Genomic DNA, 57108 nt, shown 5'->3' on the forward strand with positions numbered 1-57108 from the left:
CTCCTGGAACTGGTCGCCCGCCTCCTCGCTGAATTGGTCCAGATCGTCCCGCAGGCTGTCCAGGCTGCCGCTGATGGCGGTGGTGTGCTGGTAGAGCTGGTCGGACATGGCTTTGAAGTCGTCCCGGCCCTCCGTCCCGGCGGCGTGGGTGCGGTCCTGGATGGCAGACAGGGAGTCGTGGATGGCCTGGGCGTCATCCACACCCCGGGAGACCATGTCATTGAGCTGATTGGTGAAGTGCTCCAGCTGGTCAAAGAGGGAGGAGAGGCTGTTGGTAAGCTGCTGGGAGGGGGAGGGACCATAGGTGAGGCTGGTGTTGGGCTCAAACTGGCCCGCAATACCTCCCACGTCCTTACGGCCCTGGATGGGAGCGGTGTTGGAGCAGCTGGAGATCTCCCCAGACTGAAGACCCACGATGCCGCCCATGTTGTAGCCCACGTGCTGATAGCCTACCGCGCCGGAGTTGGTGCAGCCCCGGATGGTCCCGCGGGACAGGCCAGCGATACCGCCCACACTGGTGGGAGTCTCCTGGTCGGCCTGGGTGTTGATTTCGCCGGTGTTGGAGCTGTTCTCCACCGTGCCCAGGTTCTGCCCGGTAATGCCGCCCACGTTGGTCACGCCGGTGACAGCGGCAGCGCTGGTGCAGGACTGAATGCAGCCGCTCTCGCCGTTCAGGCCAACCAGACCGCCGATATCTTCCTGCCCGGACACGGAGCCCTGGGCGGCACAGCGGCTGACCGTGCCGTAATTTTCTCCCACCAGCAGGCCCGCCTGGCTGGCGGAACCCTGGGGAGCCAGGTCCCCTTCCACGGTGAGGTCCTCCACCACGGCGCTGGCGGTCAAGGTACGGAACAGTCCGGTTTTGGAGCCCTTCTTCTTAAAGGAAAAGCCGGAGATGGTGTGGCCGTTGCCGTGGAAGGAGCCCTGGAAGATGGGCACCGGAGTGAAGTCAGAGCCGCTCAGGTCCAGGTCGGCGGTGAGCTCCACGGTGATACCCTGGGACCAGGTGTCCCGGGTGCATTGTTTGGAGAAGTTGGTAAAATCCTGGACGGTGGCAATGGTGACCGTGTCCGAGGCCGCAGCGGCGGGCAGGGTCAACGTACAAAGGAGCGCCAGTACCGTCAGGAGGGCGGCTCCCCGCTGTATTTGTTTCATGGTGTATGCTCCTCCTCTTCTGAGGTGTCCAGCTCCTGGTATTTGCTCTCGATGAGGGCGTCCACGCTGCCGTGGAGCACGCCCTTGAATTCGCCGTCCACAAAACCGGATACGTGGCCGCGGATGTGGCCGTCCAGGCGCATAGTGCCCTGGTTGAAGCGCTGCTTGCGGTCCAGGTTGAGGGTGATGGCGGTGCGCTCAATGAGAGCGTCGCCCAGCATCAGCAGCTGGGGCAGCACGGTCATGACCAGGATGATGGAGGTGACGGTGCCCCGGCCCAGGGTTTGACCCACCGAGCCGATGGTGGCGTCGGTGGAGATGCCGCCGATGAGGAAGCCCGCTACCGCCATGATGGTGCCCGAGGTGAGGATGGTGGGGAAGCTCTGGCTCAGGGCCTCCACCGCCGCCTGCTTGCGCTCCATCACGGTTTTCAGTTCCATGTAACGGTTGGTGATGACGATGGCGTAGTCAATGGTGGCGCCCATCTGGATGGAGCTGACCACCAGGTAGCTCAGGAAGAACAGATTCGTTCCGGTGAGAACCGGCACCGAGAAGTTGATCCAAATGGAACCCTGGATGGTAAGGACCAGCAAAATAGGCAGACCCGCTGACTTGAAGGTGAACAGCAAAATCACCATGACAAACAGAGCGGTGAGGATACTGATCTTCATGTTGTCGCCGGAGAAGGAGCTGGCCAGGTCGAAGGCGTTGGTGGAGTTGCCCACCAGGATCACATCGTCCCCGTAATATTCCTGGGCGATGGAGCGGATCTCATCCAGCAGGGCGTAGGTCTCATCCCCCTCGGTGGGCACGTCGGCCACAAAGACCAGCCGGGACCAGTTCTCGCCCCGCAGCTGCTCCAGGCCCACGTCCAGCCGCTCCTGGAGGTCGTCTACCTTGTCCGCCTGCTCCCCGGTGAGATTCACCACTCCTTTGTCCTTTTGATCCAGCAGGAACTCAAAGACATCGATGAGGGGCACGGAGTAGTCGTCCGGGTCCTGGAAGATGGCGCCGTACTCCTCCACGCTCAGGCCATAGGCCTGGTAAAGAAGGCGGGCCAGCTCAATGTCCACGCCCGCCAGCTCGGAGAACTGCCGGGGGTTCATCTCGTCGGTGAGCATCCGCCCGTCCTCTACCTCGATGTTGGCAAGGCCGGTGGCCTGGGTCACCTGGGGCAGCTGAGATACCCGCTCCAGAACGTACTTTTCCTTGTTGTAGTCCCCACGGGGCACCAGCACGGCGATGGTGTTTTTCTTGCCAAAGGTATCGGTCACCTTTTCGTCGGCAATGCGCCAGGCGGGTTTGTTGTCAAAGTCGGTGTCGTTGTTGTCAAAGACATAATCACAGTGGGAGGAGAGCACCGCTCCGACAACCACCACCACCAGAAAGATGGGAGGCAGAATGTAACGCAGACGGACGACAGCCTTGCCCCAGAAGTTGATCTTGGGCACCAGATTGCGGTGGCGGGTGCGGTCGATGGGGCCGCTGAAGAGCATGAGCAGGCCGGGCATGAGCAAAAACACGCACAGCATGGAGAACACGATGCCCTTGGACAACACGATGCCCATGTCAAAGCCGATGCGCAGCTGCATAAGCATCAGAGCCACAAGGCCCGAGATGGTGGTGAGGCTGGAGGAGGAGATCTCTACAATAGCCTTGCTCAGAGCGGCGATGTCCGCCTCCCGGGGGTCCAGACCGTTGTCCCGCTCCTCCATGTACCGGTGACAGAAAATGATGGCGTAGTCGATGGCCAGAGCCAGCTGGAGAACCACGGCGATGGAGTTGGTAATAAAGGAGATGGTGCCGAAAATAAAGTTGGTGCCCATGTTCAGCACCGCCGCCGCGGCAAAGACGATAAGGTAGACGGGCACCTCCATGTAGCTCTTGGAGGTGAACAGCAGTACCACCACGATGACCACCGCCGCAATGGCCAGAATGACGGTCATCTCCTGCTGGAGGGTGGCCGACTCGTCCCGTCCGATCTGGGTGGAGGAGTAGACGTCGTAGCCCTCCAGGGCGGAGAGCACCTCATTCATAGCCTCTACCGTGGCCGGATCGGTCTCCTCTCCGTCAAAGGAGATGGTGAACAGGGCGGAGGAGTTTTTGTAGTGTTCCTCGGTGCCGTCAAAGGCCACCTCAGATACGCCCTCAATGTTCTCCAGCTTGTGGGATAAGTCCAGGGCGGTCTGGTAGGTCACGTTGGACACCATCACGTTGGCGCTGCCCAAGGTGATGAATTCCTCGTCCATGATGGTGAGGCCCCGGCGGGTCTCGGTCTGGGCGGGGAGGTAGGAGGTGATGTCGTTGTTGACCTGGACTTTGTTGATGGAGGCCGCACAGAAGACAAAGGCGGCAATAAAGACCAGGTAGAAGGCCTTGCGCTTATCAACAATGAAGCGGGCCACTTTGGTCATGGGACTTTCCGTACGTTTTTCCTGCATAAGAGTGCCTCACTGAATGGGAATGAATTGTTCCAGGTTGGACAGCAAGTGGCTGGTGGGGAGAGGCTCATCGCTGGAGAGCCACCAGCGGATGAGGGAAAGCATAGCGCCAGTGTAGAAGTGGGCGGCCACCTGGGGATCCACCTGAGGGGAGACGGCCCGGAAGCGGGGCTCCGACAGCAAGCGGCACAGCTCTCCGGCAGCGCAGTCCTCCAGGGTGTGGGTCAGGGTGTCTGCGCCGCTGTTGAGACAGGCGCGATACAGTGCCCGGCGCTGGGCAAAGAACTGAAATACGTTGAGGGCGGCGGTGAGCAAATACTCCCGGGGTCTGCGCTCCGGGTCCTGGGGCAGGCAGGTGGCGGCGCACTCCCGCTCCAGGCCCTCCAGCAGATAGCGCAGCAGCTCCTGCTTGTCGTTGAAGTGGGCGTAGAAGGTGGTGCGGTGGACCATGGCCCGGCGGCAGATATCGGTGACCGACAGCTCCTGGAAAGACTTTTCCTCCAACAGCTGGGCCAGAGCCTCTACCAACAGCTTGCGGGTCTTGCGCTGGCGCAGATCCAGATGTTCCTCGTTTCCGTATTCCATAGCGACCTCTCCTTGTTTGGAATGGGACTATCATACTCCGTAAATCTACATTCGTCAAGATAAAATACAGATGTAGATTTATTGGGAAAAACCACTGAACTTGGCGGCTAAAATTCTCTGTTCAGACGAAGAGAATAAGGTTGCGGGCAGATGGAAATATGCGGTATTATAAGGAGCAGGAAGCGTTTTCTGTCCAGAACCTCTGGCAGCCGCATTCCATCATTTGCAGGCCGGAGCGCTACTCCATTTCAATAGTCATCCGGACCAGAAAAAAGGAGGAAAATATTTGCCGCCGGCCGGCGGTGCGGCAGTGTGGAGACCTGCCGTAATCCTGTCAGGGTTTCGCTCTCTGGCAGGGAGGTACGTGAGCAGAGGCGAGCGTACTACGGCCTGAGCCCATGTCTACTGTGAGCCTTCAGCACATCTTCAAGATCTATGACGGAAACGTCACCGCGGTGAGCGATTTCAACCTGGAGATCGCCGACAAGGAGTTTATCGTTCTGGTTGGACCCTCCGGCTGCGGTAAGTCCACCACCCTGCGTATGGTGGCCGGCCTGGAGGAGATCTCCAAGGGCGAGCTGCGCATCGACGACCGCCTGGTCAACGATGTGGAGCCCAAGGACCGCGACATCGCCATGGTCTTCCAGAGCTACGCTCTGTATCCCCACATGACCGTGCGGGAGAACATGGAATTCCCCCTGAAGCTGCGTAAGATGGACAAAGCGGAGATCGAGCGCCGGGTCAACCAGGCCGCCGAGATCCTGGACATTACTCAGTATCTGGACCGTAAGCCCAAGGCTCTGTCCGGCGGCCAGCGTCAGCGTGTGGCCATCGGCCGCGCCATCGTCCGTGAGCCCAAGGTGCTGCTGATGGACGAGCCTCTGTCCAACCTGGACGCCAAGCTGCGTAACCAGATGCGCGCTGAGATCATCAAGCTGCGTCAGCGCATCAATACTACCTTTATCTACGTCACCCACGACCAGACCGAGGCTATGACCCTGGGCGACCGCATCGTCATCATGAAGGACGGCTTTGTCCAGCAGATCGGCACTCCCCAGCAGGTCTTTGACACCCCCGTGAACCTGTTCGTGGCCGGCTTTATCGGCACTCCCCAGATGAACTTCTTCAACGGCAAGCTGGAGAAGACCGGCGCCGGCTATCAGATCCAGTGCATGGGCGCTACCATCCCTGTCACCGACGAGATGGCTCAGAAGCTGGCCTCCAAGGGCCAGGGCAATGCCGACGTGATCGTGGGCGTGCGTCCCGAGCACATCACCGTCCAGACCGAGGGCGGCAATGCCATCCAGTGCACCGTTGAGGTGTCCGAGCTGATGGGCAGCGAGTTCTACCTCCACGCCACCGTGGGCGAGGGTGAGAAGCAGCAGAACGTGGTTATGCGTATCCAGACCACCGAGCTGCCCGCCGAGTTCCGCGCCGGTGTGCCCTACGGCACCAAGATGGGCTTCACCTTCCGCAACCAGCTCATCCACCTCTTCGACCCCACCACCGAGAAGAGCCTGCTGGCCGACTAATCTGAATTGCAAAACGCCCGGAGCAGATGCTCCGGGCGTTTTTTTTGGCATCTCCGGCACGGCCGGAGATGCCCATATTTATATTCGTTAGCGGAACTGATTCAAATCCGGCTGGTAGACATAGCCGACGGCATCCAGAGTCTGAATGATCTCCTCAGGGTCCGCGTCTTCGGCATGGCACAGTTCCTCCAGGCTGGGGTAGTTGTCCCGCAGCTTGGTGTTTACCACGCTCAGCAGGAGAATAGGGTCCTTAGGCAGCATATCCGCTTCCCTCCTCTCTTAGGCATTCAGTCCCAGACCATAGATCTGGTTGGCGTTGTCGAAGAAGACGTTCTGCCAGTGAGCGCGGGGCACCAGACGCTGGATGTAGCGGATATACTCCTCCAGGTTGACGATGGGCCAGTCGGTGCCGAACATCACCCGGTCCCAGCAGCCCACATAGCTCAGCCAGCCGCGGAGCAGCTCGGCATATACGGCACGGTCCAGGAAGTAGGCGTCCAGGTCTACCCGGCCCTCCAACAGGCCGGACAGATCGGTGGACACGTTGGGGTTTTTCTCCAGCACAGCCGCCGCCTCCTGGAGAAAGGGGTTGCCGAAGTGGCACATGACGAAGCGGGTGCGGTGGTTGTCGGCAGCCGCCTCATCCAGCACCAGGGGATGGCTGTACTTGAGATAGGCCCGGGAGTAGGAGGTGAGGCCCATATGGATGGCGACCGGCTTGTCGTAGCGGGCGGCCAGCTCATAGATGGGCTGGTAGATGGGGTCGGTGAGCCAGATCTTGTTGTAGCCAGGGTAGAGCTTCACACCGCAGCAATTCTCCCGCTTTAGGTGCTCCTCTACCTGGTCGGGCAGGTCCTTGGGGATGGTCTCGCCCCGGTCCAGCACCAGGCTGTCCAGCCCGACGCAGTAATGAAACAGGTCGGTGGGGTAGTTGTGAAAGCCCACGTCCAGGCTGCGGTTTCCCATGACCACGCCGTGGACGATCTCCAGCTGTCCGCACACCTCACGCAGGTGTTCTACGGAGTTAACGTGGCCTACCTTCTCGGCCATGGCGTCGGTGCGGGGTTCGGAGGGAAAAATATGTAAATGCGCATCAATAATTTTCATGGAAAAGGCTCCTTTCATACCATTTCATTATTATAATGCGCCAACCTCCGCTCCGCAACCCCCTCAGCCGGGGAGCGTGGGGGAAAATATGGCCCAAAGTGCGTCTTCACTGAGCCCTTTGCTTGTATATTCCGCCTCTGTCCCGTCGGAATATCGAATGGTGAAGTTGATGCGGGGACCGTCGATGTCTCCCGCGTCCTGGTAGGAGCGGGAGCGGGCGGCGATGATCTCCCGGGTCATGTCCTGGGCGCGGAAGATGGGGTTGTCTACCGTCTCCCGATATTCCTCCGGCACGCTGTCGCACCAGGGAATGGAGTAGAGCCGCACATCATAGGCGGCCCGGTTGCTCAGGTCTACCGGTTCTCCCTGCGGCGTGCCACTCTCCGGGAGAGACACCCGCACGGTCACATCGCTGTATCCCCGGCTCCAGCGCAGGAACAGGGTGTTCCGCACCCCCTCCTGGTAGGAGAGCATACCCTCAAACTCCCCGTAGCCTGCGGGTGCGGAGGCAGGCAGATAAGGGGCAAAGTCGGCCTCCTGCCGGGCCTCCTCCAGGCTGGAGAAGGTCTCGGTCCGCCAGTCCGGGATGTCCGTGGTGGTGCGCAGGTGGTCCAGAGTGAACTGAATGCCATCCCCAGCGAAGGTGCGGTTGACAAAGAAGCTGTTGAAGTCCAGGGCGGTGTCCTTGCCCTCCGGATCAGTTTGGCCGTAGTTGACAAAGCGCACCCCAATGCCGTCCTTGAGTGCCTGGATGGTCACCTTTGTCTCAGAATTGCCGTCATCGTTCCAGTCACTGGTGGAGGTCCAGGCGGCGATCTCCGTACCAAAGTAGTCGTAGTAGGCAGGCTCCGGTCCAGCCACACAGGTGGGGGGAAGCTGATCGGGGGCCAGCTGGAGGGAGAAGTGGGCGTCTCCCTTGCTGCCTGTTACCGTTACCCACAGCAAGGAACCTTCCTTGTCATAGATGGCATCGGCGTTCAGGGTGTAGCCGTCCCAAAAGAGCGTCCAGGGGATGCCGTTTCCCTCGCTGTCGGGCCAGAACAGATCAAATAACTGCTCCTGGGTGAGGGGGCGGCCAAAGGAGCCCTCCTGGATATCATAGCGCAGAGAGCTGTCCACCTCAGTCTCCCACGGGACATAGTCGATCCCCCCCATGCAGAAGAAGTTGGCAGTTCCCTCTCCGCTGTCCGGCACCAGGTAGCCCGAGGACTCTCCGGGGCCGAAGTTATCCTGGATGCCGGGGACAATGGTGTCGGAGGCCACCGGATTGGGGCCGGAAGCGGGGGACAGGCCCACATACAGGGCCAGGCAGGCCGCTGCGCCGCAGGCGGCCAGGGCGGCCATCTGTCCCGCATGGGAGCGGCGGGGACGGGGCTTTAGTTCACACAGGCGGCGGTGAAAATCCGGGGACACCTGCTGGGAATCCATATACTGAGTGTAGTATTTCACTGAAAATCTCCTCCTAACAATCGGCGAAGCCGCTCTCTGGCCCGGGAGAGCCGGGAGCGGACCGTGCCGGGGCGGCAGTGGAGCAGCTGGGCGATCTCCTGGGTGGAGTAGCCCTCGTAGTAGTGCAGATGGATGACGGCCCGGTCCTGGGGAGGAAGGGCGTACAGCTCCTCCAGTTCCTCCCGTTCCTCCGGGGAGGGAGCGGGCAGTTCCTCCCACAGGGGCACTGTGGGCCGCCGCCAGCGCAGGCGAAGGCGGCTTTTGCAGCCGTTCACCAGCACCCGCATCAGCCACGCCCCGGGAATCTCTAAATTTTGCGGTGCCTTTTCCAAAAAGGCAAGAAAGGCCTCCTGTACCGCGTCCTGGGCCTCGCTGGGGTCACCCAGAATGGCCAGGGCGGTGCGGTAGAGACGGTTTTCTTCCTGGGTGACCAGGGTCTCCCAATCCACCGGTGGGTTGGTTGGATGGTTCATCGCTTCACCCCCTTCTACACAGGTTGACGCTTTTTCGGGGAAAATTGTTGCAGGGGAGAAAAGTTTTTCAGAAAAAATTCAGCCTGCCGCCCAGAGGGCAGCAGGCTGAAACAGAATTGAGGAATTTACTGAGCCACGGTAACGGAGGTGATGTGGGGGTTGACGCCCTCATACCAGTAGAGGAAGCCCTCCATGTCGATGGTTTGGCCGATCTCCAGAGCCTTCACCGCCGCGTACACGTCGGTGGTGTTGTCACAGAGATAGGACTCCACGGTGAAGGTGTAGGTCTGGCCGTTGTAGGAGGCGTTGAAGTACAGGTCGTCGCCGTCGGTGCCGGAGCCGTCCCAGCTGTACAGGAAGGCGGCCTCATTGCCGCTGGCATCCTGAGAGGGCTCCACAGTCAGGCCCTTGAAGGAGACCAGCTGGTTCTGGTGGTCGATCAGGGTATCGGCGCCCAGCAGCTCGGTCACGTCCAGGGGCTCGGCCACGAAGGTGTCGCCGCCCTCCACGATCTGGATGGAGGCGTCGATGATCTCCACCTCGCCGGACCACTCGGTCTTATAGCCAGTGACCTGGATCTTGGTGCCGGGGGTCAGTTGGTCGTAGAGCTCCTGGGAGCAGGCGGCATCATAGACAAAGTAAGCGCCGTCCTGGTCCTGGGTGTACAGGGTGGCCTTGTCCTCCCACCAGGACTGCTTGGCCTGGACGTAGGTCTCCACAGTGACCTGGCTGTCCAGATCGGCGGCCATATACTCCTCGTAGCTCATGACCTCGCCGGCGGTCTGGGAGCCGGAAGCGGAGGACTGGGACTGAGAGGTGGTATCAGAGCCGCTGCCGGAGCTGTTCTGAGAGCTGGTGTTCCCGTTGCTGCCGCAGCCGGTGACGGCCAGGGCCATGGTGAGAGCCAGGGTCAAAAGAATGGTACGTTTCATCTTGCTTCTCCTTTTCAATGGGTTTGGACAGGTTGTCCGCTTTCATTATAGCTGGAATTTTCAAGAAATCAATGGCCAGCCCGCTTTTTCCGCGCGCTGAGGACCACCCACACCAGGATCAGAATCCAGGCCGCAGCCAGGCTGCCCAGAAGGATCACCGCTGTCTGGGGCAGGGGTCCAAGATCGGCGGGACCGGAGGCGGAGGCGCTGGTCTCGTCCAGGTGGTAGAGGGCTTTTACCTCGTCAAAGAGGGAATCCCAGTAGGCCTCATCCACCGTCTCACCCCGGCGCACCGACTTGGCGGTGTTCTCAATGAGCTGTCCGGCAGCGTCCCGCAGGGAGGCCGAGCCGTTGAACACCGGGGTGACAAAGGTGTCGTCGGTGTGGTCCAGCAGCAGCTGGGTGGCCTCGATCTTCACGTCGTAGTAGGTGTCATTGTCCTCGCCGGAGCGGGACAGGTAGTCCTGGTAGGTGGGGTCCTGCTGAGCCTTGGAGGTGACGGGGACATACCCCTCGGTCTGGGCGTAGGGGATCTGCACCTCATTGGTGAGCAGGAACTGAGTGAACAGCCAGGAGGCCAGCACCTCCTGGGAGTCTTCCTTGTTGAAGATACAGATGGAGGGTCCCTGGGAGATCATCTGGGGGTTCTCCGGGTCAAACTGGGGGATGGGCATGACCACCGTCTCAAAGTCCACAAAGGCGTCGGGACTGATGTCGGAGAGCGGGGCGTTGGCGCCCATCCAGGTGGAGCCGGCGGTGGAGTCGATGGCGAAGATACACTGGCCGGCGTTGAGGAAGTTGGCGGGGTAGCTGGAGATCTTGAAGGTGGAGAAGGCGCCCGTCTCCACATGCTGAGCGATGGTGGACAGCAGCTCTTTGGTGGTGTCGTTGAAGAGCTGGATGTCTCCGCTGCTGGTGGAGTAGCCTGCGTCCAGCTGCCGGAGCATCTGGATCATCATGTTGTCGGTGGACTTGTAGATAAAGGGAATCATCACCTTCTGGCCGTTGACCAGGTAATTGCCCTGGGCGTCCTGTTTGGCGACGGCCTCCGATACCTCCCAGATAAAGTCCCAGGTGAGGGTTTCCGGAAGGGTGTAGCCCAGCTTCTCCACGTAGGTCTTGTTGATGTAGCAGGCCTCGGTGGAGCGCATGTAGGGCACAGCGTAATAGGTCCCGTTCAGGTCGCACTCCTCCAGAAACTGGGGGATGATCTCCTCCTGGGTGGGACCGTCAAATTTCAGGGCCGCGCCGCCCAAGCCGTAATCCGGGTCGGCAAACAGCTCATCCAGAGGCACCACCACATTTTCCCCCGTGAGGTAGGTGGCGATGTGGTCGGGGTAGGTGATACACACGTTGGGGGTGGTGCCGGTGGAGATGTTGGTGATGACGTCGTTATAAATTTTGCCGTAGTCGGTGTACAGGCGCAGCTCCACGTTGATGTTGGGGTAAAGCTCCTCAAAGTCGGCAATGGCCTGCTTGTAGATGTCGGTCTGGCGCTTATTGGTGTCGTTTTTGGCCCAGAAGGTGATCTCATAGGTGCGGCTCTCATCAAAGGTGTCTGGCACCTGAAAGCTTGCCGTCTCCTTGGAGCCGTGGCAGCCGGTGAGTCCCAGCAGCAGGGCGGCGGAGAGCAGGGCCGCACAGACGCGTTTTCCTCTCATCCTTTGATCCCTCCTCTGGACACGCCCGCCATGATCTTCTTCCGGAACAGGAAGAACAGCAGAATGAGGGGCACGGAAATGACCACCACCGCCGCCATCATGGCGGGGATGTTCTCCCGGCCAAAGCCGTTTTCCCGAATCTCCTGGATACCGTTAGACACCAGGAAGTAGTTGGGGTCGTCGGTGATGAGACGGGGCCACACGTAGGAGTTCCAGCACTCGATGACCTTCAGGATGATGATGGTCACCAGAGTGGGGCGGCAGATGGGCAGCATCACCTTCCACAGGTACTTAAAGTCAGAGGTACCGTCTACCTTGGCTGCCCGGTAGAGCTCGTCGGGCACCTGCTCAAAGTTTTCCTTCAGCAGGTAGATATAAAACACTGAGGTGACCGAGGGGAGGATGAGGCCGGTAAAGGTGTTGCGCAGCTCCAGGCCGGTGATGGTGGCGTAGTTGGTGATGACCACCAGCTCGGTGGGAATCATCATCAGGGACAAAAACAGGGTAAACAGCAGGTTTTTCCCCCGGAACTCCATCCGGGCAAAGGCGTAGGCCGACAGGGTGATGACCACCACCATCAGAGCGGTGGTGACCACGGCGAAGAATACCGTGTTCAACAGATACCGGCCCAGGGGGACGGAGGTGAAGGCGTCGCGGTAGTTTTGCAGGGTGGGGGAGAGGGTAAAGAAGGTGGGAATGTGCTCGGCGTTGTAGGCACCGTAATCCTTCACCGAGGTGAGCAGCATCCAGTAGAAGGGGAAGAGGACCACCACCGCCCACACGCCCAGAAGCAGGTAGGTGAGTAAGCGCAGGATGCGTTTGCGGCGCAGCGCCCGTCCCTGGAGGCGTTCAAAGTCAAAAGATTGTTCCACAAGAATCCCCCCCTTAGTAGTGTACGTGCTTTTTGCTGACCAGGAGGTTGATGCAGGTGATGGTCAGCACGATGGCAAACAGAATGATGGCGGCCGCCGAGGCGTAGGACGGGAAGCCGCCGCTGTCGCCGTAGAGCATGTCGTAGACATAGCCCACAATGGTGTTCATCCCCGCCGCGTTCAGGTCGGTGCCGAAGAGGGCCACCGCATCGCTGTACGCCTTGAAAGCGCCGATAAAGCCGGTGACGATGAGGTAGAACACCATGGGGGAGATCATAGGCAGGGTGATGCGCAGGAAGATGCGTCCCTTGGAGGTGCCGTCCACCCGGGCGGCCTTGTAGTAGTCCGGATTCACCGAGGCCAGAGCGCTGGTGAGAATGAGGATTTTAAAGGGCATGACCACCCAGATGGTGTAAAAGCACAGCACGAACATCTTGGCCCAGTAGGGTCCTTCAATGAAGTCCACGCTGGAGCCCCCGAACCACTGGATCATCAGGTTGATGAGACCGTCGGTGTACTCCGTCTTCTGAAACAGGATCATGAACACCAGACCCACCGCCAACGTGTTGGTCACGTAGGGCAGAAAGTAGATGGTCTGGAACAGATCCCGGAGAGGCCGGATGGAGCTGAGAGCCAGAGAGATGACCAGAGCCAGTCCGGTGGACAGGGGCACAGTGATGATGACCAGCAGGAAGGTGTTTTTCACCGCCTGCAAGAAGTAGGGGTCGTGGAGCACGTAGGAGTAGTTATACAGTCCCACGCCGAAGTAGGTCTGGGAGGCAAAGTTATACCCCTCCTCCACCGAGTAGATGAACACATCGATGAGGGGATAGACCATGAATGCTGCCAGAAACAGCAGAGCGGGCAGCAGGTAGAGCCAGGCTTTTCGTTGTTGTTTCATCGCGCACCCCGAATCCGGCAGCCGGAGTCAGGCTGGAAGAGAAATACCTTTTCCGGCTTTAGAGCGAAGCGGATGCTCTGGGCGCTGCGGTCCACCGGAGCATCGGCGGTAATGATGGCACGGAGGGTGGGGGACTGACAGGCGGTGGAGGCCACCACGCTGATGTCCCGGCCCATCACCTCTACGCCGCTGAGGGCGCAGGAGAGAGGCCCGTCGGCCTGGGGCAGGAAGCCCTCGGGGCGGATGCCCACGGTGACGCTCTGGTCCGGGATGCCGGGGACAGGGAGTACCGCCGCTCCGCCCAGGCAGAGCATCCCGTTCTGGATCTGGCCGTCAAAGACGTTGATGGGGGGCGTGCCCAGGAACTTGGCCACGAACAGGTTGGCGGGGTCGTCATAGACCTGCTGGGGCTGGCCAATCTGCTGCAAAACCCCTTCCTTCATGACCACGATGCGGTCGGAGATGCTCATGGCCTCCTCCTGGTCATGGGTGACAAAGACGGTGGTGATTTTGGTGGAGCGCTGGATTTTCCGAATCTCCTCCCGGGTCTGGAGGCGCAGCCGGGCGTCCAGGTTGGAGAGAGGCTCGTCCAGCAGCAGGACGTGAGGCATTTTTACCAGTGCCCGGGCGATGGCCACCCGCTGCTGCTGGCCGCCGGACAGCTCGCTGGGCTTGCGGTCCAGAAGCTCCCCGATCTGTACCAGCGAGGCCGCCTCATCCACCCGCCGGGCCATCTCCTCTTTGGTAAGGCGGTCTTTCCCCTTTAAATTTTCCAGAGGGAAGAGGATGTTTTTCCGCACCGTCAGGTGGGGGTAGAGGGCGTAGTTCTGAAACACCATGCCCACGCCACGCAGCTCCGGGGGCAGGGCGGTGACGTCCCGGTCGCCGAAGAAGATCTTTCCGCTGGTGGGCTGCTCCAGCCCGCAGATGAGGTTCAAGGTGGTGCTCTTTCCGCAGCCGGAGGGGCCAAGCAGGCCGATGAGCTGGCCGTCAGGAATTTCAAAGGTGAAGTCATTCACAGCAACCACTTCGCTGGAGGACTTCCGGCCAGGGCTGTGAAAGGTTTTTGTAAGATGCTCAAGCTGAATATTCATAGGCGTATCTCCCTCCCAATTCCGTTTGATTATAGCCGAAACAAGCTTTTTTCTCAAGGGAGTCAGACGGAGGAAGAAAGCTTGCCGCCGGGGGTTGCGTGGGTCAGCGTGCGCTGGATAAAGGCCAGGTACTGGAAAAAACCGTCCTCGTCTGCCTGGGGATAGGAAAATCCCAGCTGTGCCCCCACATCATTGGCTGTGTCGTGGAACAGACCGCAGGCGGTACGTATCGCCTGCCACATATGCTCATAGTCGCTGTCGCAGTAAATCTTGGTGTAGCGCTGGTAGAGGGAAGGGGGCAGGCAGCGCCGGAAAAACTTATTGGATTTCCCGCAGGAGACGGAAAAATCTGTGGCACAGCCCACGTACCAGGCCAGCATCTGCTCCAGCATCGGGCGGGTCTGAGTGTGGTAGGTGGTCATGGCGAAGGGAAGCTCGTTGCGGGCAATGCCCTTGGCCACATCGCACAGGCTCCAAAAAAATTCGTTGCAGCACCCATGAAACTGGCTGGCGGTGGGAGGCTTGACATGAAAGTCCTCGTCGCTGGGGGGCGGCAGCTTGGGAAGACAGCCGATTTTATCCAGCAGGGGCAAAAAGAGCTTGTTCCGGGTGCAGCCCTGCTGCATATGTTCTACCGTCTCCACACCCAGGTCGATCCGGTTTCCGTCTTCCAGCAGAAGAAGCCAGGAATAGAGCTGCTGGTAGTTGGAGCGCAGCCCAAACCGGTCGCCGTATCCAAAGTCATCGTCCTGTTCCTGGGGCAAAATCCGTGGACCGAAGACATCCAGCCATGCCGGGTCTGCCGGAAAGAGTCGGTTTCCGTGACCACATACATAAGGTCAAAGTCCTGATAGACATCCTTGGGCACATTGGGGTTTGTGCGGGAGCCTTTCAGGTAAGCTGCCAGGATCCGGGAGTCGGATTTGGCCACAGACAAAATCAGGTCCATAATTTCCTGTTCACTGCGCATGGGATCGGTCGCCTCCTTGCTGTACTGCCGAGCGTTCTTCCTAATTATAACAAACGGCGGGGAGACAGGCAAATGGGAAAGTCGGGGCAAAAAAAGGCACCGCCCAAATGGGCGGTGCCTTCAACAGATCATCAGCACGTTATATACCGGAGAGGGGAGATTTATCAATCCTGAGATCAGCATAGGCCCAGCAGATGGCGCACTTCACCAATCATATATAACGATCCGCAGGCGCATACCACATCTTCCGGTCCGGCCAGAGCCAATGCTTGCTTGATTCCTTGCTCGGTAGTCTCGCAGGCATCGGCCTGGATGCCTAAGCCATGGAGATAATCCGCCAGCTCCTGAGCACTGAGGGCCCGGGGGCTGTCTGGAGTAATGGTGACAAAGGATTTGGCCAGGGGCAGGATTTTGTTTATCATATCGGGGTAGTCCTTGTCCCCCAACACTCCGGTCAGGAAGATCATTTTCTTCCCCGGATACAGCTCCTCCAATGCATCGTGCAGAGCAGCCATACACTGAGGATTATGTCCGCCATCCAGCAAAATATCAGGGTTGCGGCGAACCAGTTCCAAACGGGCAGGCCACACGGCGTTCTCAAGACCCTGGGCCACGGCCTGTTCCTCGATCTTCCAGCCGCGGTGGATCAGGGTCGAGATCGTATCCAATGCGGTCATGGCGTTGTACAGCTGGTGGGGGCCCAGCAGAGAGATGTGATAGGGACCCTTTCCACGGTAACGGAAGGTCTGTCCATCCCGGTTGCTTTCCAGAACCTCCAGAGTTTGCGGCGCGGTCACCGTCAAAGGACTCTCCATCTGCCGGCAGGCCTCTTTTACCACATCCTCCACCTCGCCGCTTTGGTGGTAGAGTACGGTGGAGCAGCCCTTTTTGATGATGCCGGACTTCTCTTGAGCAATCAGCGTACGGGAGTTGCCCAGTTCCTGGGTGTGCTCCAAACCGATGTTGGTGATCACCGCTGCTTCGGGAGCGGGGATCACGTTTGTGGAATCAAGGCGTCCGCCCAGTCCCACTTCCAGCACGACAATATCGCACTTCATGCGCAGGAAAAACTCCAGGCCCAGAGCGGTCATCAATTCAAATTCCGTGGGGGGATCCTCCATTCCCTCTCCGGCTTTGATGACCAACTCGCCCAGCTCGCCCAGCATCGCGTCGGAGATGGGCGCGCCATCCACCTGAAAGCGCTCGTGGAACGTCCAGAGATGGGGAGAGGTATAAAGTCCGGTGCGCAGTCCCGCTTGCGTAAGAATGGAAGAAACCATCGCCGCGGTCGATCCTTTTCCGTTTGTACCGGTAATGTGGATAAATTTCAGCTTTTCATGGGGGCTGCCCAGCCGTTCCAACAGGGTAAACGTGCGGCTCAGGCCGGGCTTTCGGCCGGTCCATGCCCGTTCATGAATAAAATTGACTGCTTCCTGACCTGTCATAGCAATTTGCTCCTTTTTGTCCGCTTCTTAGCGGGAATAAATCACTGCCGTGATCAATTGCGCGCCCTGGGAACTCTCCAGGCACACCGGCTTATCTTCGGCCTCCCGGCACAGCAGAAACTGACCGGCCGATGCCGTTTTGTGATCCTCAGGCAGCGACACCTGGCCTTGTCCGCAATAGACAGCCAGAGTGCGGCGGGGAAAGGGTTCAGGCGCGGAGACCGGAGCGGTCCAGCTCACAGCGCTCCCAGCCGACAGCGTCAAAGCCTGAAGGGTTCCCTGGCACTGTCCCTTGCGCAGCATTAAATTGAAGTCCGTACAGCATCCCCAGGATTCCACAGATACAGCCCCGTCAAAGGAGTATATTTGATAGGGAGCCAAAGAAAAACGTGCTCCATCGCCTACCTTCATATCCAGCCCGCCTTTTACGGTGGCAATCAGACGGTTGTAGTCAGGAAGTGGAGTGAAATCCGAATGCTCCAGAATGACCTTGGCAGAGCTGAACCGCCAGAGAAAATCCCGGTTTGCATAGACCGACTCCTGGGGTGCAATCGCCAGTTGAGTGGTGGTTCCACCCGACCAGTTGGTGGTGACGTAATCCTCTTCTGTAAGCAGAACCCACTGCATAATAGCCCTCATCACATCAATAGAGAGATGCCCCTCCTGACTGAACTTCTTGAGCCGCTGGGCTTGGGAAAGAGAAGGGGTAGCCTGTTCACTGTCCATGGCGTCCAGCAGGTCTACCTGTTCTTCCTTTTTGAGAAAGGACAGCTCATAGGCAGGGTTCAGGGCAATTTTCTTCTCATCGACCATATCCAGCAGTTCGGGAATTAGTTCTGTCAGACGAATATATCGCTTTACCTGTGATTTGCTATCAGGGCTGTTTTCTGCAATCTTTTCTGCCGCAGTCAACTTCGGCCCAACTTGGGCCGAAGTTAAATCGGTCCTTTCTCCCTGCCGTTTGATAGCCTCCAGCTTCATGCGATAAGCCCAGGCTTTTTCGCTGGGTAAAACATCTTCTCGCTGGATATTCGCGTCTACCATCTCGATGACAGCTTCTTCATCATTCATTTCACGGATAATGACGGGCATATCCTCCAAACCCGCCAACTCGCTGGCACGGTGCCGTCGATGGCCAGAAATAATCTCATATCCGCCCTCCGGGTCAGGACGCACAAGCCCAGGAGTGCGAACACCACGCTGTCTGACGCTATCCAGCGTTTCTAACATTTTGGGATCGTCGTCCTTGACACGGTAGGGCTGTCCAGTAAACGGCACTTCCGTCTGCATTGCCGAATACCCCTTAAAGTAATGAAGCTGCGAGAGCGGAATACGGACGACGCGCTCCTCACCAGCCTGCTGACGCTCCTGCTCGGTAGTAAACAGATCATCTACCGATGCCAGCTCTATTTTTTTCGCGCTGCTTTTCAAGTTTCAACACCTCCTATTACAATATATTTACGGTACAAGGCACGGCAGCCAGCCGTGTCTTTTTCCGCATCGTTGCCAAAGCTGTTAGAATGAGAGAGTCTTGGCCTGATGTATACCTCCAAGGACCAGCGCGTCCGTGACGAAGTCCGTCAGCCAGCCTCTCATTCGCAGCGTTCGATTTATGCAGGTTGAGCCACCTCCTTGGTGCGCCCGTGTCATCAAATAGATTGGATCGGCAATGGTGGAATGGCTGGTCGCCAAAACAAATCCATGATGAGGAGCGATCAATATGAATAATGTTGTAGGGATTGATGTTTCCAAAGGAAAGAGCATGGTATCCGTTCTCCGCCCTTTTGGAGAAGTGGTAGCAAAACCATTTTCTATTGGTCACACCGGCAGTGAACTCAAGGAGCTGGCAGACTACTTGAAAAGCCTGGACGGTGAGACACGGGTAGTCATGGAGCACACCGGACGGTACTATGAGCCAGTAGCCCGCTTTCTTCATGATGAGGGCGTCTTCGTCAGTGCAGTCAATCCGAAGCTCATCAAGGACTACGGAAATAACACCCTGCGCAAAGTGAAAACAGACAAGGCGGATTCCCGCAAGATTGCCCGCTATGGGCTTGACAACTGGGCAGAATTGCGCCAACATACACCCATGGATACGATTCGAATGCAACTGAAAACACTGAACCGGCAGCAGAGTCTGTACTCCAAGACCAAGACGATGATGAAAAATAACCTCATCGCCCTTCTTGACCAGACCTATCCCGGTGTCAACACCCTCTTTGACAGCCCCGTCCGTGAGGATGGGTCGCAGAAGTGGGTGGACTTTGCCACGACCTTTTGGCATGTAGACTGCGTGCGGAACATGAGCCTCACTGCCTTTGCCGAGCGTTACCGCAAGTGGTGTAAACGGCATGGCTACAACTTCAGCCAGAGCAAAGCCGTTGAGGTCCACGCCGGAGCACAGGACCTGATCGCCATGCTCCCCAGGGACGCCCTGACCAAAACCATGGTCCGGCAGGCCATTGATGCGCTGAACGCTATCTCTGCCTCTCTGGAACGGCTCAAGGCTGAAATGCAGGCCCTGGCAGCGCAGCTCCCGGAATATCCCGTCGTCATGGCCATGCACGGCGTAGGCGATTCTCTTGGCCCTCAGCTTATGGCGGAGCTCGGGGATGTGACCCGGTTTACCCACCGAAACGCCATTACCGCTTTCGCGGGTGTTGACCCTGGCGCTGACCAGTCCGGCACTCACGAGGCTAAGAGCACAAGGGTTTCCAAAAGCGGGCCGCCTGAGCTGCGCCGCGCCTTGTTTCTGGTCATGGACTGCCTTTTGAAAACCATGCCTCAGGATGACCCGGTGTACCGTTTCATGGACAAGAAACGAGCTGAGGGCAAACCCTATCTGGTCTACATGACAGCCGGCGCCAACAAGTTCCTGCGCATCTACTATGGCAGAGTAAAAGAATACCTGGCATCTTTGGAGGGAAATTAAGGAAGCATCCTTCCTTGTTGGAGAACGATACTGCATTTACGCTAAAAACATCTTATGACAGAAAGAGAGCGATTAAGATGTTTTTAGACAATTTATCCACCTCCATCCTCAAATTATGTGATACTCGAAGACTCAGCTATGAAGCCGCCTCAGAACGATGCGACCTCAGTTCCAGGTACTTTGGCGACATTGCCAGAGGCAAAACCGCCCCAACAATTCTAACCTTGGAAAAACTCTGCGTTGGGTTTGCTCTGACGCCAAATGACTTTCTGATCTCCTCAGACATCTGGAGAGAAATGTCTTTCCGCAAGCCAATGTCAGTGGCTCAAATTCGTTGTTTTCACTCCATCTGCGGCCTTACTGGTTTCCCAGTCTGCCCTCAATGCGGGAGAACCCTCGAACGGGAATACCAACCTTACTGTGATCGCTGCGGACAATGCTTGGATTGGAAAGACTTCTCCAAAGCAACTATCATCCTGCCTCAGAAATAACTCCCTCGGCTACATATTTTCCTATCCGGCCAGCGCACTCTACCCGCTGGCCGCTTTTGCTATGCCCTTTTCCCGCCTCAATTTTTCTTCATCTCCCTATTGACTTTTTATTTGCAGACTTCGTCAGATTTTTGTATCCCTCAGCCACCTTGCCGCCGGGATCATGGGCAAAAATGCTTTTTCCCTCGGCGCTGATTTCCTTAGCCCGGACAGAATGGGGGATCTCTGTGCCGAATACTTTGATCTTGCTGCCATAGGTCTCCCGCAGGAGCGCGGAGATCTCTTTGGCAAAGTTGGTTCGGCTGTCCACCATCGTCAGCAGGATACCGTCTATCTGGAGCTTGGGGTTGATCTGCCGCTTTACCTTGTTTACCGTGGAGAGCAGCTGTTCCAGCCCTTTGGCGGGCAGATACTCCGCCTGAACGGGAATTATGATCCTGTTCGCAGCGGCCAGCGCATTGACTGTGAGCATCCCCAGGGAGGGCTGGCAGTCGATGAGGATATGGGAGTATTGCCCCTTCAGCGTGTCCAGATATTGCCGCAAGATAGTCTCACGGCTCATGGCATTTACCAGAGATACTTCCATACCGGATAACTGGATGTCCGCAGGCATCAGGTCTACACCCTCCGGGTGGTGCAGGATACCCTCACCGGGACGAAGCGGCTCATCCATCAGGATACGCCCCATAGCGTCCGACAGCGTAAAGGGCAGCTTGTCCGGTTGGGGATTGCCCAGGCTGATGGTTAGGCTCCCTTGTGGGTCTCCGTCGATCAGCAGGACTTTCTTTCCGGCCTGTGCCAAACCGATTCCAAGATTGGCACAGGTGGTGGTTTTGCCAACGCCGCCCTTCTGGTTGGCGATGGCGATGATTTGCGTGTTCATTGACTTCACCTCATTTCTAATTGTTGCTGTTGCTTCTGGAAATAGAAAAAGCCGCCACTCCAAAATTAAAAGTGAAGTGACGGCTCTTTCTATCGCCGGAATACGAGTTCCTGAAATGAAAAAAGCACCCAGTCATTTTATACTGAGTGCTATATCAAATTCATATTCAATTATTCAAATTAGGTCAAACTATGCCAAACTGCCACAGCCCAAAACGAGGGGAAGGCAGGCTGAAAAGCACCTCCAAAACACCCCCAAAATCGGCTCTCGGTTGTCCTATAATTTAACCACTAACCCCTTTTTTTACCCCCATTTTTGCCGGTTGTCCTATATTTAACCACTAAAAATTGGGTGAAAACGGCTCTCGATTTGCCAAATTTGGTCAAACCATATCAGCCCGTTTAGATATAGTAAAACCCCGGAAAACCTTGATTTTCCGGGGTTTTTGAACCATTTTGATACGGTTTGAACAGCAGATTATCTCTTGCTGAACTGAGGCGCGCGACGAGCTGCCTTGAGACCGTATTTCTTACGCTCCTTCATACGAGGATCGCGGGTGAGCAGACCGGCAGCCTTCAGGGCGGGACGGTACTCCTCGTTGGCCAGCAGCAGGGCGCGGGCCACACCGTGACGGATAGCGCCGGCCTGGCCGGTCACGCCGCCGCCGGTGACGGTAGCAACGATATCCATCTTGCCCAGGGTGTCGGTGGTAGCCAGGGGCTGACGGACCAGCAGCTTCAGGGTCTCCAGACCAAAGTACTCGTCGATGTCACGGCCGTTGATGGTGATGGAGCCGGTGCCGTTGGGGAACAGGTGAACACGGGCCACGGAGGACTTCCGACGGCCGGTGCCATAGAAATAGGGCTTCTTGCTCTGATACATGATCGTCTACCTCCTGATTACTGAGCGTCCCAGAGCTCGGGCTTCTGGGCAGCGTGCTCATGCTCGCCGCCGCGATAGATCTTCAGGCGGGTCAGGGCACTGTTGGACAGGGAGTTCTTGGGCAGCATACCCTTCACAGCCAGCTTCATGGCCAGCTCGGGGCGCTCGCTCATCAGGGTGCGGTACTTGACTTCCTTCAGACCGCCGACCCAGCCGGAGTGACGGCGATAGTACTTCTGATCCAGCTTCTTGCCGGTCAGCACGGCCTTGTCAGCGTTGATGACGATGACGAAGTCGCCGCAGTCGGCGTTGGGAGTGAACTCAGGCTTGTGCTTGCCCCGCAGCAGGGTGGCGGCGGCGGCAGCGGTCTTGCCCAGGGGCTTGTTCGCGGCGTCCAGGATATACCACTTACGCTCGATGTTCCCCTTGTTGGCCATAAAAGTGGACATAGGTGAAACCTCCATTTTCGTGTGCTTATGTTGAACCACGGTGTTTGGAATAAAATCTTGGGCTCCACTGTACAAGCGGAGCGTTTTGTATTATAGTATTTGGGCGGTCAAGTGTCAACGACTTTTTTGACCATTTTTTACTGAGTTTCAAAAATCTCTCGCATTCTCACGAAATCTCCTGATATCTCTTGATATCTCACGTTCAATTTTTAAATTGTTTTGCGGGAAATGTTGTGAAACGGGGCTGTTTTGCCCGGAAGGAGACAGAAATGAACCGTATTCTATCCCTGGTCCGACGCTGTGTGGAGGACTATGAGATGATCGCCCCCAATGACCGGGTGGCGGTGGGTGTTTCCGGGGGAAAGGACTCCCTGATGCTGCTTACCGCCCTGGCTAAGCTGCGGGAATTTTACCCCATTCCCTTCGAGGTGGAGGCCATCACCTTAGATATGGGCCACGCCGACGGCCGTCCGGGTATGGACTTTACCCCTGTGGCCCGCTACTGCCAGGAGCTGGGCGTTCCCTATACCCTGATTCCCAGCGAGATCCACCATATTATCTTTGATGTGCGCAAGGAGAAGAACCCCTGCTCCATGTGCGCCAAAATGCGCCGTGGCGCCCTGCACAACGCCATGAAGGAGCGGGGGATCACCAAGATCGCCCTGGGGCACCACTATGACGACGCGGTGGAGACTCTCTTTATGTCCCTTATCTTTGAAGGGCGCCTGTCCTGTTTCCAGCCGGTGACCTGGCTGGACCGCATGGGCATCACCCAGATCCGCCCCATGCTCTACTGCGGGGAGCAGATGGTGCGCCACACCGCCCAGCGGCTGGCCCTGCCTGTGGTGGAAAATCCCTGTCCCGCCAACGGCAACACCAAGCGCCAGGAGATCAAGGAGCTGATCTACGAGCTCAACGGCCGCTATCCGGGTTTGAAGTCCCGGGCCTTTGGGGCCATGCAGCGCCTGCCCCTGCCTGCCTGGGGTCCCGTGGAGCACCGCAGACGGCCTCTGCCCGAGGAACCGGAGGATTTTCAGTAAAAATGACCGAAGAAAATTCCCGTTTTTGCTGGAATCCATGAAAATAGGGTGCTATAATGTGACGGAACGTGGAACAATACTTTGATACAGCGCGGGGGTTCTCCCGCCTGAGAGGAGTCGAATTGATATGAGCGAAGAGACCGTTTACAGCGCCAATCCGGGCAAGCAGCTGATCCGTACCGTGGACGGAGTGGACTACCAGCGCATCCCCATCAAAACCCACCTCATCACCAAGGCGGACAAGATGGAGGACGTGGTGTGCCGCTATGCCAAGGAGCAGATGCAGCCCGGCGACATCCTGTTTATTTCCGAGAAGGCGGTGGCCTGCACCCAGAGCCGCGCCATCCCCATGGAGGACATCAAGCCCCGCAAGCTGGCCGTCACCCTCAGCCGCTACGTCACCAAGACCCCTGCCGGTATCGGCCTGGGCATCCCTGAGACCATGGAGATGGCTCTCCAGGAGTGCGGTACCCCCCGCATCCTGTTTGCCGCTTTCTGCAGTGTGATCGGTAAGATTTTGCGCCAGAAGGGCTGGTTCTACATCGTAGCCGGTCCTAAGGCCCGGGGCATTGACGGTCCCACCGAGGGGACCATCCCTCCCTATGACCACTACGTAGTCCTTACCCCTGACGACCCCATGGGCACCTCCAAGAAGCTGGCTGCCGCTCTGGGCCACCCGGTGGCCATTGTGGACATCAACGACCTGGGCGCCAACATCCTGGGCTTCTCCGAGAAGGAGCCCTCCATGGACCAGATCGCCAAGATCCTGGGGGACAACCCCCTGGGCCAGTCCAGCGAGTCTACCCCCATGGGCATCATTCGCAAAGCCTGATCAAGAGATCTCTTTTTCCCTGCCGCACCAGCGGCGGGGAATTTTTTTGCCTTCCGGGGGAATTTTAGTTCTAAAACGGCCATAATGGGCGTAGATTCAGGGGATGGGAAAGGGGTTGCAGGCGACTTTCCCCCTTTACTGTGTTAAAAATACACAAATACATTTGTCCATCAGACGCGGAAATTTGGCGGATGCGAAGAAAACTTCCAAAAGGAGGAAGAAAATAATTTTCGGACATTCAATAAAAGCATACAAAACATGAAAAAGAAGAATATTAAAACCGGAAAAGCGCAGCAAAACCCTGAAATTTATGAAAATGCAAGATAAAATGAGTAAACTTGCAAAACAAAAAACCGGGTGCTATAATCTGGAACCACAAACAACCAAGCGCCGACGGGCCGGAAGGTGTGTTGGACGGCGTCGGTTTTCATTAAGGGAGGAATCACTATGGCGATCAAGAATGCATATCTGAACCGTGTATACCAGGACCTGGCTGGACGTTACGCCGATCAGAAGGAATTTCTGCAGGCAGTGCAGGAGGTCTTGACCTCGCTGGAGCCGGTGTTTGAGCGCCGCCCCGAGCTGGAGGAGATGGGCATTATTGAGCGCCTGGTGGAGCCGGAGCGCAGCCTGCTGTTCCGGGTGTCCTGGGTGGACGACCGGGGCAAGATCCAGGTCAACCGGGGCTACCGGGTGCAGTTCTCCACCTCCATCGGACCCTCCAAGGGCGGCCTGCGCTTCCACCCCAGCGTGAACCTGTCGGTCATCAAGTTCCTGGGCTTTGAGCAGATCTTCAAAAACTCCCTGACCGGCCTGCCCATGGGCGGCGGCAAGGGCGGCTCCGACTTTGATCCCAAGGGCAAGAGCAACAACGAGATCATGCGTTTCTGCCAGTCCTTTATGATCGAGCTGCAGCGCCATATCGGCCCCGATACCGACGTACCCGCCGGTGACATGGGCGTGGGCAGCCGGGAGATCGGCTATATGTTCGGCCAGTATAAGCGCATTCGCAACGAGTTCAGCGGCGTGCTCACCGGCAAGGACCCCAACTCCGGCGGCTCCCTGGCCCGCCCCGAGGCCACCGGCTTCGGCCTGTGCTACTTCACCCAGGAGATGCTCCACGAGCGCAATACCTCCTTCCAGGGCAAGCGGGTGGTGATCTCCGGCTCCGGCAACGTGGCCACCTACGCAAACCAGAAGGCCACCCAGTTGGGAGCCAAGGTGGTGGCCATGAGCGACTCCAACGGCTATATCGTGGATGAGAACGGTATCGACTACCGCACCATCCAGCTCATCAAGGAGGTCAAGCGGGACCGCATCAAGACCTATGTGGACTATGTGCCCACCGCCAAATATGTGGAAGACCCCAGAGGCATCTGGACTGTCCCCTGTGACATCGCCCTTCCCTGCGCCACCCAGAACGAGCTTGCCCATCGAGGGCGCCCGGGCGCTGAAGGAGAACGGCTGTATCGCCGTGGCCGAGGGCGCCAACATGCCCACCACCCTGGAGGCTACCAAGTATCTCCAGGACAACGGCATCCTCTTTGGTCCCGCCAAGGCGGCCAACGCCGGCGGCGTGGCGGTCTCCGGTCTGGAGATGAGCCAGAACTCCATGCGTATCGTATGCCCTGGAGCTTTGAGGAAGTGGATGAGCACCTGAAGAAGATCATGGTGAACATCTATCACAACATCGACCAGGCCGCCAAGGACTACGGTGCGCCGGGCAACCTGGTGATGGGCGCCAACATCGCCGGCTTTGAAAAGGTATGCCAGGCAATGATCTGGCAGGGCGTGTCCTTCTGATTGGAATAGAAAAGGAACCCCCGTGCTTGCAGCACGGGGGTTCCTTTTGTACGGAGATGATTTATTCCGCGCTCTGCTTGGACTGGTCAAACAGGGCCAGCACAGAGGCGTCGGGCTTGGGGGTGAGTAGAGAGACCACCACAATGGCGATCAGCGCGCTGAGGAAGGCAGGCAGCAGCTCGTAGATAGCCAGAGCGCCGCCCATCGGGGCGATGAGGAACTTCCACACAAAGACCATCACACCGCCCACCACAAGGCCGGCCAAAATGCCCTGGCGGTTACTCCGCTTCCAGAACAGAGCGCACAAAATGGCGGGACCGAAGGTGGCGCCGAAACCGGCCCACGCGAAGGAGACGATGGCAAAGACGCTGCTGTTGGGGTCAGAGGCCAGGAAGACCGCAATAATGGCGATGCAGATAACGGTGCCCCGGGCCACCAGCATGGTCTGCTTGGGAGTAAGTTTCATGCCGAAGACGTCCTGGAGCAGGTTCTCCGAGAATGCGGAGGAGGCTGCCAGCAGCTGGGAGTCGGCGGTGGACATGGTAGCGGCCAGGATACCGGCCAGAATGAGACCGGCGACAATGGCGGCCAGCCAGCCATAGGTAGAGAGCAGGTTGGCGATCTGGACGATGATAGTTTCGGAGGCGCTGCCTTCCAGGGTGGGGATGTGGCCGGCTTTGGAGACGCTGTTGCCAATCATGCCGATGCACACGGCCACCGTCATGGAGATGACCACCCACACCGCAGCAATGCGGCGGGACAGGGTCAGCTCCTTCTCATCCCGGATGGCCATAAAGCGCACCAGAATGTGGGGCATGCCGAAGTAGCCCAGGCCCCAGGCCAGCATGGAGAAGATGTTGATAGCGGGGTAGGGTTTGGCGGAACCGGCAACCGGGTCGTAGGTCTGGAAGAAGCTGAGGTATCCGTCCATAGACTTGGCGTTCTCCACCACGGCGTCCACGCCGCCCGCCTGGTTGATGCTGAACACGGTGATGACCACCAGAGCCACGGTCATAATGATGGACTGGATGAGGTCCATGGTGGCCACAGCGGAGAAGCCGCCCACCGAGGTGTAGCTGATGATGACCAGGGCGCCGATGATGACAGCCAGCATGTAGTTCCAGCCAAACAGGCTGTTGAACAGCTTGCCGATGGCGGCCAGGCCAGAGGCCACATAGGGGACGAAGAAGATGAGAATAATGAGGGAGGCGATGCACATAATGATGGGCCGCTTCTCCTGATAGCGCTTGGAGATGAAAGAGGGGATGGTGATGGCGTCCAGCTGCACGCTGTAACGGCGGATGCGTTTGGCCACCAGCAGGAAGTTGAGATAGGTGCCCAGAGCCAGACCAATGGCAGTCCAGCTGGCGTCAGCCACGCCGCTGAGGTAGGCCACGCCGGGCAGGCCCATCAGCAGCCAGGAGGACATGTCGCTGGCCTCGGCGCTCATGGCGGTGACCAGAGGGCCGATGCCGCGGCCGCCCAGATAAAACCCTTCGGCGCTTTTCTTGCTCCGGCGGCCGATCAGCACGCCGGTGCAGATGACAAAACAGAGGTAGAGGATAATGGTCGCGGTGATAAACATCTGTGCGCTTGTCATGCAGAACTCTCCTTTTGTTTCACTTACCTGCCCTTCCGCACACACTTCGGAACGGCAATGGGGACATTATAGCATAAAAAAAGCCGGAGTAAAATGCAGAATGGTGTATAGAATAAATTCTATACACCATTCTTGTGTATTCCGACAAAATCCTTGAAAATCAATGAAAATATAAAATACGCTTTTAAGGAGTGTTGGTAGACGATGTGCGCCGAAAGCCGCCAAAGAACAGGGGCAGCATGGTCTGGCTGTACTGGGGCAGGGAGTAGCCGCCGCCGGACAGGCACCAGTCATAGATGAGCGCCCGCTCACAAAGGGCGTATACCCGCACCAGCTCGCTCACCGTCACGTCACTGCGCAGCTCCCCTCTCTGCTGGCCCTGGGCCATGATCTGCCGCAGCAATTTATAAATTTATAATAGGTGCGGTTGTGGTCCAGCAGGTGCTTCTCGCCCCGGGTCACCAGTTGGGAGGAGTAGAGCCGGGCCAGCAGATCCAGGGAGATGGAGTTTTCGATCATGATGAATAGCTCCCGGTTCAAGTACATCAGCTGGTCAAAGCGGTCCTGCTGGGGGTCCAGGGTGGGGGAGAGCTCCTCATACTTCCGGTCAAAGAGGTAGGACAGGGAGGAGAGCAGGGCGTCTTTGCCCTCAAAGTAGTGGTAGAAGGAGCCGCGGGAGGTGCCCGACTCCTGGATGATCTCCTCCACCGTGGTGTCGTCGTAGCCCTGACGGTAGAAGAGGCTCCAGGCCGCCTCGATGATGCGGCCCTTGGTATCCCGGTTGTTTTTCTTGGCCATGGGGAGCGCTCCCTTCCAATATGGAGTAAAATAGAGTGAAAATGTGGGGTGCAACCGTTGGTTGCGGCCCATTCCAAGGGGACTTGGTTGCCCGGAGCGGGTCCTTCCTTTATAATAGGGGCAAAGAAAGGAGGGGAGGACCTTTGACTCTGGGAGAAAAAATCTGCACGCTGCGCACTGGGAAAGGGCTGTCCCAGGAGGATCTGGCGGCAAAGTTGGAGGTATCCCGGCAGAGCGTGAGCAAGTGGGAGACGGGCCAGTCGGTGCCCGACCTGGAGAAGATCATCAAGTTGGCTGACCTGTTTGGGGTGAGCGTGGATGAACTGGTGCGGGAGGGGGAACGGCCTCAGCCGCCTCAGCCAGAGGCCAAGGTGGTCTATGTAAAGGAGAAGCGGGAGTGGACGGCGGCCCAAAAGCTGGGGATTTGCCTGCTGGCGGCGGGAGGAGCCCTCACCCTGCTGGGGCTGGCCTACGGCGGGGCACTGCCTCTGGTGGGAGTGGCGCTGTTGGTGCTGGGCCTGCCCCTGCTGCTGGCAAAGAAACACCCGTGGATCGCGTTGGGGTGGACATGTGTTGCGCTGAGCCTGTTGGTGCTCAACCCCCATACCTCCGTCACCCCCTGGGGACTGATCGGCGGAGTGCGGATGTTCCTTGCCTGCTACCCGGAACACTGGTACTATGCCACCCAGCTGGGTGTATCCATCTCGGTGGTCCGGGGTCTGCTGACCCTGGTGCTGATGGTCTTTACCTGGCGGGCCTGGAGAAAGAAAAAACAAGAAAAAGAGCTGCCTTGAGCGGCTCTTTTTCATTATCCCCAATTTTTCTGCCTCCGTCAACCGGATTCTGCCCGGCCCGACGGTTTACATCTCTTTTCCCTTGTGATAGAATGATTTTCATCTTTGAAAGGGGGCGGGACTGTGGCCTACCACTTTTTTCCCATGATCACCCGTATGCGGTACATTAACCGCTGGGGACTCATGCGCAACACCGATCCTGAGAATATCCAGGAGCATTCCCACATGGTGGCCGTTCTGGCCCACGCTCTGGCCGTTATCCACAATGAAAAGTTCGGCGGACAGGTGGACCCGGGTACAGTGGCGGTGGCTGCCCTCTACCACGACGCCAGCGAGATCCTCACCGGCGATATGCCCACCCCAATCAAGTACGACAACCCGGATATCCAGTCGGCCTATAAGGCGGTGGAGGCGGTGGCGGAGCAGAAGCTGCTGAGTATGCTGCCTCCCGACCTGAGGGGAGCCTACGACGAGGTGCTTACCATCCCTGACCCGGAGGTGCGCGCCCTGGTCAAGGCGGCGGATAAGCTCTCTGCCTATCTCAAGTGTGTGGAGGAGCTGAAGGCAGGCAACAACGAGTTTAAGAAGGCAAAGGAACAGACCTTGGCCGCTCTGGAGGAAAATACCCTGCCAGCCCTGCAATACTTTATGGAGGAGTTTCTCCCCGGCTTTGAGCTCACCCTGGATGAGCTGCAAGACAGCGTAAATCGTTGATCCATAATATCTATATATAAGGAAAGGATTCGAGACTATGAAAGCCATTGTCACTGTCATCGGCAAGGACCAGGTGGGCATCACTGCCGCCGTGTGTTCTCTGCTGGCCCAGCACAACATTAACATCCTGGACATCAGCCAGACCATTCTGCAGGACTACTTCACCATGGTCATGCTGGTGGATACTTCCGCCTGCCAGTTGTCCATCGGCGAGCTGTCCGACCTGCTGGACCAGGCAGGCAAGGAGCGGGCTCTGTCCATCCGTATTCAGAGAGAAGATATTTTTAATGCTATGCATAGAATTTAAGCGCGGAGGATAGGCACACAGGGGAGACAGACTCCAGAGCGGATGGGCAGAGCCCAGGAACCGCTGTAAGCGGAGCCGGGTCTGCCCGAAGTCGGCGGAGTTGTCGACCCGGCCGTGTGCTCAATCCGTAGCGTGATAACACGAAGCGCATAGGCGTGCGGAGCAGCGCGGATGGACCGAAGCGAGGGCGAGAAACCAAGTCGCTGGAGACGACTGTTTCGAGCCTGAGATGGAGGGAAGCCGTGCGTCGCGCAGCCGCCGCAGCGTGATATCAGACATATCCCACCTTTTAGGAGGACAACCATGCTCAATCAAAATGAAATTATGCAGACGATCCAGATGATCGACCAGCAGCATCTGGATGTGCGCACCATCACCATGGGAATTTCCCTGCTCTCCTGCGCCCGCAGCGACCCCAAGGCCGCCTGCGACGCTATCTATGATAAGATCACCCGCTATGCCGAGAATCTGGTGGCCACCGGCGAGGCCATCGAGAAGGAGTTCGGCATTCCCATCGTCAATAAGCGCATCTCCGTCACTCCCATCGCCCTGGTAGCCGCCGCGGCAGATACCGACAACTACGCCCCCTTCGCCGTGGCTCTGGACAAAGCTGCCAAGACCACCGGAGTCAACTTTATCGGCGGCTTCTCTGCTCTGGTGCAGAAGGGCATGACCCAGGCCGACCGCAATCTCATCGCCTCCATCCCCGAGGCCCTGTCCACCACCGATCTGGTGTGCTCCAGCGTCAATGTGGGCTCCACCAAGGCGGGCATCGACATGGACGCTGTGGCCCTCATGGGCCGCACCATCAAGGATCTGGCCCAGCGCACCGCCGACCAGGGCGGCTTCGGCTGCGCCAAGCTGGTGGTGTTCTGCAACGCCGTGGAGGATAACCCCTTCATGGCCGGCGCCTTCCACGGCGTGGGCGAGCCGGAGCGGGTCATCAACGTGGGCGTTTCTGGACCCGGCGTGGTGTACCACGCCCTCCAGAGCGTGAAGGGTCAGCCCTTCGACGTGGTGGCTGAGACCATCAAGAAGACCGCTTTCCGCATTACCCGCATGGGTCAGCTGGTGGCCCAGGAGGCCTCCCGCCGCCTGGATACCCCCTTCGGCATTGTGGACCTCAGCTTGGCTCCCACCCCCGCCATCGGCGACAGTGTGGCCCGTATCCTGGAGGAGATGGGCCTGGAGGTCTGCGGCACCCACGGTACCACCGCGGCTCTGGCCCTCTTGAACGACGCGGTGAAGAAGGGCGGCGTCATGGCCTCCTCCCACGTGGGTGGCCTGAGCGGCGCTTTCATCCCGGTCAGCGAGGACGAGGGCATGATTGCCGCCGCCTCTTCCGGCGCTCTGACTCTGGACAAGCTGGAGGCCATGACCTGCGTGTGCTCCGTGGGTCTGGACATGATCGCTATCCCCGGTGACACCCCCGCCGAGACCATCTCCGCCATCATTGCCGACGAGGCGGCCATCGGTATGGTCAACTCCAAGACCACTGCCGTGCGTCTCATCCCTGCCCCCGGCAAGAAGGTGGGCGACATGGTGGAGTTTGGCGGTCTGCTGGGTTCTGCCCCTGTACAGCCCGTCCACCCCTTCTCCGCCAAGGCCTTTGTGGACCGCGGCGGCCGCATCCCTGCTCCCATGCAGAGCCTCAAGAATTAACCAGCTTTCTTGAAAGAAAGCTGGGCAAAGAACTTCCTGCAAAACTGCGTTTTGCTTCGTTGGTTCTGCTCAGCACGCCTGGGAAAAGCAGATACAAAAGACAAACAGCCGCCTGGGAGCGCAGAGTGCTCCCAGGCGGCATTCTCTTTTCTTACCAGAATTTTTTCTTCTTCATGATCCACAGGCTGATGAGTACCACCAGTACGCTCACGATAATAACCGCCGGATAACCGTATTTCCACCCCAGCTCCGGCATGCCCACAAAGTTCATTCCGTACCAACCGGCCACCAGGGACAGCGGCAGAAAAATGGTGGTCACAATGGTGAGGATCTTCATGATCCGGTTTTGCCGGATGTCAATTTCCGCCTGGAACAGCTCCCGCACCTGAAGACAGTATTCCCGCAGCAGCTGGGCTTCCTCACGCAGCCGTCCGGTGCGCTGCTCCAGCAGACGCAGCAGCCGAGCCTCACCCAAGGGGAACAACCCGTCTGGATCCTCTTCCAGGGCACGGAACAAGTTGTTGAGCTGCCCGTAGTACCGCATCCAGCCCAATACCTCTTTGCGCAGGTCGTTCATGGGGTGGTTGAAGTGCTCCAGGCTTCCTTCCATTACCCCTTCCTCCAGCTCCACCAGCCGGTCCTCCAGGCTCTCCAGGTGGCGGGAGTCCTTAGCCATTAAAAGCGTGAAAAATTCGTAAAAAAAGCGTCCGGCACTGCCCTGTACGTTCCGCTTTTCCCGCACCAGCCGCTGTACCAGGGTGTGGGCCGCCCCACTGTCATCGCACAGTACCACCTGGGTTCCCGTGAGCAAATAGCCGAAGGCGATGGGATTTCCGGTGCGGGTGTGCCGGGGCGTAGTTACTGTTCCGCACAGACAGCCCCGCCGCCACTCACCCTTGCAGCCTCGGGCGTCCCGGGCCAGCGGGGTGTGATGCAGAGTACCCTCCAGTCCCGGCAGAGAGGTACATTTGTCCAGCTCTTCTGAGGTGAGCAGTACCAGAGTACCTTCACCGGTTTCGGGCATCTGTTCCAGTGCAGCCAGCGTCTGACCAATACGATAGATCTTCATAGCAGCCTCCTGCCAATGGGTTTTCTTCATTGTAATCCCGGGGAAGAAATCCCGCAAGTGGGACTTGTCTGGCTGGGTTTTTCTGTGCTATGATGAGACAAAATGTGGATAAAGGAGTGTGTTCCATGTATATTGATCCTGTCTGCCACACTGGCCGTCCCTCCGACCAGCGCATCCCCCAGGAGGAGGCCGTCTACGATAAACTGGAGGAACTGGGGATTGAATTTGCCCGGGTAGATCACGACCACGCCGACACCATGGAGGACTGCCTGAAAATCGAGTCCATCCTGGGAGCCAAGATCTGCAAGAATCTGTTCCTCTGCAACCGGCAGCAGACGGAGTTTTACCTGCTGATGATGCCGGGAGACAAACCGTTTAAGACCAAGTTCCTCTCCGCTCAGCTGGGATGCTCCCGCCTCTCCTTTGCTGACGAGAACCACATGCGGGACTACCTGTCCACCATTCCCGGCTCCGTCTCCGCCCTGGAGCTGCTGTTTGACAAGGAGAACAAGGTGCGACTGGTGATTGACCGGGATCTCATGAACGACGAGTACATCTCCGGTCACCCCGGTATCTCCACCTCCACCATCCGCCTGAAGAAGGAGGAGCTGCTCAAGTATGTCCAGGCGGTGGGCCATGAGCCTACCTACATCGACCTGCCTGATCCCCGCACTATGGAGGAGTAAGAAAATTGGCACTCTAAGAGGGAAAGTGTAAAAAAATTATGAACTCCCTTGCAATTTGATCGGGACTGCGCTATCATATCGTTAGCACTCATAGAAAATGAGTGCTAACGATTTTTTTGTTTACAACTACTTTCATATATGGAGGCGTCAATTATCATGGCAAAGAAACAGTTTAAGGCAGAATCCAAGCGCCTGCTGGACCTGATGGTCAACTCCATCTACACTCACAAGGAAATCTTCCTGCGGGAGCTCATTTCCAACGCCAGCGATGCGGAAGACAAGCTGGCCTATAAGGCTCTCACCGATGACCAGGTGCCTGTGGACCGCAGCGAGCTGAAAATCACCATTGTCCCCGACAAGGAGATGCGCACCCTCACCGTCTCTGATAACGGCGTGGGCATGAGCAAGGAGGACCTGGAGAGCAACCTGGGTACCATCGCCAAGAGCGGCTCCTTCCAGTTCAAGCAGGACCTGGCCAAGGAGGACAAGCCCGAGGACATCGACGTCATCGGCCAGTTCGGCGTGGGCTTCTACTCCGCCTTTATGGTGGCCGACCACGTCACCGTCATCTCCAAGGCCTACGGCAGTGACCAGGCTTATATGTGGCAGTCCGACGGGGCCGACGGTTATACCGTCACCGAGTGCGAGAAGGACACCGTAGGTACCGATGTCATCATGCACATCAAGGCCAATGTGGAAGATGAGAACTACGATCAGTATCTTGAAACCTATAAATTACAGGAACTCATCAAAAAGTACTCCGATTATATCCGCTACCCCATCGTCATGGAGGTGGAGGACTACCGCCAGAAGGAGAAGCCCGCCGACGCCGGCGAGGACTATAAGCCCGAGTGGGAGACCGTGAAGGAGTGGAAGACCATCAACTCCATGGTGCCCCTGTGGCAGCGTCCCAAGGCTCAGGTCAAGCCCGAGGAGTACAACAACTTCTACAAAGAGAAGTTCATGGACTGGCAGGACCCCCTGGCCGTTATCCACACCAGCGCCGAAGGCGCGGTGACCTATAAGGCCCTGCTCTATATCCCCGAGAAGGCCCCCTATGACTTCTACACCCGGGAGTACCAGAAGGGTCTGCAGCTCTACTCCTCCGGCGTGCTCATCATGGACAAGTGCGCCGACCTGCTGTCCGACTACTTCCGCTTTGTCAAGGGCGTGGTGGACTCCGCCGACTTCTCCCTGAACATCAGCCGTGAGGTCCTCCAGCACACCCGTCAGCTCTCCGTCATTGCCAAGGCCCTGGAGAAGAAGATCAAGGCCGAGCTGCTGAAGATGCAGAAGGAGGAGCCCGAGAAGTACGAGAAGTTCTGGGCCGCCTTCGGCAACCAGATCAAGTACGGCGTGGTGGCCGAGTACGGCGCCCACAAGGAGATGCTCCAGGATCTGCTGCTGTTCTGGTCCTCCAAGGAGGGCAAGAACACCACCCTGGCCGCCTATAAGGACCGGATGCCGGAGGATCAGCCTTATTACTACTACGCCTGCGGCGAGAGCGTGGACAAGATCGCCAAGCTGCCCCAGGTGGAGCGCATCCTGGACAAGGGCTACGAGATCCTCTACTGTACCGAGGACGTGGACGACTTTGTCATGCAGGCTCTGGGCGAGATCGACGGCAAGAAGTTCAAGTCCGCCACCGCCGAGGACGCTCTGCCTCAGACCGAGGAGGAGAAGAAGGAGTCCGAGGAGAAGGCCGAGGCCGGCAAGCCCGTGCTGGAGGCCGTGAAGGAAGTGCTGGGCGACAAGGTCAAGGAGGTGCGGATCTCCAAGATCCTCAAAACCGGCGCGGTGTGCCTGTCCGCTGACGGCCCTGTCTCTCTGGAGATGGAGCGCTACATGCGCAAGCTGGAGGGCGGCGAGCACATGAAGGCCGAGCGGGTGCTGGAGCTCAACGCCGACTCCGCTCCTTATGCTGCTCTGAAGAAAGCGGTGGACGAGGGCGACAAGGAGACGGTGGAGAAGTACTCCAAGCTGCTCTACGGTCAGGCTCTGCTGCTGGCAGAGCTGCCCTTGGAAGACCCTGCAGAATACGCCCAGCTGGTTTGCAGCCTGATGGTGTAAGAAACGGACGAAAACGCGGTGTGCTGGTATGCACACCGCGTTTTCTGATAGAAAATCGGCAGAAATCCTGGAAAATCCGTTGGATATGCTGTTTGCAATCCTGGGAAAACTATGATATAGTACATTACTAACCAGCGCAAAAAATTTATTGAGAAAGTGGAGTTGATGTGTCCAACATGGACAGTACCAGTATAGGCATGATTGCCGCCCTGATTTTTCTTGTGATGATGTCCGCCTATTTTTCCGCCACCGAGACAGCCTTTACCTCTCTCAACCGCATCCGCCTGAAAAACCGGGCGGACAACGGGGACCGGAGAGCCCAGCGTACCCTGGACCTGGCAGAGGACTATGACAAGCTTTTGTCTACCATCCTTATTGGCAACAACATCGTCAACAACGTGGCCACCACCATCGGCGCGGTGCTCTTTATCAAGCTCATCGACGATGTGCGGGGTCCCACGGTGTCCGCCACGGTGCTCACCATTGTGATCCTGATTTTCGGCGAGGTTTCCCCCAAGAGCCTGGCCAAGGAACACCCGGAGGCCTTTGCGATGTTTTCGGCCCCTCTCCTGCGGGTGCTCGTACTGATCCTCACTCCGCTTAACTTCCTGTTTGCCCAGTGGAAGCGCCTGCTGTCCCTGGTGTTCCGCAACAGTGGAGAGGACGGTATTACCGAAGAAGAACTGGTGGGCATGGTGGACCAGGCGGAGAACGAGGGCGGTCTGGATCAGCACGAGAGCGATCTGATCCGCAATGCCATCGAGTTTAACGACCTGGAGGTGTCCGAGATCCTCACTCCCCGGGTGGACCTGGTGGCGGTGGAGGACGACGCCACCATGGAGGAGGCGGCCTCCCTGTTTGTGGAGAGCGGCTACTCCCGTCTGCCTATTTATCACGACAGCATTGACAATATTATCGGCGTCATCCATGAGAAGGACTTTTACGCTGCCCGCTATCGCGGTGAGACCGACCTGACCAATCTGAAGGCGCCTGTCCTTTACACCACCGGAAACACCAAGATCTCCGAGCTGCTGCGCATCCTCCAGAAGAACAAGGCCCACATGGCCGTAGTGGTGGATGAGTACGGCGGCACCGAGGGTATCGCCACCCTGGAGGACATCGTGGAGGAGCTGGTGGGCGAGATCTGGGATGAGCATGACGAGGTCATCGAGACCTTCCAGAAGCAGCCGGACGGCAGCTATCTCATCGCCTGCTCTGCCGATCTGGACGATATGTACGACCTGTTCCAGGTGAAGGGCAGCTGCGACGCGGCCACCGTGTCCGGCTGGGTCATGGAGCAGGTAGGCCGGGTGCCCGAGGTGGGCGACCACTTCCAGGCTGAGGGTCTGGACGTCACCGTCACCCAGGTGGAGCACCGCCGGGTGCTGGAAATTCAAGTCCGGGTCCTGGAGGAGCCGGAGGAAAAAGAGAGCAAGTCCAGAGACAAACGGGACAAAGAGAATAAATCCAAAGAGTCCCGAGAGAAATAAAAAATGTGCAGAGAGGTTTCCTCTCTGCACATTTTTTTATCCGTCAGGCAGCGGTCAGTCTATGGGAATATCCACCCCGCAGACGGTCACATAGTCCACCTGGGTGGGGTCGATGATCCGGTCAGGCATACCATAGATTGGTGTTGCCTCATATTCCATCCTCCGCTCCACATAGCACTCCCCAGCATAGACATGGCCCTCTGTGTCAAAGCCGTCCTGACATTCGGATAGCACCGCACTTCGTGGTATAACGACAGTTCCGTCCTTCATGTGGAATTCCACCGTTAGACTGCTCCAACAATCAATCGTTCCATAGGCCAGCCGGTAACCATCGCGTTTAAGTCCCCCTACATTGGAATCTCCAGCCGTGACGGTAAAGTCCCCTTCATCCGAGGTGACCGTAGTTCCTTGCTTTTGAGATGGAACATTCTCTTCTTTTACCCAGTAGTGGTGATGAAAATAACAGGAACCTCCATCCACCCGAGCAAAGGCCCGGAAAGGGGAAAACTCCAGTTTGGTTAGGGTAGCGGTGCCATCCAGATAGGGAACCTCCACATTGGGGGTCAGGCGGATGGTCTAATCTGGATAGTCCAGCTTCACATCCTCAAATACCACATCGCCTTCCCAAAGGGGGAGTTTGACCCATTCCTCCGATTCTTGGTTCCAACCGTCCCAACTAAGAGGTTCCAGAACAATATCAGCTACTTTACCTGCGACTGAATTTTGGGTGGGCCATCCGGAGCAATAGGTGAGGGTTCTCGTCGCCTGGTCCCAGGTGATGTTAGATATTCCGCTGCCGCCATTCTGTTGGACGCCGTTTACCATCAGGTCCCAGTTTGCCTGCAAGTCCAGGTAATCCTCTGGGGGCTCATAGACAAAGCTATCCGGAGCCTTCATATCCATCCAGATATAGAGCATGGTGTTATCCCCAGCGCACCGGCTTAGGGTAATTTCCCAGCCGTCCACTGTCTTCGTCTCTCCAATCTCATAGGTCAGCTTTTCCAGCAGTTCCTGCTCCTCGGAGGACTGGAAGGAGAACAGCCTGCCCCAAGTGGGGTTCAGTACGGCCGCCAGAGCGCCTACCGTCAGGATCGCGGCAGCGGCAAGACCCACTACCATGCCCCGGCTTACGTTTCGCACTTTTTTCTTGGTGTTGTCTGTCATAGTTTCCTCCTGCTCCGCTGCCTGCTGTAAACGCTGGGCCAGCGCGGCCTTTTCATCCTGTGTAAATTCAATATGGGAAAAATCCTGGGTAAATTTGCTCATAAGACCAACTGCAGCTCCTTTCTCAGCAAATTCCTGCTTCGGCTAAGCCGTTTTCGGGCAGTGGCTGGGGTGCAGCTGCATAGTTTGGCGATTTCATCCAAGCTGTATCCCTCATAGTAGAAGAGATATACCACTGCGCCGTAGTGCTCCGGCAGTGCTCGGATAAGCTCCATCAGGTCTTCGCTGTGTTCCTCCGGAGCTGCTACCCGCTCGGCCTGGTCCATGGGTACCACCCGCCGCCGTCCCGCGCATTTTAAACAATTTTTGCAGGCGTTGATGGCCATGCGCAGGATGAAGGCCCGCTCATGATCTGCGTTTTCAAATTGCTGTTTTCGTTCCAGCAGCTTAAGAAAGACGTCCTGGCAGATGTCTTGGGCGTCCTCCCGGCTTAGGGAATAGGATAGACACAGTCGAAGAATTGGGTCGGCATAGACCGTTACAAAGCGCTCCGCCTGTTGGGGAGCGTTCCATTCAATCATGTTCCTCTGCCTCCTTTCACCCTTAATACAACTCAAATAGCAAAAATGTGACCCGAATAAACGCTTTTTAGCTTTTCCGAGAGAGAAAAAATGTGCAGAGAGGTTTCCTCTCTGCACATTTTTTTATGGTCCGTCCGGGGTGAAGAGCACCCACTCGCCGTCAATCTCCACCGCGATACCCTCGTCGGTGCGGGCGTAGAGGGTTCCCTCCCGGTTGAAATTGGCCTCACCGTCCTCGTCGGGCAGGCCGTCGGTGTAGGTGGTGGTGCCCAGAATGGCGCTCTCCTCCACTTCGCCGGAGATGGCCTGGCCGGTGGACCAGTAGAGCTGCCCGTCCACCCAGATGGCCGGGCAAACATCGCCGCCGGAGCCTTGGGAATTGTCAGTGATGCCGGAGTTGGAATTTTGCTGGGACTCACCGCCTGCGGCGCTGCCGCTGCCGCTATTTGCACTGCCCATGCCTAGGTTATTCATCCCCCAGTACAGGCCGAATACCACCGCCAGGCAGGCGGCCAGTCCAGCCAGGGGACGGCGCAGGGAGGGCCGCTTGGCCGGGCGGTATTCCTCCGCTTCAGCAATCAGGTCCTCATCGATGTGCCCCACAGCCTGGAGCAGAAATTCCTCGTTCATACTGCGATCCCCTCCTGTTCCAGAGCGGCTTTCAGCCGCTGACGGGTGCGGAACAGCCGGGATTTGACCTGGCTCTCCCGCAGATGGAAGCTCTGGGCCAGAGCGGCAATGGACTCCAGATGCCAGTAGCGGCGGATAAACAGAGCCCGGTCCAGCTCCGGCTGGCTGCGGAGAAACTGAGAGATGACCCGGCCCGTCTCCTTCTCGTCCAGAGCCTGCTCCGGCCCGCCGGGAGCGGGAAGGCAGTCCCCCAGTTCGTGAAGGGCCAGTTCCACTTGACTGCCGCCCCGCTTGGCTGCCCGGTTGCGCCGCCAGCGGTCTAAGGACAGGTTGCGGGCCAGTTTCCCGAAAAAGGCGGAGAGAATACTGGGACGCTGGGGAGGCATGGCGTTCCAGGCGTGAAGCCACGTGTCATTGACGCACTCCTCCGCGTCCTCCTCCACCGCCAGGATGCGCCGGGCGATGGAGCGGCAGTAGGCGCCATACTTCCGATCGCTTTCCCAGATGGCCTGCTCCCGCCGGTCCCAATATAACTGGATGATCTGCTGGTCTTCCATGGCGGTCTCCTTTCTTCCAATGGGTTCTCTATCCATATAGACGCAAAGGGAAGGGGATGGTTGCAAAATTCAGAAGGGCAGGGCGATAATGGCGGGGATAAACAGGGGGACCGACAAAGAGAGGATGACCCCCGAGGTGAAAGAATAGATGGCCATGCGCTGGTCGGTGGCGCTGACCACCACGGGCAGCACCGTATCCATGGCGGCGGCGCCGGGAAGGGCCACGGTTTCGATATATCCAAATCGCTGAGCTACCATGGGAGCAAGGACAATGGCGAACAGCTCATGCAGAACGTTGGAGAGAAAGGCGGTGGCCGATACGGTGAGGGAGTAGGGGGCCAGCAGGGTGGGGGCCAGAGAGTACCACCCAAAGCCGGCCGCGGCGGCCACACAATCCTTGGGACCAAGGGGGAGCAGTAGCCCTGCCAAGGCGGTCACTGTAAAGGTGCCAACCATGACCGCCAGCGGTACCAGAACAACCCGCAGGCCGGCCTGACGCACGCTGGACAGCATGCCCTCCTGACGTCCCAGGTCCAGTCCTACCAGGAACAGCAGCAGGTACAGACCGAGCTGGATGATCTGACCGCAGTGGACGGCCAGGGCATCGGGCAGGACAAAGTGGCCCAGGACCATGCCAAGCGCCACAGTGAAGACAATGAGCAGGGTGAGGGTGTGGTCCACCTTGACCTTTTCTCCATGTTTCTCCTGGGTCTGAGCGGAACCGGCCGGCTGCCCGTGTTTGTCCAGCTTCAAAATATACTTGCGCAGAATATGTACGGCCAGCAGGCTGCCCGCCATGGCGGCGGCCGTGATGAGGAAGGCGTTAAGGCCGATGACGCCCAGAGAGGCCACGATCTCCTTGTTCGCGCCCAGCTCCGCACCTAAAGTGAAGATGAGCAGAAGCAGGGCGGCGGTCTGAAAGCGGCCTAGCCAGGGGAGCGTTCGGGAACGGAGTACAGGGCGGGACCCCAGAAAGGCGCCCGCGGCCACCAGAGCTAAATAGGTGGCCAAGCTGACCAGGGTGCCGGTGATCTGCTGCATGAAGAAAAAACCTCCTTGAAGTCAAAAAAGGCCGGAGGGCGGGAACCGTCCTCCGGCCGTGTGAAAAGCGATTTAGTTCAGCTCCAGGGACTTGGAATCCACCACAGCCTTGAGCTTGGCGATAAAGTCGGCCATAGGCATGGCGCCCAGATCCTCGCCGGTGCGCAGACGCACGGACACGGTGTTGTTCTCCATGTCCCGGTCGCCCACCACGATCATGTAGGGGATCTTTTCCATGGTGGCCTCGCGGATCTTCTTGCCGATCTTCTCGTTGCGGTGATCGGTCTCCACACGGTAACCAGCCTCATCCAGCTGCTTGGACAGCTGATCGGCATAAGCGGCAGCCCGGTCGGTAACAGGCAGGATCTTCACCTGGACAGGGGCCAGCCAAGCGGGGAAGGCGCCGGCAAAGTGCTCGGTGATGACGCCGATGAACCGCTCGATGGAGCCCAGCACCACGCGGTGGATCATAACGGGGCGGTGCTTCTGACCGTCTTCGCCGGTGTACTCCAGCTCGAAGCGCTCAGGCAGCTGGCTGTCCAGCTGGATGGTGCCGCACTGCCAGGTGCGGCCCAGGGAATCGGCCAGATGGAAGTCCAGCTTGGGGCCGTAGAAGGCGCCGTCGCCCTCGTTGATGACAAACTCCTTGCCCATGTCGGTGATGGCGTTTTTCAGGATGTCCTGGTTGTGCTCCCACTCCTCCACGGTGCCGATGTGGTCCTCGGGCATGGTGGACAGCTCGATGGTGTAGCTCAGACCGAAGGTGGAATACACTTCGTCAAAGAGGCGTACGGTCTCCTGAATGACGTCCTTCATCTGCTCCCGGGTCATAAAGACGTGGGCGTCATCCTGGCTGAAGCAGCGTACCCGGAACAGGCCGTGGAGAGCGCCGGACAGCTCATGGCGGTGGACCAGGCCGATCTCACCCACCCGCAGGGGCAGCTCACGGTAGGAGTGAGGCTCGCTGGCGTAGACCAGCATGCCGCCGGGGCAGTTCATGGGCTTGATGGCAAAGTCCTCGCCGTCGATGACGGTGGTGTACATGTTCTGCTTATAGTGATCCCAGTGGCCGGAGCGCTCCCACAGCTGACGGTTGAGGATGATGGGAGTGGAAATCTCCACATAGCCGTACTTCTTGTGGATCTGACGCCAGTAGTCCAGCAGAGTGTTCTTCAGGGTCATGCCCTTGGGCAGGAAGAAGGGGAAGCCGGGGCCCTCGTCGCGGAGCATGAACAGACCCAGCTCCTTGCCCAGCTTGCGGTGGTCGCGCTTCTTAGCCTCTTCAATGCGCTGCAGATACGCGTCCAGCTCGTCCTTCTTGGGGAAGGCGATGCCGTAGATGCGCTGCAGGGTCTCCCGGTTGGAGTCGCCCCGCCAGTAGGCGGCGTTGCAGGCGGTGAGTTTCAGGGCGTTGCCCTTGATGCGGCCAGTAGAGTCCAGATGGGGACCGGCGCACAGGTCGGTGAACTCGCCCTGCTTGTAGAAGGAGATGTGGGCGTCCTCTGGCAGGTCGTTGATGAGCTCCACCTTGTAGGGCTCCTCCTTCTCCTCCATGAACTTGATGGCCTCCTCACGGGGAAGCTCAAACCGCTCCAGCTTCAGCTTCTCCTTGCAAATCTTCTTCATCTCCGCCTCGATCTGCTCCAGGTGCTCGGGGGTGAAGGCGAAGGGCGCGTCCATATCGTAGTACCAGCCCTCATCAATGGAGGGGCCGATGGCCAGCTTCACCTCGGGCCACAGACGCTTGACGGCCTGGGCCATCACGTGGGAGCAGGTGTGCCAATAGGTCTGGCGGTATTCGGGATTTTCAAAGGTAAACTCGTTCTTGTTCTCCTCAGACATGGGAAAAACCTCCTTACAAATTTGGTAGGGGTAAGAAAAACGCCTCACCCCTGAGTTGTGTCAGGGGTGAAGCGAACATAGCTCCACGGTTCCACCCTGCTTGTTAGAAGCGCGGAGTCCCTGGGAGCAGGACAACAGCGACACACGCAGACCGAAAAACAGGACGGGCGCAGCCCGGCGGCATGTTCGGCGAAGTGTGGAGCAGTTGGCCGTTGCGGAAGGGACGCAGCGTGACATCTAACCGCTTTGTGACCTCTGTAACGGGAGGACCCGTCCCGGTTGTTTCCCGGGCGGCTCAGGAGTGGTTGCGGCCGCCGGCCTGCGCAGAACACTTTCAGCAAGCTGTGTTCCTCTCTGGGCGGGGCAAGGGCGGCTTGGTCTCCGTCTGTGCCATTTTTACGCAGAAAATATATCACCAATATCAGGTGCTGTCAAGAGGAAAGTAACTTGTATAGGAGGAAAACAGGGGGTATAATGGACAAAAACGCCACAGGAGGTTTTTCTATGGATGAACAAAGCCGTGAACTTCAATTTCACATCCAGTGCGCCCCCGGACAGGTGGGTAAATACTGCATCCTCCCCGGCGACCCGGGGCGGTGTGAAGCCATTGCCCGGCACTTTGATCACCCGGTTCATGTCCAGACCAACCGGGAGTACACCACCTACACCGGAACCCTCTTGGGGGAGAAAGTGAGCGTGGTGTCCACCGGCATCGGAGGCCCCTCCGCCGCCATCGCCATGGAGGAGCTGTGCAACCTGGGCTGCCACACCTTTGTGCGGGTGGGTACCTGCGGCGGCATCAAGCTGGAGGTCCAGAGCGATGACGTGGTGGTGGCCACCGGTGCGGTGCGCATGGAGGGCACCAGCCGGGAGTATGCCCCCATCGAGTGGCCCGCCGTCCCTGACTTTACTGTGACCCAGGCCCTGGTAAAGGCGGCACAAAACCTGCAAAAACCCTGGCACGCGGGCGTGGTCCAGTGTAAGGACTCCTTTTATGGACAGCACTCTCCCGCCCGTATGCCGGTGAGCTACGAGCTGGAGCAGAAGTGGGAGGCCTGGAAGCGCCTGGGGGTGCTGGCCAGCGAGATGGAGTCGGCCGCCCTGTTTGCCGTGGCTGCCGCGCGAGGGGTGCGGTGCGGCTCGGTGTTCCATGTGATCTGGAACCAGGAGCGGGAGAAGGCCGGGCTGGACCAGAAGGAGTCCCACGATACCTCCGCCGCCATTCAGGTGGGGATCGAGGCCCTGAAGCTGCTGATCCAGGAAGATAAGAAGCTGTGATTTTTTGGAGCCGCTGGCTGCGGCTCCAAAAATTTTCGAATTATACTTGACTTTGTCAAGCTGTGTGATATACTTGACTAAGTCAAGAAAAGGAGTTGACCGTTTCATGTTCCAGACTCTGGCCTACTACGCCACCGTCTTTCACCGCGGCTTTACCGCCTACACCACCCAGCGCCTGCAAAAGCTGGGGCTCAATTTCGGTTCCCTGTTTCCGGTGATCTATGTGGGCAAGCACCCGGGCTGCACCCAGGCCGAGCTCACCGCCGCCCTTGGGCTGGACTGGGGGTACTCTCAGCGCACTGTGACCAAACTGGTGGAGGAGGGGTTCCTCACCCGGGAGAAGTCGGGCCGGGCCTACCACCTGGACCTGAGCCCCAAGGGGCAAGAGGCCTTCCAGGTGAGCCACCAGGTGTTTTTCGACTGGGACCAGCAGGCACTGGCCGCCCTGGATGAGAACGAGCGGGAGCAGCTCTTTGCCCTCTTGGCAAAAGCCACCAAGAAAGAAGCGAATTCCACATGTATGAGACCATCAACAGCTCCCTGAATTACGGCGGGCTTACCTTAAAGAACCGTATCCTCTTTGCGCCCACCAGCTTGGGACTACCCCAGGAAGAACTGCTGGAGCGGATGAAGAAGATTGCCGCCGGAGGCTGCGCCATGATCATCATCGGCGATGTTCCGGTACTGCCCCACGGCTTTGGACCTTCTCTGTATACCAAGAAGGGGATAGAGTTTTACAAGAGTCTGGCAGATGCCGTCCACCCCTATGGGTGTAAGCTATGCGCCCAGCTCCACCAGTCCGACTCCAACCTGAAGGGGATGATCAAATACATCCCCGGTGTGCTTACCAAGCGCATCTCTATGCAGGAGCTGCGGCCTCTGCTGAACCAGCAGGTGGGGCCTTACATCACCGGTCTGCCGGAGAAAAAGGTGGAGGAGATCACAGACGCCTTCGGCAAGGCGGCCGAACTGGCCATCCAGGCAGGATTTGACATGGTCCAGGTACACGGGGACCGGATGTGCGGCAGCTTCAGCTCCTCCATCTTTAACCATCGTACCGACCGCTACGGCGGCAGCCCCGAAAACCGGGCCCGCTTTGCGGTGGAGGCGGTGTCCGCCATCCGCCGCCGTCTGCCCAATGTGCCCATCGACTATAAACTGGCCGTGCGTCAGGAGAACCCCCACTACGGAAACGCCGGCGTGCTGGAGGAGGAGCTGCCCATCTTCGTCCCTCTGCTGGAGCAGGCGGGGGTCACCAGCTTCCATGTGACTCTGGCCAACCACGGAGAACTCAGCGACACCATTCCCCCGAAGAATCACCCGGAATTTGGGGCGGAGGGCTGTTTCTTGAAGTTCTGTGACCAGGTGCGCAAGCTCACCAAGCTGCCTATCTGCGGTGTGGGCGGGCTCACCGATCCCGACTTTGTGGAGGAGCAGCTGAAAAGCGGCCGCATCGACTGTGCCGCCATGAGCCGTCAGCTGACTGCCGACCCGGAGTGGCCCAACAAGGTGTGCTCCGGCCGGGCCGGGGAACTCCACCGCTGTGTCCGCTGCAACAAAAAGTGCCTGGGAGGCATGATGGCCCACCAGGGCGTCCACTGTATTTATGAAAGGAAGGAAACGAAATGAGCTATTCCATCGTTTACAGCAGCCGCACCGGCAACACTGCCCTGCTGGCCCAGGCTATCCGGGAAGCACTGCCCCAGGAGGAGTGCAGCTACTTTGGCGCGCCTCACGCCGAGGCCCTCGGCGCCGACACCATCTATGTGGGATTCTGGACGGACAAGGGTACCTGCGACGAGCAGACGGCCCACTTTCTCCAAAGCCTGACCAATCAGAAGGTGTTTCTCTTCGGCACGGCCGGGTTTGGCGGTGCGCCCGCCTACTTTGAGCAGATCCTGGGCAGGGTGAAGGAGAATCTGGCCTCCGGTGTGCAGGTGGTTGGGACCTACATGTGCCAGGGCAAGATGCCCCAGGTGGTGCGGGACCGCTACGAGGCCATGGAGGACAGCCCCCGGCGTACCATGATGCTGGAAAACTTTGACCGCGCCCTCAGCCATCCCGACCAGCAGGATTTGGATGGGCTGAAGCAGGCAGTGACGAAATAAATATAAGGAGAAGGAGCCGCCCGATTTTCGGGCGGCTCCTTTGCCGCTTTTTGGGACAAATGGACATAGGGACGGGCAGGGGCAGAATACAGTGGGGCAGGAGGTGTCTGTCTATGCTTTCCCCAGTGATCTATCTGGTGCTCAACGGCCTGTTTTTTACCCTGCGGCTGTCAGGAGGCGGAGGCTCCTTCCCCCGGCCGCTGAAAGCGGAGGAGGAGCGCAAATATTTGGAGCGGTGCGCCCAGGGGGACCTGGAGGCGCGGAATATTCTGGTGGAGCACAATCTGCGGCTGGTGGCTCATATAGTCAAAAAATATTACGCTCAGACCGGGGACCAGGACGACCTGATCTCTATCGGCACTATTGGCCTTATCAAAGGGATCTCTACCTTTAAAGCGGATAAGAACGTGCGCCTGGCCACCTATGCCTCCCGGTGTATTGAAAATGAGATCCTCATGCACTTCCGGGCGCAGAAGAAACTCCAGGGGGAGGTCTCCCTGTCCGACACCATGGAAAACGGCGGAGACGGAAATTCCCTGTCCTTGATGGATGTCATTGCTGTGGATGACAACATGCTGGAGGACCTGGATACCCGGGATGCGTGCAGGCGAGTGCGGCAGTGTGTGGGGGAGTGCCTCAACCCCCGGGAGCGGGCCATCATTACCCTGCGCTACGGACTGGATGACCAGCCTCCACGGACGCAACGGGAGGTGGCTGCCCGGTGCGGTATCAGCCGGTCCTATGTGTCCCGTATCGAAAAACGGGCCCTGGCAAAGCTGGAACAGGCCATGGACGGATGGCGTCCTTAGTCAAAAAGACGATGTTAAAATGTCATAAAGAACATTCAAAAACGTTATGAAAAAAATACAGAAATAGGTAAAAACGATAATATTTTTGACGTAGTTCACAAAACGTTAAAAAACGTTATTGCGTTTTTTTAACAAATATACTATAATAAGCCTGCAAGTATTGTCCCTGCAAATCAATCATTGAATTGGAGGAATCTACATGAAAAAGAAACTTGCTCTGGTTCTGGCTCTGGCTCTTACTGCCAGCCTGTCCCTCACGGCCTGCACCACTTCCGGCGGTACCAGTTCTGGTTCCGGCTCTGGTTCTGGCTCCGGCTCCAATGCTGGCACTGAGACCGTGACCGGCGGCAAAGAGGGCGGCACCAGCCTGACCTTCACCACTGGCGGTGATCAGGGTACCTACTTCGGCTTTGGCGGCGTTCTGGCCGGTAAGGTTGGCGAGGCTACCAGCACCCAAGTGACCGTTATTTCTTCCGGCGGTTCTCAGGCTAACATTGAGAACATGGAGATTGGCGACGCCCAGCTGGGCTTCGTGCAGTCCGACGTTATGGCTTATGCCTATCAGGGCATCCGTAACTTCGATGGCGCTGCCGTCACGGACTTCTCCACCGTCGCTTCCCTGTACATGGAGCAGGTCCAGATCGTTACCCTGGATCCTAACATCAAGACTGTTGCCGATCTGAAGGGTAAGCGCGTGTCCATCGGCGCTCCCGGTTCCGGCGTGTACTATAATGCCATTGACGTTCTGGCCGCTTATGATATGACCGAGAACGACATCCAGGCCACTCTGGAGGACTTCGGCACCAGCGCTGAGTCCCTGCAGGACGGCAAGATCGACGCCGCTTTCGTGGTTGCCGGCGCTCCCACCACCGCCATCACCTCCCTGGCCACCACCAAGGACGTGTATCTGGTTAACCTGGACGACGAGCACATCGACAAGCTGAAGGAGAGCTCTCCCTACTACGAGAAGGCCGTCATCTCCGCTGATACTTATGAGATGGAAGCTGACGCCACCACCGTGGCCGTGGTCGCTACCGTGATCGCCCGCGACGACGTGTCTGAGGCCGATGTGTACAACTTCCTGTTCGGTATCTTCGAGAACACCGAGGCTCTGGCTGCTGCCCACAGTAAGGGCGCTGAGCTGGATCTGGAGTTTGCCGCTTCCAACACCGCTGTTCCCTATCATCCCGGTGCTGCGGCCTACTTCGCTGAGAAGGGCATCGAAGTTCCCACCAAGTAAATCCAATCCCTGCTGACAGTCAATTGATGGGCTGCGGCGGATTAGTCCGCCGCAGCCCGCTGTGAATTGCGGGATCAACTTGCGAAGCAGAAGCGCCCGCATTCCCTAAAGGGCGTGCGGGCGCGTGTGTTCCTCAGGCAGCCGCGGAACCGTAAAGGAGAACGCAGAAAGGATTTTGCTCTATGGATTACGAAAAAGAAAGGGAGAAACAGGCAGCTGCAGCCGACGTGGAAGCGGACGTGAACGTTGCCGACGCAGTGGACGAGGTCATGAAAAAATATGACCGTGAGTCCAACACCCGTATTTGGGAAGGAAAGCCCAAGCTGGTGGTCAAGACCATCATGGCGCTCTTTTCCCTGTACTGTATCATCGTGACTTTGTTTGTCAGCGGCCTGCTGGAGGTTCGTCTGACCATGTTCCTGGGTCTGATCCTTATCATCGGTTACCTGAACTATCCTGTGAAAAAGGGATATATGAAGGTAAACTACATCCCTTGGTATGATTTGGTTATTATGGTGCTTGGCGCAGGCTCCTTCTTCTACTTTGCAGCCAACGCCAAGGATATCCTGCTGAAAGCAACCAAGGTAACCAATGAGCCCTTCATGGTGGCCATTGCCATCATCGGTGTACTGGCGCTGGCGGAGCTGTGCCGCCGCTGCGTAGGGTTGCCCATTTTGTGTGTGGCGGGCGCTCTGCTGATTTACACCTTTGCCAATGTCCGGTTCGGAAAGGTCATCTATGACCTGTTCTATACCACCAGCGGCGTGATGGGCACTCCTGTAAAGGTGTGTGCCACCTACATTGTTGTGTTTATTATTTTCGGCGCCTTCCTGGAACGCACCGGAATTTCCAACTTCTTTATTGATTTGGCAAACTCCGTGGCCGGTTCTTCCTCCGGCGGCCCCGCCAAGGTAGCTGTTATCTCCTCCGCTCTGTGCGGCATGGTGTCCGGCTCCTCCGTGGGCAACACTGTGACCACCGGCTCCGTCACCATCCCCATGATGAAGAAGACGGGCTATAAACCTCAGTTTGCCGGCGCCGTTGAGGCTGCTGCCTCCACCGGCGGTCAGATCATGCCCCCCATCATGGGCGCTGCTGCCTTCCTGATGGCTGAGTACATGGGAATTCCCTATGCTCAGGTGGCACTGAAGGCTATCCTGCCCGCTATCCTCTACTTCACCGGCATTTACATTGCGGTCCATCTGGAAGCCAAGAAGCTGGGCCTGAAGGGTATTCCCAGAGAGCAGCTGCCCAAGATGCGCAAGCTGCTGCCCAAGGTTTACCTGCTGCTGCCCCTGGTTGTTCTGGTGGTCATGGTCTCCCTGAACATGAAGACCATGCAGTTCTGCGCTGCGGTGGCCATCGTGATCACCATTCTGGTGGGTATTGTCAATAAGGAAGACCGCATCACCCCCGCCAAGATCTTCGACGCCCTGGAGGCCGGCGGCAAGGGCACCATCACCGTGGCTGTGGCCTGCGCCATGGCTGGTATCGTGGCTGGCTGCATCACCTCCACCGGTCTGGCTTCCAAGCTCATTACCGCCATCGTAAAGATCTCCGGCGGCCAGGCGATTATCGCTCTGTTCCTCACCATGCTGTGCTGCATCGTGCTGGGCATGGGCGTGCCTACCACCGCTAACTACTGCATCATGGCTTCCACCTGCGCCCCCATCCTGATGAGCCCTGCCATCGGCATCCCCAAGGTGGCTGCCCACTTCTTCGTGTTCTACTTCGGCATCGTGGCCGACATTACCCCGCCCGTGGCTCTGGCTGCCTACGCCGGCTCCGCTATCGCCAAGGCTCCTCCCATGAAGACCGCATTCAACGCAACACGACTTGCCATCGCGGCCTTTATTGTCCCCTACATCTTTGCGTTTAGCCCTGTGATGCTCTTCGAGTTCAGTAAGGGTACCTCTACGGCTATGATGGTGGTCCAGATCATCCAGATCTGTGTCACCTCTCTGCTGGGCATCTTCGGTGTGGCTGCCGCCCTCAACGGCTTCCTCTACAAGAAGATCAACCCCCTGTTCCGTTTTATTATGGCTGTCGGCGGCCTGTGCATGATGATCCCCGGCACCGTGACCGACCTGATCGGTCTGGTTCTGGTGGCTGGTATCTGTGTATATCAGTATCTGAGCGCCAAAAAGGATCGCTCTGTGGCTGCGTAACACAATTGAGCATAAGCAAAAGACGTCCGCCGCTGGCGGGCGTCTTTTTTGTGCGGAAAGAACAGACCCAGCATTGCGCATACAGTCAAAATGCGCTATAATATTCAGAACACACCAATTTGATATTGGCAAAAAAGGAGGACGTATCCTATGAACACACTGCTGGAGCTGCTGGAGCAGGACTGCACCCAGTCCGCAGCACAGTTGGCCGCACAGGCGGGCATGACCGAGGAGCAGGTGAAGGCGGAGATGGCACGCCTGGAGCAGGACGGGACCATTCTGGGCTATCAGGCCATTATTGACTGGGACCGGGTGAAGCGGGAGAATGTCACCGCGCTCATCGAGGTGAAGGTCGTCCCCCAGAGCATCGACGGTTTTGACCGCATCGCGGAGCGCATCTACCAGTACGACGAGGTAGAGAGCATGTACCTGATGAGCGGTTCGTTTGACCTGACGGTCATTATCTCCGGCCGCACCCTGCGGGAGGTAGCCCAGTTTGTGGGCGAGCGTCTGGCTCCTCTGGAGGGAGTCACCGGCACGGCCACCCACTTCATTTTGAAGAAATATAAGGAAAAACACCTGGTATTCCGCCGTCCGGAGCCCCAGGAGAGGGAGTTTGTGTTTTCATGAATTACGACCAGATCATTTCTCAGCGCATCCAGAATATCAAGCCCTCGGGCATCCGTAAGTTTTTCGACATCCTGGAGGAGATGACCGACGCCATCTCCCTGGGCATCGGCGAGCCCGACTTTGTTACCCCCTGGCACATCCGGGACGCGGGTATCTACTCCCTGGAGCGCGGCCACACCAAGTACACCTCCAACGCCGGTATGCTGGAGCTGCGGCGGGAGATCTCCAACTACCTGCGCCGCCGCTTTGATCTCAACTACGACTACGCCAAGCAGATCCTGGTCACCGTGGGCGGCAGTGAGGCCATCGACCTGGCCCTGCGCTGCCTGCTGAACCCCGGTGACGAGGTCATCGTGCCCGTGCCCTCCTTTGTGTGCTACGGACCTCTTACCGAGATGGCGGGCGGCGTGCCGGTCTATGTGGAGCTGAAGGCGGAGGACCAGTTCCGCCTCACCCCCGAGCAGCTCAAGGCCGCCATCACCCCCAAGACCAAGGTGCTGGTGCTGCCCTTCCCCTCCAATCCCACCGGCGGCATCATGAGCCGCCCCGACCTGGAGGCTATTGCCGAGGTGCTGCGGGGCACTGATATCATGGTGATCTCCGACGAAATTTACGCCGAGCTTACCTACGGCCAGCGCCACGTGTCCATGGCCAACCTTACCGATATGTATGAGCGCACCGTGGTGGTCAACGGCTTCTCCAAGAGCCATGCCATGACCGGCTGGCGCATGGGCTATGTGTGCGCTCCCCAGCCGGTGATCGCCGCTATGACCAAGCTGCACCAGTTTGGCATCATGTCCGCGCCCACCACCAGCCAGTACGCCGCCATCGAAGCCATGCGCAACGGCGACAAGGACATTGAACATATGCGGGAGGAGTACGACAGCCGCCGCCGCTACCTGGTGGAAAACCTCAACCGCATCGGCCTTACCTGCTTTGAGCCCAAGGGCGCCTTTTACGTATTCCCCTGCATCAAGTCCAGCGGCCTGACCTCGGAGGAGTTCTGTGAGCGCTTCCTCATGGAGGAGAAGGTGGCCGTCATTCCCGGCACTGCCTTTGGACCGGGCGGCGAGGGCTTTGTGCGGGCCTGCTACGCCGCTTCCATGAAGGACATCGCCGAGGCGGTCAGCCGTATGGATAACTTTTTGCAGAACCTGCGCCGTAAGCAGGGAGAAGAATAAGCCGGACGAACTGAGAAGCGGCATGGAGGAATAAGATCATGAATATCGTATGTTTGGATATGGAGGGCGTTCTGGTCCCCGAAATCTGGATCGCCTTTGCGGAAGAGAGCGGCATCCCTGAGCTCAAGCGCACCACCCGGGATGAGCCCGACTACGACAAGCTCATGCGCTGGCGTCTGGGCATCCTGAAGGAGCACGGACTGGGTCTGAAGGAGATCCAGTCCACCATCGCCAAGATCGACCCCCTGCCCGGGGCCAAGGAGTTTTTGGATGAGCTGCGCACCATGACCCAGGTGGTCATCCTCAGCGACACCTTTGAGGAGTTTGCACAGCCCCTGATGAAAAAGCTGGGCTGGCCCACCATCTTCTGCAACAGCCTGGAGGTGGCTCCCGACGGGGAAATCACCGGCTTCAAGATGCGCTGCGAGCAGTCCAAGCTCACCACGGTGAAGGCCCTGCAGTCCATGGGCTATGAGACCATCGCCGCCGGAGACAGCTACAACGACCTGGGTATGATCCAGGCCAGCAAGGCGGGTTTCCTCTTCAAGAGCACCGACAAAATCAAGGCCGACCACCCCGAGCTGCCCGCCTTTGAGGAGTTTGGAGAGCTGCTGGAGGGCATCCGCAAGGCCCTTTGACCTAATTTTGGAAACATAGGTGAAAATCATGAACGCGTTTGAATCCCTGCCCTTCCGTCCTGCGGACATTCTGCTGCCCAAGGACTGTGAATACTCCAAGTGGAGCGTGGTGGCCTGCGACCAGTATACCTCTCAGCCGGAATACTGGCAGCGGGTAGCAGAGTATGTGGGCCGCGCCCCCTCTGCGTTGCGGCTCATTCTGCCGGAGAGCTGCCTGGAGGGTCCCAATGTGGAGACCGATATCATGGAGATCAACAACACCATGAGCCGCTACCTCCGGGAGGGCCGCTTTGTCTGCCACCCTGACGCCCTGTTCTATGTGGAGCGCATTCTGGAGGGCGGAAAGGTGCGCCGGGGCCTGATGGGCATGGTGGATCTGGAGCAGTACGACTATGAGCCTGGAGCCGAGAGTCTGGTGCGGGCCACCGAGGGTACCGTTCTCTCCCGCATCCCGCCCCGGGTGGCGGTGCGGAAAAACGCCCCCATCGAGCTGCCCCACGTGATGCTGCTGGCCGACGACCCGGAAAAGACGGTCATCGAGCCTCTGGCGGATCAGACGGAGGATATGACCCTTCTTTATGACTTTGATCTCATGGAGGGCGGCGGCCGCCTGCGGGGCTGGGAGCTGACCCAGCAGCAGAAGGAGCAGGTGGCCCAGGCTCTCACCGCCCTGGCCGACCCGGAAGCCTTCCGGGCGCGGTACCATTTGAAGGAGGACCTGCCCGTGCTGCTGTTTGCGGTAGGGGACGGAAACCACTCCCTGGCCACTGCCAAGGAGTGCTATGAGCGGCAAAAGCGGCTCACCCCTCCGGAGCATTGGGACGCGCTGCCCGCCCGGTTTGCCCTGGTGGAGCTTAACAACCTCCATGACAGCGTTCTGGAGTTTGAACCCATCCACCGGGTGGTGTTTGGAGTGGAGCCCCAGCAGCTGCTGGAGGCTATGGAGGCATATTACCCCGGCTTCATCCACGGAGAGGGGGAGGGCCACGTGCTGCCCTATGTCTGGGGAGAATGTCAGGGGACTGTGACGGTTCCCAACCCCAAGGCTCAGCTGCCGGTGGGGACCCTTCAGCGTTTCCTGGATGACTATCTGCAAAACAATCCCGGCCGGGTGGACTACATCCACGGAGCCCAGGTGGCCCGGGATCTGGCCCGGCGGAAGGATACCATTGCCTTTTTGCTGCCCGCCATGGGCAAGGAGGAGCTGTTCCCCACCGTGATTCACGATGGGGTGCTGCCACGGAAGACCTTCTCCATGGGGCGGGCGCAGGATAAACGGTTTTACCTGGAGGCCCGGAGGATCCGGGACTGAAAGAAAGGGGGCGCCGTGCATGAAGACGCGGGCCTGGGCAAAGCTGAATTTGACCCTGGATGTGCTGGGAAAGCGGGAGGACGGCTATCACGATCTGTGCATGGTGATGCAGTCAGTCACCCTGCATGATACCCTCACCCTCACGCCCAACGAAGGACAGGGGCTGCGGGTAAAGACCAATCTGCGTTTTTTGCCCACGGGAGACAAAAACCTGGCCGCCGCCGCCGCCCTGCGATTTTGGGAGGCCTTGGGTCGGGAGCCGGAGCACCTGGATATTGAGATACAAAAGCGTATTCCGGTCTGTGCCGGTATGGCAGGAGGCAGCAGCGACGCGGCCGCGGTGCTGCGGGCACTCAATGAGTTGGCAGGCAGCCCCTTTACTCCCACAGAGCTGGCCAAAGTGGGGGAGAATGTAGGTTCCGACGTGCCCTACTGTGTGCTGGGAGGCACCGCCCTGGCCGAGGGACGAGGCGAGGTGCTCACCCCGCTGCCCGCCCTGCCGCCCTGCTGGGTGGTGGCCTGCAAGCCGGATTTTCCCATCTCTACCCCCGAGCTGTTTGCCCGCATTGACAGCTGTAAGATCCGCTGCCGTCCCGACACGGCCGGCATGCTGGAGGCGCTGAGGGCGGGCAGCCTGGAGGAGGTGGCTCGGCGGATGTACAACGTGTTTGAAGATGTGCTGCCCGAGCGCTATCAGGCCCGGGTGGCGGAGATCAAGCATGTGCTTATCCAGAAGGGAGCCCTGGGCGCCAACATGAGCGGCACCGGCCCAACAGCCTTTGGCTTGTTTGACAGCGAGGCGGCGGCCCGAGAGGCTCAGGCAGCCCTGCAAGAGGGATACCGGGATACTTTTTTGTGCCGGAGTGTTTAAAATGGAAAAAAGCCGTCCATCCTACTATGTACTACATAGGATGGACGGTGTTTTTTATGGATCGGAAGCTGAAGCGGTGGGAAGTGGCCCTGTTGTGCGGCGTGCTGGCGGCGCTGTTGTGGAGCGCCTGGGCCGGGCAGGAGCAGGCAGAGCTGGCTGGGCAGGTGATCCGCCTGCATGTGCTGGCCAACTCCGACAGCCAGGCCGACCAGGAGCTGAAGCTGGCCGTGCGGGACAGGGTGCTGGAGCAAGCCGAGGATCTCTATCCGGAAGATGCTACCCTGGAGCAGGCACGAGAGATTTTGGAGGACAACCTGGACGAGTTGGCCGCGGCTGGGCAGCAGGTGGTGGACGAGGCAGGCAAGGACTATCCCGTTACTGCTCAGCTGGAGGAGTGCTGGTTCCCCACCAAGAAATATGAAAACTTTGCCCTGCCTGCCGGAGAGTATACAGCACTGCGGGTAGTGATTGGAGAGGGAGAGGGTCAGAACTGGTGGTGCGTGGCCTTTCCGCCCCTGTGCCTGGGAGCGGCCACCGAGAGCGTAGAGGAGGCCACGGCGGCGGGGCTCTTTACGGAGGATCAGGCCGGGCTGATGACCCGGGAGAATGAGGGGTATGTACTGAAATTCAAGTCCCTGGAGTTGCTGGGAGAACTGCGGGGACTGTTTGCCGGAAACTAAAAAGCGCCCGTCCTTGTGGACGGGCGCTTTGCGTTTAGTATTCTTCTTTGGACTCCAGCAGGTAGGGGAGGAAGTCGGCCATCAGGGGGATGTAGGTGGCCACGAAGGCGATCCCGGCCAGAATGGCCACTTTGGGCTTGTGCCGGGAGGGAACCAGAAGGCCCAGCAAAATTCCTACGGCACAAAGGCAGATCTTCACCAGGGCGAAGTCACGCCAGGTGCTCTCGGCGGCGTACTCGTCCGCCCGATCAAATAACCATCTCAGCCAGTTCATACATTACCTCCTTTTTCGCACTTTCTTGCCCGCTTTCTTGCCGCTTTCTTGTAAGAAAGCTTGGCAAAGAACTTTGTGCGAAACTGCGTTTCGCTTCTGGATCGGGAGTGATCCTACGCAGCTGCGCCGAGTAGGACCTCTCTCGTATGCTTCCATTTTAAGTTACATTTCGACAAAATGCAAGGAAAAACCGGGTGAAATAAAATAGGAAGATGAGGTGGCGGCGGACAATTTTCGATAAAAACTTACTTACGAGCGGGGCAGAAGCAAAACGAAGTTTTGCAGAAAGTTCTTTTGGTTACTTTTCTTTCAAGAAAAGTAGCTCAGTGGGCGGAGGCCCAGGTAGTACCGGCGTGAGTCTCGGCCAGCAGAGGTACAGACAGCTGGCACACGCCCTCCATCTCCTCCTTGACTAGCTTACACACCGTCTCAGCCTCGGCCTCGGGGCACTCCACGATCAGTTCGTCGTGGACCTGGAGTACCAGACGGCCCTCCAGCCCCTCCCGGAGCAGGCGGTCCCGCACCCGAATCATAGCCAGCTTGATGATGTCGGCGGCAGTTCCCTGGATGGGCATGTTCAGCGCCACCCGCTCGCCGAAGGAGCGGGTATTGAAGTTGGAGGACTTGAGCTCCGGCAGCCAGCGGCGGCGGCCAAATAGGGTGGCCACATAGCCGTCCTGCTTGCCCTGCTCCACTACCCCGTCCATATAGGCCCGCACGCCGGAATAGTGGGCAAAGTATTTGTCCATATACTCCTTAGCCTGCTGGACGGAAACGCCGATGTCCTGGCTAAGGGAGAAGGGGGAGATGCCGTAGACGATGCCAAAGTTCACCGCCTTGGCGCTGCGGCGCATCTGGGGGGTGACCTGGTCAGGTGTCACGCCAAAGACCTGGGAGGCGGTAATGGTGTGGATGTCCGCTCCGCTGTGGAAGCCCTCGATCATAGCCTGATCTCCGGCCATGTGGGCCAGCAGGCGCAGCTCGA

Annotated in this window: 53 protein-coding genes and 3 pseudogenes (1 of these 56 only partly in view); 25 read left to right on the forward strand and 31 right to left on the reverse strand. The window is 58.3% G+C overall.

The window, feature by feature from the left end; all coding sequences use genetic code 11:
• From ACLTXB_RS07755 to ACLTXB_RS07765, 3 genes and pseudogenes are all read right to left on the reverse strand, one after another.
• A pseudogene (locus ACLTXB_RS07755) lies at positions 1-1155 on the reverse strand (peptidase); the annotation flags it as partial.
• Positions 1152-3569, reverse strand: coding sequence for an efflux RND transporter permease subunit (locus ACLTXB_RS07760; RefSeq protein WP_428226556.1), 2418 nt, complete (start codon positions 3567-3569; stop codon positions 1152-1154). The pseudogene ACLTXB_RS07755 and the gene ACLTXB_RS07760, both read right to left, overlap by 4 nt.
• Positions 3570-3605: 36 nt before the next feature.
• Complete coding sequence (locus tag ACLTXB_RS07765) at positions 3606-4181, reverse strand: TetR/AcrR family transcriptional regulator (RefSeq protein ID WP_428226557.1); 576 nt, start codon at positions 4179-4181, stop codon at positions 3606-3608.
• Positions 4182-4579: 398 nt separating this feature from the next.
• On the opposite strand from ACLTXB_RS07765, the gene ACLTXB_RS07770 reads away from it, so the two are divergent.
• Entirely contained in the window at positions 4580-5713 is a 1134-nt protein-coding gene (locus ACLTXB_RS07770) for an ABC transporter ATP-binding protein (protein ID WP_008981326.1), read from the forward strand.
• An 87-nt stretch (positions 5714-5800) separates the two neighbouring features.
• Here ACLTXB_RS07770 and ACLTXB_RS07775 read toward each other — a convergent pair whose 3' ends face one another.
• From ACLTXB_RS07775 to ACLTXB_RS07830, 12 genes and pseudogenes are all read right to left on the reverse strand, one after another.
• Positions 5801-5974: a DUF4250 domain-containing protein gene (locus ACLTXB_RS07775; protein ID WP_428226558.1), complete on the reverse strand. Its 174-nt coding sequence runs from the start codon at positions 5972-5974 to the stop codon at positions 5801-5803.
• Positions 5975-5992: 18 nt separating this feature from the next.
• Complete coding sequence (locus ACLTXB_RS07780) at positions 5993-6820, reverse strand: amidohydrolase family protein (RefSeq protein WP_428226559.1); 828 nt, start codon at positions 6818-6820, stop codon at positions 5993-5995.
• 63 nt (positions 6821-6883) lie between these two features.
• Positions 6884-8269: a hypothetical protein gene (locus ACLTXB_RS07785; RefSeq protein ID WP_428226560.1), complete on the reverse strand. Its 1386-nt coding sequence runs from the start codon at positions 8267-8269 to the stop codon at positions 6884-6886.
• Positions 8266-8742 (reverse strand): RNA polymerase sigma factor, encoded by a 477-nt coding sequence (locus tag ACLTXB_RS07790; RefSeq protein ID WP_151076379.1) that lies wholly within the window; start codon positions 8740-8742, stop codon positions 8266-8268. The genes ACLTXB_RS07785 and ACLTXB_RS07790 overlap by 4 nt, the downstream gene beginning before the upstream one ends.
• A gap of 125 nt (positions 8743-8867) precedes the next feature.
• Entirely contained in the window at positions 8868-9674 is an 807-nt protein-coding gene (locus ACLTXB_RS07795) for a hypothetical protein (RefSeq protein ID WP_191905350.1), read from the reverse strand.
• 68 nt (positions 9675-9742) lie between these two features.
• On the reverse strand, positions 9743-11335 hold the full coding sequence (locus ACLTXB_RS07800) for an ABC transporter substrate-binding protein (RefSeq protein ID WP_428226561.1): 1593 nt from the start codon (positions 11333-11335) through the stop codon (positions 9743-9745).
• Positions 11332-12207: a carbohydrate ABC transporter permease gene (locus tag ACLTXB_RS07805; RefSeq protein WP_110441956.1), complete on the reverse strand. Its 876-nt coding sequence runs from the start codon at positions 12205-12207 to the stop codon at positions 11332-11334. The genes ACLTXB_RS07800 and ACLTXB_RS07805 overlap by 4 nt, the downstream gene beginning before the upstream one ends.
• A 13-nt stretch (positions 12208-12220) precedes the next feature.
• Positions 12221-13108, reverse strand: a complete 888-nt coding sequence (locus tag ACLTXB_RS07810; RefSeq protein ID WP_110441957.1) for a carbohydrate ABC transporter permease — start codon at positions 13106-13108, stop codon at positions 12221-12223.
• Positions 13105-14202 carry an ABC transporter ATP-binding protein gene (locus ACLTXB_RS07815; RefSeq protein WP_428226562.1) on the reverse strand — a complete coding sequence of 366 codons (1098 nt, stop codon included), beginning with the start codon at positions 14200-14202 and terminating at the stop codon, positions 13105-13107. Before ACLTXB_RS07815 ends, ACLTXB_RS07810 begins: the two co-directional genes overlap by 4 nt.
• 62 nt (positions 14203-14264) lie before the next feature.
• Positions 14265-15172 (reverse strand): annotated as a pseudogene (locus ACLTXB_RS07820) (aminoglycoside 6-adenylyltransferase).
• Between the two features lie 176 nt (positions 15173-15348).
• Positions 15349-16617 carry a bifunctional folylpolyglutamate synthase/dihydrofolate synthase gene (locus ACLTXB_RS07825; RefSeq protein WP_428226563.1) on the reverse strand — a complete coding sequence of 423 codons (1269 nt, stop codon included), beginning with the start codon at positions 16615-16617 and terminating at the stop codon, positions 15349-15351.
• Positions 16618-16644: 27 nt separating this feature from the next.
• Positions 16645-18048 (reverse strand): HutD family protein, encoded by a 1404-nt coding sequence (locus ACLTXB_RS07830; RefSeq protein WP_428226564.1) that lies wholly within the window; start codon positions 18046-18048, stop codon positions 16645-16647.
• Between the two features lie 289 nt (positions 18049-18337).
• Between ACLTXB_RS07830 and ACLTXB_RS07835 the strand changes: the two genes are divergently transcribed.
• A complete protein-coding gene (locus tag ACLTXB_RS07835; RefSeq protein WP_428226565.1) occupies positions 18338-19549 on the forward strand; it encodes an IS110 family transposase in 1212 nt (403 codons plus the stop codon).
• Between the two features lie 579 nt (positions 19550-20128).
• On the opposite strand, the gene ACLTXB_RS07840 is transcribed toward ACLTXB_RS07835, so the two are convergent.
• From ACLTXB_RS07840 to rplM, 3 genes are all read right to left on the reverse strand, one after another.
• Positions 20129-20923 (reverse strand): ParA family protein, encoded by a 795-nt coding sequence (locus ACLTXB_RS07840; protein ID WP_428226566.1) that lies wholly within the window; start codon positions 20921-20923, stop codon positions 20129-20131.
• 477 nt (positions 20924-21400) lie between these two features.
• Positions 21401-21805, reverse strand: a complete 405-nt coding sequence (rpsI, locus tag ACLTXB_RS07845) for a 30S ribosomal protein S9 (RefSeq protein WP_008981354.1) — start codon at positions 21803-21805, stop codon at positions 21401-21403.
• 17 nt (positions 21806-21822) lie between these two features.
• Positions 21823-22254 carry a 50S ribosomal protein L13 gene (gene rplM, locus ACLTXB_RS07850; RefSeq protein WP_020989826.1) on the reverse strand — a complete coding sequence of 144 codons (432 nt, stop codon included), beginning with the start codon at positions 22252-22254 and terminating at the stop codon, positions 21823-21825.
• A gap of 269 nt (positions 22255-22523) precedes the next feature.
• Between rplM and ACLTXB_RS07855 the strand changes: the two genes are divergently transcribed.
• The 3 genes and pseudogenes from ACLTXB_RS07855 to gdhA all read left to right on the forward strand — a co-directional run bounded on the left by ACLTXB_RS07855 (position 22524) and on the right by gdhA (position 25929).
• On the forward strand, positions 22524-23294 hold the full coding sequence (locus ACLTXB_RS07855; protein ID WP_428226567.1) for a tRNA 2-thiocytidine biosynthesis TtcA family protein: 771 nt from the start codon (positions 22524-22526) through the stop codon (positions 23292-23294).
• 127 nt (positions 23295-23421) lie between these two features.
• The gene (locus ACLTXB_RS07860; protein ID WP_008981357.1) at positions 23422-24126 is read left to right on the forward strand and encodes a coenzyme F420-0:L-glutamate ligase; all 705 of its coding nucleotides are present in this window, start codon (positions 23422-23424) and stop codon (positions 24124-24126) included.
• 447 nt (positions 24127-24573) lie between these two features.
• A pseudogene (gdhA, locus tag ACLTXB_RS07865) lies at positions 24574-25929 on the forward strand (NADP-specific glutamate dehydrogenase).
• Between the two features lie 61 nt (positions 25930-25990).
• Here gdhA and ACLTXB_RS07870 read toward each other — a convergent pair.
• The 3 genes from ACLTXB_RS07870 to ACLTXB_RS07880 form a co-directional block, all read right to left on the reverse strand.
• Positions 25991-27529, reverse strand: a complete 1539-nt coding sequence (locus ACLTXB_RS07870; protein ID WP_008981359.1) for a sodium/proline symporter — start codon at positions 27527-27529, stop codon at positions 25991-25993.
• 184 nt (positions 27530-27713) lie between these two features.
• The gene (locus tag ACLTXB_RS07875; protein WP_428226568.1) at positions 27714-27932 is read right to left on the reverse strand and encodes a hypothetical protein; all 219 of its coding nucleotides are present in this window, start codon (positions 27930-27932) and stop codon (positions 27714-27716) included.
• The gene (locus ACLTXB_RS07880; RefSeq protein ID WP_428226569.1) at positions 27875-28327 is read right to left on the reverse strand and encodes a TetR/AcrR family transcriptional regulator; all 453 of its coding nucleotides are present in this window, start codon (positions 28325-28327) and stop codon (positions 27875-27877) included. The genes ACLTXB_RS07875 and ACLTXB_RS07880 overlap by 58 nt, the downstream gene beginning before the upstream one ends.
• Positions 28328-28470: 143 nt before the next feature.
• On the opposite strand from ACLTXB_RS07880, the gene ACLTXB_RS07885 reads away from it, so the two are divergent.
• From ACLTXB_RS07885 to ACLTXB_RS07900, 4 genes are all read left to right on the forward strand, one after another.
• Positions 28471-29121 carry a helix-turn-helix domain-containing protein gene (locus ACLTXB_RS07885; protein WP_428226570.1) on the forward strand — a complete coding sequence of 217 codons (651 nt, stop codon included), beginning with the start codon at positions 28471-28473 and terminating at the stop codon, positions 29119-29121.
• A gap of 123 nt (positions 29122-29244) precedes the next feature.
• Entirely contained in the window at positions 29245-29835 is a 591-nt protein-coding gene (yfbR, locus tag ACLTXB_RS07890) for a 5'-deoxynucleotidase (protein WP_428226571.1), read from the forward strand.
• 37 nt (positions 29836-29872) lie between these two features.
• Positions 29873-30142, forward strand: coding sequence for an ACT domain-containing protein (locus ACLTXB_RS07895; RefSeq protein WP_008981364.1), 270 nt, complete (start codon positions 29873-29875; stop codon positions 30140-30142).
• A gap of 303 nt (positions 30143-30445) precedes the next feature.
• Entirely contained in the window at positions 30446-31804 is a 1359-nt protein-coding gene (locus ACLTXB_RS07900; RefSeq protein WP_428226572.1) for a PFL family protein, read from the forward strand.
• A gap of 151 nt (positions 31805-31955) precedes the next feature.
• Here the strand turns inward: ACLTXB_RS07900 and ACLTXB_RS07905 are convergent, their stop codons facing one another.
• The gene (locus tag ACLTXB_RS07905) at positions 31956-32873 is read right to left on the reverse strand and encodes a CorA family divalent cation transporter (RefSeq protein ID WP_428226573.1); all 918 of its coding nucleotides are present in this window, start codon (positions 32871-32873) and stop codon (positions 31956-31958) included.
• A gap of 125 nt (positions 32874-32998) precedes the next feature.
• Between ACLTXB_RS07905 and ACLTXB_RS07910 the strand changes: the two genes are divergently transcribed.
• From ACLTXB_RS07910 to ACLTXB_RS07920, 3 genes are all read left to right on the forward strand, one after another.
• Positions 32999-33559 (forward strand): prolyl-tRNA synthetase associated domain-containing protein, encoded by a 561-nt coding sequence (locus ACLTXB_RS07910; RefSeq protein ID WP_428226574.1) that lies wholly within the window; start codon positions 32999-33001, stop codon positions 33557-33559.
• Between the two features lie 156 nt (positions 33560-33715).
• The gene (htpG, locus tag ACLTXB_RS07915; protein WP_428226575.1) at positions 33716-35629 is read left to right on the forward strand and encodes a molecular chaperone HtpG; all 1914 of its coding nucleotides are present in this window, start codon (positions 33716-33718) and stop codon (positions 35627-35629) included.
• A 176-nt stretch (positions 35630-35805) separates the two neighbouring features.
• Entirely contained in the window at positions 35806-37119 is a 1314-nt protein-coding gene (locus tag ACLTXB_RS07920) for an HlyC/CorC family transporter (protein ID WP_428226576.1), read from the forward strand.
• A 54-nt stretch (positions 37120-37173) separates the two neighbouring features.
• On the opposite strand, the gene ACLTXB_RS07925 is transcribed toward ACLTXB_RS07920, so the two are convergent.
• The 7 genes from ACLTXB_RS07925 to thrS all read right to left on the reverse strand — a co-directional run bounded on the left by ACLTXB_RS07925 (position 37174) and on the right by thrS (position 42934).
• The gene (locus ACLTXB_RS07925) at positions 37174-37674 is read right to left on the reverse strand and encodes a hypothetical protein (RefSeq protein ID WP_428226577.1); all 501 of its coding nucleotides are present in this window, start codon (positions 37672-37674) and stop codon (positions 37174-37176) included.
• Between the two features lie 21 nt (positions 37675-37695).
• A complete protein-coding gene (locus ACLTXB_RS07930) occupies positions 37696-38385 on the reverse strand; it encodes a DUF4179 domain-containing protein (RefSeq protein ID WP_428226578.1) in 690 nt (229 codons plus the stop codon).
• Positions 38382-38864, reverse strand: coding sequence for an RNA polymerase sigma factor (locus tag ACLTXB_RS07935; protein WP_428226579.1), 483 nt, complete (start codon positions 38862-38864; stop codon positions 38382-38384). The genes ACLTXB_RS07930 and ACLTXB_RS07935 overlap by 4 nt, the downstream gene beginning before the upstream one ends.
• 123 nt (positions 38865-38987) lie before the next feature.
• Positions 38988-39494, reverse strand: a complete 507-nt coding sequence (locus tag ACLTXB_RS07940; RefSeq protein WP_428226580.1) for a hypothetical protein — start codon at positions 39492-39494, stop codon at positions 38988-38990.
• A complete protein-coding gene (locus ACLTXB_RS07945) occupies positions 39491-40051 on the reverse strand; it encodes an RNA polymerase sigma factor (RefSeq protein ID WP_235397018.1) in 561 nt (186 codons plus the stop codon). The genes ACLTXB_RS07940 and ACLTXB_RS07945 overlap by 4 nt, the downstream gene beginning before the upstream one ends.
• Before the next feature lie 69 nt (positions 40052-40120).
• Positions 40121-41092: a lysine exporter LysO family protein gene (locus ACLTXB_RS07950; RefSeq protein ID WP_428226581.1), complete on the reverse strand. Its 972-nt coding sequence runs from the start codon at positions 41090-41092 to the stop codon at positions 40121-40123.
• Between the two features lie 72 nt (positions 41093-41164).
• Positions 41165-42934 (reverse strand): threonine--tRNA ligase, encoded by a 1770-nt coding sequence (gene thrS / locus ACLTXB_RS07955; RefSeq protein ID WP_428226582.1) that lies wholly within the window; start codon positions 42932-42934, stop codon positions 41165-41167.
• 504 nt (positions 42935-43438) lie between these two features.
• Between thrS and udp the strand changes: the two genes are divergently transcribed.
• The 13 genes from udp to spoIIR all read left to right on the forward strand — a co-directional run bounded on the left by udp (position 43439) and on the right by spoIIR (position 55849).
• Entirely contained in the window at positions 43439-44212 is a 774-nt protein-coding gene (gene udp / locus ACLTXB_RS07960; protein WP_428226583.1) for a uridine phosphorylase, read from the forward strand.
• A 106-nt stretch (positions 44213-44318) separates the two neighbouring features.
• Positions 44319-44756 carry a bilirubin utilization transcriptional regulator BilQ gene (bilQ, locus tag ACLTXB_RS07965; RefSeq protein ID WP_008981377.1) on the forward strand — a complete coding sequence of 146 codons (438 nt, stop codon included), beginning with the start codon at positions 44319-44321 and terminating at the stop codon, positions 44754-44756.
• The gene (gene bilR, locus ACLTXB_RS07970) at positions 44729-45841 is read left to right on the forward strand and encodes a bilirubin reductase (RefSeq protein WP_428226584.1); all 1113 of its coding nucleotides are present in this window, start codon (positions 44729-44731) and stop codon (positions 45839-45841) included. The genes bilQ and bilR overlap by 28 nt, the downstream gene beginning before the upstream one ends.
• Positions 45838-46320 (forward strand): flavodoxin family protein BilS, encoded by a 483-nt coding sequence (gene bilS, locus ACLTXB_RS07975; protein ID WP_008981379.1) that lies wholly within the window; start codon positions 45838-45840, stop codon positions 46318-46320. Before bilR ends, bilS begins: the two co-directional genes overlap by 4 nt.
• Before the next feature lie 113 nt (positions 46321-46433).
• A complete protein-coding gene (gene sigK, locus ACLTXB_RS07980; RefSeq protein ID WP_008981380.1) occupies positions 46434-47129 on the forward strand; it encodes an RNA polymerase sporulation sigma factor SigK in 696 nt (231 codons plus the stop codon).
• A gap of 199 nt (positions 47130-47328) precedes the next feature.
• Complete coding sequence (locus ACLTXB_RS07985; protein WP_428226585.1) at positions 47329-48369, forward strand: TAXI family TRAP transporter solute-binding subunit; 1041 nt, start codon at positions 47329-47331, stop codon at positions 48367-48369.
• 182 nt (positions 48370-48551) lie between these two features.
• On the forward strand, positions 48552-50537 hold the full coding sequence (locus tag ACLTXB_RS07990; RefSeq protein WP_428226586.1) for a TRAP transporter permease: 1986 nt from the start codon (positions 48552-48554) through the stop codon (positions 50535-50537).
• 150 nt (positions 50538-50687) lie between these two features.
• Positions 50688-51167 (forward strand): Lrp/AsnC family transcriptional regulator, encoded by a 480-nt coding sequence (locus ACLTXB_RS07995; protein ID WP_008981383.1) that lies wholly within the window; start codon positions 50688-50690, stop codon positions 51165-51167.
• On the forward strand, positions 51164-52348 hold the full coding sequence (locus ACLTXB_RS08000; RefSeq protein ID WP_110441982.1) for an aminotransferase class I/II-fold pyridoxal phosphate-dependent enzyme: 1185 nt from the start codon (positions 51164-51166) through the stop codon (positions 52346-52348). The genes ACLTXB_RS07995 and ACLTXB_RS08000 overlap by 4 nt, the downstream gene beginning before the upstream one ends.
• Before the next feature lie 38 nt (positions 52349-52386).
• Positions 52387-52986 carry a bifunctional phosphoserine phosphatase/homoserine phosphotransferase ThrH gene (gene thrH, locus ACLTXB_RS08005; RefSeq protein ID WP_428226587.1) on the forward strand — a complete coding sequence of 200 codons (600 nt, stop codon included), beginning with the start codon at positions 52387-52389 and terminating at the stop codon, positions 52984-52986.
• Between the two features lie 28 nt (positions 52987-53014).
• The gene (locus ACLTXB_RS08010; protein WP_428226588.1) at positions 53015-54298 is read left to right on the forward strand and encodes a DUF1015 domain-containing protein; all 1284 of its coding nucleotides are present in this window, start codon (positions 53015-53017) and stop codon (positions 54296-54298) included.
• Positions 54299-54317: 19 nt separating this feature from the next.
• Positions 54318-55169 (forward strand): 4-(cytidine 5'-diphospho)-2-C-methyl-D-erythritol kinase, encoded by an 852-nt coding sequence (gene ispE, locus ACLTXB_RS08015; RefSeq protein WP_428226589.1) that lies wholly within the window; start codon positions 54318-54320, stop codon positions 55167-55169.
• A 26-nt stretch (positions 55170-55195) separates the two neighbouring features.
• Entirely contained in the window at positions 55196-55849 is a 654-nt protein-coding gene (gene spoIIR / locus ACLTXB_RS08020; protein WP_428226590.1) for a stage II sporulation protein R, read from the forward strand.
• Positions 55850-55883: 34 nt separating this feature from the next.
• Here the strand turns inward: spoIIR and ACLTXB_RS08025 are convergent, their stop codons facing one another.
• Together ACLTXB_RS08025 and polA are read right to left on the reverse strand one after the other, a co-directional pair.
• The gene (locus ACLTXB_RS08025; protein ID WP_151076353.1) at positions 55884-56123 is read right to left on the reverse strand and encodes a permease of phosphate ABC transporter; all 240 of its coding nucleotides are present in this window, start codon (positions 56121-56123) and stop codon (positions 55884-55886) included.
• 323 nt (positions 56124-56446) lie between these two features.
• On the reverse strand, positions 56447-57108 hold the final stretch of the coding sequence (gene polA, locus ACLTXB_RS08030) for a DNA polymerase I (RefSeq protein ID WP_428226591.1). The gene runs 2041 nt beyond the window's last position; the window shows 662 of its 2703 coding nt (coding positions 2042-2703); the start codon falls outside the window, past its right edge — the gene reads right to left on this strand; its stop codon occupies positions 56447-56449.

Source organism: Flintibacter sp. (genome assembly GCF_046973065.1).

Coding starts and splice junctions, on each gene's coding strand:
- ACLTXB_RS07900 (WP_428226572.1), top strand. CDS start 30,446: ATGCTCAATCAAAATGAAATTATGCAGACGATCCAGATGATCGACCAG.
- bilR (WP_428226584.1), top strand. CDS start 44,729: ATGTATGAGACCATCAACAGCTCCCTGAATTACGGCGGGCTTACCTTA.
- rpsI (WP_008981354.1), bottom strand. CDS start 21,805: ATGTATCAGAGCAAGAAGCCCTATTTCTATGGCACCGGCCGTCGGAAG.
- ACLTXB_RS07940 (WP_428226580.1), bottom strand. CDS start 39,494: ATGAACGAGGAATTTCTGCTCCAGGCTGTGGGGCACATCGATGAGGAC.
- thrS (WP_428226582.1), bottom strand. CDS start 42,934: ATGTCTGAGGAGAACAAGAACGAGTTTACCTTTGAAAATCCCGAATAC.
- ACLTXB_RS07920 (WP_428226576.1), top strand. CDS start 35,806: ATGGACAGTACCAGTATAGGCATGATTGCCGCCCTGATTTTTCTTGTG.
- ACLTXB_RS07860 (WP_008981357.1), top strand. CDS start 23,422: ATGAGCGAAGAGACCGTTTACAGCGCCAATCCGGGCAAGCAGCTGATC.
- spoIIR (WP_428226590.1), top strand. CDS start 55,196: ATGTACTACATAGGATGGACGGTGTTTTTTATGGATCGGAAGCTGAAG.
- ACLTXB_RS07825 (WP_428226563.1), bottom strand. CDS start 16,617: ATGACAGGTCAGGAAGCAGTCAATTTTATTCATGAACGGGCATGGACC.
- ACLTXB_RS07950 (WP_428226581.1), bottom strand. CDS start 41,092: ATGCAGCAGATCACCGGCACCCTGGTCAGCTTGGCCACCTATTTAGCT.
- ACLTXB_RS07905 (WP_428226573.1), bottom strand. CDS start 32,873: ATGAAGATCTATCGTATTGGTCAGACGCTGGCTGCACTGGAACAGATG.
- ACLTXB_RS07810 (WP_110441957.1), bottom strand. CDS start 13,108: ATGAAACAACAACGAAAAGCCTGGCTCTACCTGCTGCCCGCTCTGCTG.
- bilS (WP_008981379.1), top strand. CDS start 45,838: ATGAGCTATTCCATCGTTTACAGCAGCCGCACCGGCAACACTGCCCTG.
- ACLTXB_RS07800 (WP_428226561.1), bottom strand. CDS start 11,335: ATGAGAGGAAAACGCGTCTGTGCGGCCCTGCTCTCCGCCGCCCTGCTG.
- ACLTXB_RS07945 (WP_235397018.1), bottom strand. CDS start 40,051: ATGGAAGACCAGCAGATCATCCAGTTATATTGGGACCGGCGGGAGCAG.
- ACLTXB_RS07985 (WP_428226585.1), top strand. CDS start 47,329: ATGAAAAAGAAACTTGCTCTGGTTCTGGCTCTGGCTCTTACTGCCAGC.
- ACLTXB_RS07815 (WP_428226562.1), bottom strand. CDS start 14,202: ATGAATATTCAGCTTGAGCATCTTACAAAAACCTTTCACAGCCCTGGC.
- ACLTXB_RS07780 (WP_428226559.1), bottom strand. CDS start 6,820: ATGAAAATTATTGATGCGCATTTACATATTTTTCCCTCCGAACCCCGC.
- ACLTXB_RS07895 (WP_008981364.1), top strand. CDS start 29,873: ATGAAAGCCATTGTCACTGTCATCGGCAAGGACCAGGTGGGCATCACT.
- ACLTXB_RS07770 (WP_008981326.1), top strand. CDS start 4,580: ATGTCTACTGTGAGCCTTCAGCACATCTTCAAGATCTATGACGGAAAC.
- udp (WP_428226583.1), top strand. CDS start 43,439: ATGGATGAACAAAGCCGTGAACTTCAATTTCACATCCAGTGCGCCCCC.
- ACLTXB_RS07855 (WP_428226567.1), top strand. CDS start 22,524: ATGAACCGTATTCTATCCCTGGTCCGACGCTGTGTGGAGGACTATGAG.
- ACLTXB_RS07775 (WP_428226558.1), bottom strand. CDS start 5,974: ATGCTGCCTAAGGACCCTATTCTCCTGCTGAGCGTGGTAAACACCAAG.
- rplM (WP_020989826.1), bottom strand. CDS start 22,254: ATGTCCACTTTTATGGCCAACAAGGGGAACATCGAGCGTAAGTGGTAT.
- htpG (WP_428226575.1), top strand. CDS start 33,716: ATGGCAAAGAAACAGTTTAAGGCAGAATCCAAGCGCCTGCTGGACCTG.
- ACLTXB_RS07935 (WP_428226579.1), bottom strand. CDS start 38,864: ATGATTGAATGGAACGCTCCCCAACAGGCGGAGCGCTTTGTAACGGTC.
- ACLTXB_RS07790 (WP_151076379.1), bottom strand. CDS start 8,742: ATGAACCATCCAACCAACCCACCGGTGGATTGGGAGACCCTGGTCACC.
- ACLTXB_RS07760 (WP_428226556.1), bottom strand. CDS start 3,569: ATGACCAAAGTGGCCCGCTTCATTGTTGATAAGCGCAAGGCCTTCTAC.
- ACLTXB_RS07765 (WP_428226557.1), bottom strand. CDS start 4,181: ATGGAATACGGAAACGAGGAACATCTGGATCTGCGCCAGCGCAAGACC.
- ACLTXB_RS08000 (WP_110441982.1), top strand. CDS start 51,164: ATGAATTACGACCAGATCATTTCTCAGCGCATCCAGAATATCAAGCCC.
- ACLTXB_RS07880 (WP_428226569.1), bottom strand. CDS start 28,327: ATGGCCAAGAAAAACAACCGGGATACCAAGGGCCGCATCATCGAGGCG.
- ACLTXB_RS07990 (WP_428226586.1), top strand. CDS start 48,552: ATGGATTACGAAAAAGAAAGGGAGAAACAGGCAGCTGCAGCCGACGTG.
- thrH (WP_428226587.1), top strand. CDS start 52,387: ATGAATATCGTATGTTTGGATATGGAGGGCGTTCTGGTCCCCGAAATC.
- ACLTXB_RS07995 (WP_008981383.1), top strand. CDS start 50,688: ATGAACACACTGCTGGAGCTGCTGGAGCAGGACTGCACCCAGTCCGCA.
- ispE (WP_428226589.1), top strand. CDS start 54,318: ATGAAGACGCGGGCCTGGGCAAAGCTGAATTTGACCCTGGATGTGCTG.
- bilQ (WP_008981377.1), top strand. CDS start 44,319: ATGTTCCAGACTCTGGCCTACTACGCCACCGTCTTTCACCGCGGCTTT.
- ACLTXB_RS08010 (WP_428226588.1), top strand. CDS start 53,015: ATGAACGCGTTTGAATCCCTGCCCTTCCGTCCTGCGGACATTCTGCTG.
- ACLTXB_RS07930 (WP_428226578.1), bottom strand. CDS start 38,385: ATGAGCAAATTTACCCAGGATTTTTCCCATATTGAATTTACACAGGAT.
- ACLTXB_RS07795 (WP_191905350.1), bottom strand. CDS start 9,674: ATGAAACGTACCATTCTTTTGACCCTGGCTCTCACCATGGCCCTGGCC.
- sigK (WP_008981380.1), top strand. CDS start 46,434: ATGCTTTCCCCAGTGATCTATCTGGTGCTCAACGGCCTGTTTTTTACC.
- ACLTXB_RS07870 (WP_008981359.1), bottom strand. CDS start 27,529: ATGACAAGCGCACAGATGTTTATCACCGCGACCATTATCCTCTACCTC.
- ACLTXB_RS07835 (WP_428226565.1), top strand. CDS start 18,338: ATGAATAATGTTGTAGGGATTGATGTTTCCAAAGGAAAGAGCATGGTA.
- ACLTXB_RS07840 (WP_428226566.1), bottom strand. CDS start 20,923: ATGAACACGCAAATCATCGCCATCGCCAACCAGAAGGGCGGCGTTGGC.
- ACLTXB_RS08025 (WP_151076353.1), bottom strand. CDS start 56,123: ATGAACTGGCTGAGATGGTTATTTGATCGGGCGGACGAGTACGCCGCC.
- ACLTXB_RS07910 (WP_428226574.1), top strand. CDS start 32,999: ATGTATATTGATCCTGTCTGCCACACTGGCCGTCCCTCCGACCAGCGC.